General features: G+C 47.2%; 53 protein-coding genes, 3 rRNA genes and 1 riboswitch (1 of these 57 running past the window's edge). Of the genes, 52 read left to right on the plus strand and 4 right to left on the minus strand.

The genetic code is table 11. The features are described from left to right. From dnaA to gyrB, 6 genes are all read left to right on the plus strand, one after another. On the plus strand, window positions 1–1,347 hold the full coding sequence (gene dnaA, locus KAI36_RS00005; protein ID WP_023986414.1) for a chromosomal replication initiator protein DnaA: 1,347 nt from the start codon (window positions 1–3) through the stop codon (window positions 1,345–1,347). 186 nt (window positions 1,348–1,533) lie between these two features. Beyond that, the gene (dnaN, locus tag KAI36_RS00010) at window positions 1,534–2,676 is read left to right on the plus strand and encodes a DNA polymerase III subunit beta (RefSeq protein ID WP_023986415.1); all 1,143 of its coding nucleotides are present in this window, start codon (window positions 1,534–1,536) and stop codon (window positions 2,674–2,676) included. Between the two features lie 47 nt (window positions 2,677–2,723). Continuing rightward, complete coding sequence (gene yaaA, locus KAI36_RS00015) at window positions 2,724–2,942, plus strand: S4 domain-containing protein YaaA (RefSeq protein WP_023986416.1); 219 nt, start codon at window positions 2,724–2,726, stop codon at window positions 2,940–2,942. Between the two features lie 54 nt (window positions 2,943–2,996). Continuing rightward, window positions 2,997–4,112, plus strand: coding sequence for a DNA replication/repair protein RecF (gene recF, locus KAI36_RS00020; protein ID WP_220026517.1), 1,116 nt, complete (start codon window positions 2,997–2,999; stop codon window positions 4,110–4,112). Window positions 4,113–4,128: 16 nt separating this feature from the next. Further along, entirely contained in the window at window positions 4,129–4,380 is a 252-nt protein-coding gene (gene remB / locus KAI36_RS00025; RefSeq protein ID WP_007433255.1) for an extracellular matrix regulator RemB, read from the plus strand. 30 nt (window positions 4,381–4,410) lie between these two features. Then, window positions 4,411–6,321, plus strand: a complete 1,911-nt coding sequence (gyrB, locus tag KAI36_RS00030; protein ID WP_013308100.1) for a DNA topoisomerase (ATP-hydrolyzing) subunit B — start codon at window positions 4,411–4,413, stop codon at window positions 6,319–6,321. Window positions 6,322–6,462: 141 nt separating this feature from the next. On the opposite strand, the gene KAI36_RS00035 is transcribed toward gyrB, so the two are convergent. Then, on the minus strand, window positions 6,463–7,290 hold the full coding sequence (locus KAI36_RS00035; RefSeq protein WP_025720769.1) for a YheC/YheD family protein: 828 nt from the start codon (window positions 7,288–7,290) through the stop codon (window positions 6,463–6,465). Between the two features lie 466 nt (window positions 7,291–7,756). On the opposite strand from KAI36_RS00035, the gene gyrA reads away from it, so the two are divergent. The 6 genes from gyrA to KAI36_RS00065 all read left to right on the plus strand — a co-directional run bounded on the left by gyrA (window position 7,757) and on the right by KAI36_RS00065 (window position 17,705). Beyond that, a complete protein-coding gene (gene gyrA / locus KAI36_RS00040) occupies window positions 7,757–10,321 on the plus strand; it encodes a DNA gyrase subunit A (RefSeq protein WP_220026518.1) in 2,565 nt (854 codons plus the stop codon). 215 nt (window positions 10,322–10,536) lie between these two features. Continuing rightward, the gene (locus KAI36_RS00045; protein WP_028540988.1) at window positions 10,537–11,625 is read left to right on the plus strand and encodes an HD-GYP domain-containing protein; all 1,089 of its coding nucleotides are present in this window, start codon (window positions 10,537–10,539) and stop codon (window positions 11,623–11,625) included. Between the two features lie 320 nt (window positions 11,626–11,945). Beyond that, window positions 11,946–13,501, plus strand: a 16S ribosomal RNA gene (locus KAI36_RS00050). Between the two features lie 354 nt (window positions 13,502–13,855). After that, window positions 13,856–16,782, plus strand: a 23S ribosomal RNA gene (locus KAI36_RS00055). Between the two features lie 153 nt (window positions 16,783–16,935). Then, a 5S ribosomal RNA gene (gene rrf, locus KAI36_RS00060) occupies window positions 16,936–17,052 on the plus strand. Together the 16S, 23S and 5S rRNA genes form the textbook arrangement of a ribosomal RNA operon. Window positions 17,053–17,285: 233 nt before the next feature. After that, window positions 17,286–17,705, plus strand: coding sequence for a hypothetical protein (locus KAI36_RS00065; RefSeq protein ID WP_013308104.1), 420 nt, complete (start codon window positions 17,286–17,288; stop codon window positions 17,703–17,705). A 379-nt stretch (window positions 17,706–18,084) separates the two neighbouring features. Here KAI36_RS00065 and KAI36_RS00070 read toward each other — a convergent pair whose 3' ends face one another. Further along, a complete protein-coding gene (locus KAI36_RS00070) occupies window positions 18,085–18,612 on the minus strand; it encodes a hypothetical protein (protein WP_025720154.1) in 528 nt (175 codons plus the stop codon). Window positions 18,613–19,012: 400 nt separating this feature from the next. On the opposite strand from KAI36_RS00070, the gene KAI36_RS00075 reads away from it, so the two are divergent. From KAI36_RS00075 to rsmI, 10 genes are all read left to right on the plus strand, one after another. After that, window positions 19,013–19,198, plus strand: a complete 186-nt coding sequence (locus tag KAI36_RS00075) for a sigma factor G inhibitor Gin (RefSeq protein ID WP_023986422.1) — start codon at window positions 19,013–19,015, stop codon at window positions 19,196–19,198. A 144-nt stretch (window positions 19,199–19,342) separates the two neighbouring features. Then, a complete protein-coding gene (locus KAI36_RS00080; RefSeq protein ID WP_220026519.1) occupies window positions 19,343–20,926 on the plus strand; it encodes an aminotransferase class I/II-fold pyridoxal phosphate-dependent enzyme in 1,584 nt (527 codons plus the stop codon). A 103-nt stretch (window positions 20,927–21,029) separates the two neighbouring features. Next, complete coding sequence (gene tmk / locus KAI36_RS00085; protein ID WP_220026520.1) at window positions 21,030–21,677, plus strand: dTMP kinase; 648 nt, start codon at window positions 21,030–21,032, stop codon at window positions 21,675–21,677. A 74-nt stretch (window positions 21,678–21,751) separates the two neighbouring features. Further along, a complete protein-coding gene (locus KAI36_RS00090; RefSeq protein ID WP_007427998.1) occupies window positions 21,752–22,081 on the plus strand; it encodes a cyclic-di-AMP receptor in 330 nt (109 codons plus the stop codon). A 197-nt stretch (window positions 22,082–22,278) separates the two neighbouring features. Further along, entirely contained in the window at window positions 22,279–22,722 is a 444-nt protein-coding gene (locus KAI36_RS00095) for a YaaR family protein (RefSeq protein ID WP_013308108.1), read from the plus strand. A gap of 246 nt (window positions 22,723–22,968) precedes the next feature. Further along, entirely contained in the window at window positions 22,969–23,964 is a 996-nt protein-coding gene (gene holB / locus KAI36_RS00100) for a DNA polymerase III subunit delta' (protein WP_220026521.1), read from the plus strand. A gap of 138 nt (window positions 23,965–24,102) precedes the next feature. Beyond that, window positions 24,103–24,903: a PSP1 domain-containing protein gene (locus KAI36_RS00105; RefSeq protein WP_013308110.1), complete on the plus strand. Its 801-nt coding sequence runs from the start codon at window positions 24,103–24,105 to the stop codon at window positions 24,901–24,903. Between the two features lie 27 nt (window positions 24,904–24,930). Beyond that, a complete protein-coding gene (yabA, locus tag KAI36_RS00110) occupies window positions 24,931–25,305 on the plus strand; it encodes a DNA replication initiation control protein YabA (protein ID WP_025722558.1) in 375 nt (124 codons plus the stop codon). A gap of 90 nt (window positions 25,306–25,395) precedes the next feature. Continuing rightward, complete coding sequence (locus tag KAI36_RS00115; RefSeq protein ID WP_220026522.1) at window positions 25,396–26,151, plus strand: tRNA1(Val) (adenine(37)-N6)-methyltransferase; 756 nt, start codon at window positions 25,396–25,398, stop codon at window positions 26,149–26,151. Beyond that, window positions 26,148–27,029 (plus strand): 16S rRNA (cytidine(1402)-2'-O)-methyltransferase, encoded by an 882-nt coding sequence (gene rsmI, locus KAI36_RS00120; RefSeq protein WP_053324314.1) that lies wholly within the window; start codon window positions 26,148–26,150, stop codon window positions 27,027–27,029. The genes KAI36_RS00115 and rsmI overlap by 4 nt, the downstream gene beginning before the upstream one ends. A 124-nt stretch (window positions 27,030–27,153) precedes the next feature. On the opposite strand, the gene KAI36_RS00125 is transcribed toward rsmI, so the two are convergent. Beyond that, window positions 27,154–27,408, minus strand: coding sequence for an AbrB/MazE/SpoVT family DNA-binding domain-containing protein (locus tag KAI36_RS00125; RefSeq protein WP_007428005.1), 255 nt, complete (start codon window positions 27,406–27,408; stop codon window positions 27,154–27,156). A 331-nt stretch (window positions 27,409–27,739) separates the two neighbouring features. On the opposite strand from KAI36_RS00125, the gene KAI36_RS00130 reads away from it, so the two are divergent. The 13 genes from KAI36_RS00130 (at window position 27,740) to KAI36_RS00190 (ending at window position 40,326) form a co-directional block, all read left to right on the plus strand. Continuing rightward, a complete protein-coding gene (locus KAI36_RS00130; RefSeq protein WP_023986428.1) occupies window positions 27,740–29,023 on the plus strand; it encodes an HD domain-containing protein in 1,284 nt (427 codons plus the stop codon). A 42-nt stretch (window positions 29,024–29,065) separates the two neighbouring features. Then, window positions 29,066–29,836 carry a TatD family hydrolase gene (locus KAI36_RS00135; protein WP_068938706.1) on the plus strand — a complete coding sequence of 257 codons (771 nt, stop codon included), beginning with the start codon at window positions 29,066–29,068 and terminating at the stop codon, window positions 29,834–29,836. 201 nt (window positions 29,837–30,037) lie between these two features. Next, a riboswitch (cyclic di-AMP (ydaO/yuaA leader) is annotated at window positions 30,038–30,320 on the plus strand. A 271-nt stretch (window positions 30,321–30,591) separates the two neighbouring features. Next, complete coding sequence (locus KAI36_RS00140; RefSeq protein WP_220026523.1) at window positions 30,592–31,740, plus strand: resuscitation-promoting factor; 1,149 nt, start codon at window positions 30,592–30,594, stop codon at window positions 31,738–31,740. Window positions 31,741–31,886: 146 nt separating this feature from the next. Next, complete coding sequence (gene rnmV / locus KAI36_RS00145; protein ID WP_013308117.1) at window positions 31,887–32,432, plus strand: ribonuclease M5; 546 nt, start codon at window positions 31,887–31,889, stop codon at window positions 32,430–32,432. A 7-nt stretch (window positions 32,433–32,439) separates the two neighbouring features. Then, entirely contained in the window at window positions 32,440–33,324 is an 885-nt protein-coding gene (gene rsmA, locus KAI36_RS00150) for a 16S rRNA (adenine(1518)-N(6)/adenine(1519)-N(6))-dimethyltransferase RsmA (RefSeq protein ID WP_220026524.1), read from the plus strand. Window positions 33,325–33,379: 55 nt separating this feature from the next. After that, entirely contained in the window at window positions 33,380–34,276 is an 897-nt protein-coding gene (yabG, locus tag KAI36_RS00155) for a sporulation peptidase YabG (protein WP_023986432.1), read from the plus strand. A gap of 200 nt (window positions 34,277–34,476) precedes the next feature. Next, the gene (gene veg / locus KAI36_RS00160) at window positions 34,477–34,758 is read left to right on the plus strand and encodes a biofilm formation stimulator Veg (RefSeq protein WP_013308120.1); all 282 of its coding nucleotides are present in this window, start codon (window positions 34,477–34,479) and stop codon (window positions 34,756–34,758) included. A 162-nt stretch (window positions 34,759–34,920) separates the two neighbouring features. Further along, window positions 34,921–35,100, plus strand: a complete 180-nt coding sequence (locus KAI36_RS00165) for a small, acid-soluble spore protein, alpha/beta type (RefSeq protein WP_007428013.1) — start codon at window positions 34,921–34,923, stop codon at window positions 35,098–35,100. Between the two features lie 144 nt (window positions 35,101–35,244). Then, the gene (gene ispE, locus KAI36_RS00170) at window positions 35,245–36,099 is read left to right on the plus strand and encodes a 4-(cytidine 5'-diphospho)-2-C-methyl-D-erythritol kinase (protein WP_025723213.1); all 855 of its coding nucleotides are present in this window, start codon (window positions 35,245–35,247) and stop codon (window positions 36,097–36,099) included. Between the two features lie 181 nt (window positions 36,100–36,280). Further along, entirely contained in the window at window positions 36,281–37,108 is an 828-nt protein-coding gene (purR, locus tag KAI36_RS00175) for a pur operon repressor (protein WP_013308122.1), read from the plus strand. Between the two features lie 175 nt (window positions 37,109–37,283). Then, window positions 37,284–37,571: a septation regulator SpoVG gene (gene spoVG, locus KAI36_RS00180; protein WP_007428016.1), complete on the plus strand. Its 288-nt coding sequence runs from the start codon at window positions 37,284–37,286 to the stop codon at window positions 37,569–37,571. A 345-nt stretch (window positions 37,572–37,916) separates the two neighbouring features. After that, window positions 37,917–39,314 carry a bifunctional UDP-N-acetylglucosamine diphosphorylase/glucosamine-1-phosphate N-acetyltransferase GlmU gene (gene glmU, locus KAI36_RS00185; protein WP_220026525.1) on the plus strand — a complete coding sequence of 466 codons (1,398 nt, stop codon included), beginning with the start codon at window positions 37,917–37,919 and terminating at the stop codon, window positions 39,312–39,314. 58 nt (window positions 39,315–39,372) lie between these two features. Next, on the plus strand, window positions 39,373–40,326 hold the full coding sequence (locus KAI36_RS00190; RefSeq protein ID WP_013308125.1) for a ribose-phosphate diphosphokinase: 954 nt from the start codon (window positions 39,373–39,375) through the stop codon (window positions 40,324–40,326). A gap of 68 nt (window positions 40,327–40,394) precedes the next feature. Here the strand turns inward: KAI36_RS00190 and KAI36_RS27640 are convergent, their stop codons facing one another. After that, entirely contained in the window at window positions 40,395–40,595 is a 201-nt protein-coding gene (locus KAI36_RS27640) for a hypothetical protein (protein WP_375162998.1), read from the minus strand. 74 nt (window positions 40,596–40,669) lie between these two features. On the opposite strand from KAI36_RS27640, the gene pth reads away from it, so the two are divergent. The 17 genes from pth to KAI36_RS00275 form a co-directional block, all read left to right on the plus strand. Next, window positions 40,670–41,230 carry an aminoacyl-tRNA hydrolase gene (gene pth / locus KAI36_RS00195; protein WP_220026526.1) on the plus strand — a complete coding sequence of 187 codons (561 nt, stop codon included), beginning with the start codon at window positions 40,670–40,672 and terminating at the stop codon, window positions 41,228–41,230. An 86-nt stretch (window positions 41,231–41,316) separates the two neighbouring features. After that, complete coding sequence (gene fin / locus KAI36_RS00200) at window positions 41,317–41,547, plus strand: anti-sigma-F factor Fin (protein ID WP_013308128.1); 231 nt, start codon at window positions 41,317–41,319, stop codon at window positions 41,545–41,547. A gap of 134 nt (window positions 41,548–41,681) precedes the next feature. After that, window positions 41,682–45,209, plus strand: coding sequence for a transcription-repair coupling factor (gene mfd / locus KAI36_RS00205; RefSeq protein ID WP_220026527.1), 3,528 nt, complete (start codon window positions 41,682–41,684; stop codon window positions 45,207–45,209). After that, window positions 45,193–46,311 carry a peptidylprolyl isomerase gene (locus KAI36_RS00210; protein ID WP_165179752.1) on the plus strand — a complete coding sequence of 373 codons (1,119 nt, stop codon included), beginning with the start codon at window positions 45,193–45,195 and terminating at the stop codon, window positions 46,309–46,311. Before mfd ends, KAI36_RS00210 begins: the two co-directional genes overlap by 17 nt. Window positions 46,312–46,478: 167 nt before the next feature. Continuing rightward, window positions 46,479–47,021, plus strand: a complete 543-nt coding sequence (spoVT, locus tag KAI36_RS00215) for a stage V sporulation protein T (protein ID WP_023986438.1) — start codon at window positions 46,479–46,481, stop codon at window positions 47,019–47,021. Between the two features lie 141 nt (window positions 47,022–47,162). Continuing rightward, window positions 47,163–48,821, plus strand: a complete 1,659-nt coding sequence (locus tag KAI36_RS00220; RefSeq protein WP_220026528.1) for a putative polysaccharide biosynthesis protein — start codon at window positions 47,163–47,165, stop codon at window positions 48,819–48,821. Between the two features lie 159 nt (window positions 48,822–48,980). Then, window positions 48,981–50,480: a bifunctional methyltransferase/pyrophosphohydrolase YabN gene (yabN, locus tag KAI36_RS00225; RefSeq protein WP_220026529.1), complete on the plus strand. Its 1,500-nt coding sequence runs from the start codon at window positions 48,981–48,983 to the stop codon at window positions 50,478–50,480. Between the two features lie 333 nt (window positions 50,481–50,813). Continuing rightward, the gene (locus KAI36_RS00230) at window positions 50,814–51,086 is read left to right on the plus strand and encodes an HU family DNA-binding protein (protein WP_007428028.1); all 273 of its coding nucleotides are present in this window, start codon (window positions 50,814–50,816) and stop codon (window positions 51,084–51,086) included. Then, the gene (locus KAI36_RS00235) at window positions 51,086–51,364 is read left to right on the plus strand and encodes an RNA-binding S4 domain-containing protein (protein WP_016818913.1); all 279 of its coding nucleotides are present in this window, start codon (window positions 51,086–51,088) and stop codon (window positions 51,362–51,364) included. The genes KAI36_RS00230 and KAI36_RS00235 overlap by 1 nt, the downstream gene beginning before the upstream one ends. Before the next feature lie 178 nt (window positions 51,365–51,542). Continuing rightward, window positions 51,543–51,827 carry a sporulation protein YabP gene (gene yabP, locus KAI36_RS00240; protein WP_025721693.1) on the plus strand — a complete coding sequence of 95 codons (285 nt, stop codon included), beginning with the start codon at window positions 51,543–51,545 and terminating at the stop codon, window positions 51,825–51,827. Further along, on the plus strand, window positions 51,824–52,402 hold the full coding sequence (gene yabQ / locus KAI36_RS00245; protein WP_013308136.1) for a spore cortex biosynthesis protein YabQ: 579 nt from the start codon (window positions 51,824–51,826) through the stop codon (window positions 52,400–52,402). The genes yabP and yabQ overlap by 4 nt, the downstream gene beginning before the upstream one ends. 4 nt (window positions 52,403–52,406) lie before the next feature. Then, entirely contained in the window at window positions 52,407–52,736 is a 330-nt protein-coding gene (locus KAI36_RS00250) for an FtsB family cell division protein (RefSeq protein ID WP_013308137.1), read from the plus strand. Window positions 52,737–52,859: 123 nt separating this feature from the next. Next, the gene (locus tag KAI36_RS00255; protein WP_014279051.1) at window positions 52,860–53,384 is read left to right on the plus strand and encodes a S1 domain-containing RNA-binding protein; all 525 of its coding nucleotides are present in this window, start codon (window positions 52,860–52,862) and stop codon (window positions 53,382–53,384) included. Between the two features lie 6 nt (window positions 53,385–53,390). Then, window positions 53,391–53,597, plus strand: a complete 207-nt coding sequence (locus KAI36_RS00260) for a hypothetical protein (RefSeq protein WP_220026530.1) — start codon at window positions 53,391–53,393, stop codon at window positions 53,595–53,597. 292 nt (window positions 53,598–53,889) lie between these two features. Further along, window positions 53,890–56,397: a stage II sporulation protein E gene (spoIIE, locus tag KAI36_RS00265; protein ID WP_220026531.1), complete on the plus strand. Its 2,508-nt coding sequence runs from the start codon at window positions 53,890–53,892 to the stop codon at window positions 56,395–56,397. A 126-nt stretch (window positions 56,398–56,523) separates the two neighbouring features. Then, entirely contained in the window at window positions 56,524–57,273 is a 750-nt protein-coding gene (locus KAI36_RS00270; protein WP_220026532.1) for a vWA domain-containing protein, read from the plus strand. After that, window positions 57,257–57,671, plus strand: the beginning of a protein-coding gene (locus tag KAI36_RS00275; protein ID WP_023986445.1) for a protein kinase domain-containing protein. The gene runs 524 nt beyond the window's last position; 415 of the gene's 939 nt are visible here — the first part of the coding sequence; it begins with the start codon at window positions 57,257–57,259; the stop codon falls past the right edge of the window. The genes KAI36_RS00270 and KAI36_RS00275 overlap by 17 nt, the downstream gene beginning before the upstream one ends.

Here is a 57,671-nt window from a genome sequence, read left to right on the forward strand (position 1 = left end):
GTGGACAGCCATACCTCTGAACTATGGCAGCAAATTCTATCCATTATACAAACCAAGCTGAGTAAGCCGAGTTACGACACTTGGTTTAAGGCTACCAAGGCAGCGAAACTAAATGACCACTCCATTGTGATTTCTGCACCGACAACTTTTGCCGTGGAATGGCTTGAAAGCCGCTATACCAAGCTAGTCGGAGCAACGGTTTATGAAATTTTGGGCAAACAACTAGAGGTCAAGTTCGTTATTGAAGAGAACAAGCCCGCTGAGGTCGACCTTCAGCAACAACCTCAGCAGCAGCCGGTCGTTCATGAAGAAGCTGTGTCCCATATGCTGAATCCCAAATATACATTCGATACATTCGTCATCGGATCGGGGAACCGTTTTGCCCATGCGGCATCGCTGGCCGTCGCCGAGGCGCCGGCAAAAGCTTACAATCCGCTGTTTTTATACGGTGGTGTGGGGCTGGGTAAAACGCATCTGATGCACGCTATCGGACACTATATTTTGGAGCACAATCCGACCAGCAAGGTCGTTTATTTATCGTCGGAGAAGTTTACGAATGAATTCATTAATGCCATCCGGGACAACCGCGGGGAAAGTTTCCGGAATAAATATCGCAACATTGATATTTTGCTCATTGATGATATTCAATTCATTGCGGGCAAGGAATCGACGCAGGAGGAATTTTTCCACACGTTCAATGCGCTTCATGAGGAACGCAAGCAGATTATAATCTCAAGCGATCGGCCGCCTAAAGAAATTCCAACGCTGGAAGAACGGCTGCGCTCTCGCTTCGAGTGGGGACTTATTACGGATATTCAACCGCCGGATCTGGAGACTAGAATTGCTATTCTTCGGAAAAAGGCGCGGGCGGAAAACCTGGATATTCCTAATGAGGCCATGATGTATATCGCTAATCAAATTGATACAAACATCCGTGAGCTGGAAGGGGCGCTTATTCGCGTTGTCGCTTATTCCTCCTTAACCAATCAGGATGTCACAAGTCATCTCGCAGCTGAGGCGTTGAAAGATATTATCCCGTCCAGTCGTCCAAAAATGATCACGATTCAGGATATACAGCATCAAGTCGGGGAATTTTACAATCTACGGCTGGAGGATTTTAAAGCGCGTAAGCGGACGAAGGCTGTAGCTTTTCCACGACAGATTGCCATGTACTTGTCTCGTGAGCTAACCGACTATTCTTTGCCAAAAATCGGCGAAGCTTTCGGTGGGCGTGATCATACGACTGTCATTCATGCGCACGAAAAAATCTCCAAATCCATTCAAGTGGATCAGGATCTGTTTAAAGTTATCAACAGCCTAATAGAAAAAATCAAAAATCCAACCTGAATAAGTTCAGAGCCTATACACAATTTATACACATGTGGATAGGCTTGATTTTATTAGGGTTACAGTGACTTATCCACATATTCAGTGCGCCTATTACTATTACTAATATATTTTAAAGATATACATCACCTAAATAAGGCCCGCGTCAACGCGTGCTTGAAGGATTAAAACCCGTAGGAGGAACTTATGAAGATCAGCATTCTGAAAAACGTTTTGAACGAGGCTATACAACATGTATCCAAAGCGATATCAAGTCGGACTACGATTCCAATTCTGAGTGGTATTAAGCTGGATGTGAATCACCAGGGAGTAACGCTGACCGCCAGCGATACAGACATCTCCATTCAATCCTTTATTCCGATGGAGGATGGTGACCAAACTGTTGTTCAGGTCGAACAACCCGGCAGTGTGGTACTGCCTGCCAAATTCTTTGTCGAAATTATCAAAAAGTTGCCGTCGCAGGAGATCCATATGGAGGTAAAAGACCAATTCCAAACCTTTATCTCGTCCGGTGCAACTGAAATTCAGATTGTTGGCTTGGACCCTGAAGAATTCCCGGTGCTTCCCAACATTGAAGAAAATCAAGTCATCTCTGTGCCAGGAGATTTACTTAAAAACATGATTAAACAGACGGTATTCTCCATCTCCACCCACGAAACGACACCGATTTTAACTGGCGTGTTGTGGAATCTGGCTGAGGGTGAATTGAAGTTTGTGGCAACGGACCGCCACCGCCTTGCCACCCGTAGCGCTCATTTGGAGACGTCTGAAGGCTTGCGTTTTAGCAATGTTGTCATTGCGGGCAAAACGCTGAATGAGCTGAGCAGAATTATTCCAGATCAAAATATGCTTGTGGATATCGTAGTAGCGGACAATCAGGTATTATTCAAAGTAGATCGGGTGCTATTTTATTCCCGCATCTTGGACGGCACCTATCCTGATACTTCTAGAATTATTCCGACCTCCTACAAAACAGAACTGATTGTGGATACAAAAAGTTTAAGTGAGTCAATTGACCGTGCTTATTTGCTGTCCCGTGAGGAAAAAACGAATATTGTAAAAATGCAGTCGCTGGAAAATGGTGGTTTGGAGATTTCCTCTAGTTCCTCTGAGCTTGGCAAAGTGCGTGAGGAAGTAACTGTGTCCAAATTTGAGGGAGAGCCGCTCAAAATTTCGTTCAACTCTAAATACATGCTCGACGTGCTGAAGGTGATTGACAGCGAGCAGCTGACAATTGCTTTTACCGGCATTATGAGCCCCATTATTTTAAAACCGGCTGATTCCAGCAATGCGCTGTATATCATCCTGCCATATCGCACAACCAACTGACGTTTAGTGTTAACCCACCCGAGGACAAGCGAAAGGATGAACAAGCCTTGAAACAGATATCTATACAAACCGAATACATTAAGCTCGATCAATTTTTAAAATTAGCCGATTGTGTATCCACAGGAGGCATGGCTAAGGCCCTGCTGCAAGAGGGACAAGTCCGTGTTAATGGTGAACCGGAAGAACGTCGTGGAAGAAAACTGTACCCGGGTGATACCGTAGAAGTAGAGGACAACGGAAGTTTCGAAGTTACAGCAGGAGCATGATCGCCTGGGTGGCAAGGACTCCTTTTAGGTACGGAGTAACAAGGGGGACCCTATGTGTTTGTGAACAACATTGTTTTGCAGCAGTACCGGAACTATGAACGGCTGGAGCTGAATGAATTTGGGCCCGTTAATTTGCTGATCGGACAAAATGCGCAGGGCAAAACGAATCTGGTAGAGGCGATTTTTGTACTGGCTTTAACCAAAAGTCATCGAACGTCCCGCGACAAGGAGTTAATCTCTTTCGGGGCTACTTCCACTCACCTAGCTGCGGATGTGGATAAAAAATACGGGAAAATCAGACTGGATCTCGCGTTATCCACACAAGGCAAAAAAGCAAAGATCAACGGACTGGAGCAGCGAAAACTGAGCGATTTTATCGGTTCGTTAAATGTGGTCATGTTTGCACCTGAGGATCTGGAAATTGTGAAAGGAACACCGGGGGTTCGCCGCCGGTTTCTTGACATGGAAATCGGACAGGTTGCGCCAGGATATCTGTATCATCTGCAGCAATATCAGAAAGTATTGGTTCAGCGAAACAACCTGCTCAAGCAAGCTTGGGGTAAGGATATGGCGTCAGTGCAGCTGATGCTGGAGGTATGGAATGAGCAACTTGTTGAGCATGGTGTTAAAATTGTTAAAAAGCGGAAACAATTTATAACAAAGCTACAAAAGTGGGCTCAGGCCATTCATGAAGGGATCGCAGGTGGGACAGAAGAGTTAAAATTAACCTATGTTCCCTCCTTCAGTGAGCCAGAGGAAGAAGATGAAGCTGTCTTATTGGAGCGATTTATGATAAAGTTATCCCAAATGAGGGAACAGGAAATCCGCCGTGGTATGACTTTGGCGGGACCCCATCGTGACGATTTGGCCTTTGCCATTAACGGCAGAGAAGTGCATACGTATGGCTCTCAGGGGCAGCAGCGGACGACGGCCCTGTCCTTGAAGTTGGCCGAAATAGAGTTAATTCATGAGGAAATTGGTGAATATCCTGTCTTGCTGCTGGATGATGTTTTGTCCGAGCTGGACCCCTATCGTCAGACCCAGCTGATCGAGACTTTCCAAAGCAAGGTACAGACCTTTATCACGGCAACCGGGGTTGAGACTTTGAACGCAGAACGACTCAAGGATGCCAATATTTATCACGTCCACGACGGGCATGTGGAACACTAAGGAGTGAGTGACCGCTATGTATATTCATCTGGGTGGAGAAAAAATCATCCGCTCGTCAGAGCTTGTGGCTATTTTCGATATCTCGATTGAAAAATCCTCTAAAATCTCCAAGCAATATGTGAACCACGCCCAACAGCAAAAGCATGTCGAGATGATTGGCGAAGAGGAAGCCAAGTCCATCGTAGTGACTCAGAATACGGTGTATTATTCCCCCATCTCCTCAACAACACTCAAAAAGCGGGCAAACCAGTTTGTTGCCAATGCTTAACCATAGAATCTATAGAAGTAGGTGAAAGGCATGTCTATGAATCAACCGTCTTATGATGCGGGCGAGATTCAGGTCCTCGAGGGCCTGGAAGCGGTTCGGAAACGTCCCGGGATGTATATTGGCTCCACGAGCGCCAAAGGTCTCCATCATCTGGTCTGGGAAGTTGTGGACAACAGCATTGACGAAGCGCTGGCGGGTTATTGTGACAGCATTCAAGTTGTGGTTCACGAAGATAACAGCGTTACCGTTACAGATAACGGACGCGGTATTCCGGTAAGCGAACACGCCAAAATGAAAAAATCTGCGCTGGAAGTCGTTATGACTGTACTTCACGCCGGCGGTAAATTCGGAGGCGGAGGGTACAAGGTATCCGGTGGTCTGCACGGGGTTGGGGTATCGGTAGTGAACGCTCTCTCCAGCAAAATGATTGTTCATGTTAAACGGGACGGACATCTGTATGAGCAGGAATATCACCGTGGTGCTCCGCAGTATGATGTCAGAGTCATCGGTGATACAGACGAGACGGGTACCCAAACGACCTTCTATCCGGATGATCAAATCTTTACAGAAACGACCGTATATGATTATGATACGCTCCAAACGCGGATTCGTGAGTTGGCTTTCCTGAACAAAGGCATTGCAATCAGCTTGACTGATGAACGGACGGGAGCCAGCGATACATTCCATTACGAGGGCGGAATCAGTGAATATGTGCAATTCTTGAATCAAAAAAGAGAAGCGTTACATGAACAGCCGATTTATGTCGAAGGCTCGCGTGATATGATTCAAGTCGAAGTTGCTTTGCAATATAACGACAGTTATACCGAGAATATTTATTCTTTTGCTAACAACATCAATACCCATGAGGGCGGAACTCACGAATCAGGCTTCAAGAGTGCACTAACCCGGATTATTAACGATTATGCACGTAAAAATGGCTTGATTAAGGACAACAATGCCAACTTGACCGGTGATGATGTGCGTGAAGGATTGACGGCGATTATCTCCGTCAAAATTCCAGAACCACAGTTTGAGGGTCAGACCAAGACAAAGCTGGGAAACAGTGAGGTGCGAGGGATTGTCGAATCCCTATTCGCAGAGAAACTCCAGGAATTCCTAGAGGAAAATCCGTCTGTTTCCCGCCGTGTGGTTGACAAATCATTACAAGCAGCACGTGCCCGGGAAGCAGCGCGTAAAGCGCGTGAGCTTACACGTCGTAAAAGTGCGCTGGAAATCAGTTCGCTCCCAGGCAAGCTGGCGGATTGCTCCTCTAAGGATGCTTCGATTAGTGAACTGTACATTGTCGAAGGTGACTCAGCAGGGGGATCGGCTAAGCAGGGTCGTGATCGTCACTTTCAAGCTATTTTGCCGATTCGCGGTAAAATCCTGAATGTCGAAAAGGCACGCTTGGACCGTATTTTGTCCAGTGATGAAATCCGGTCGATGGTAACAGCAATGGGTACAGGGATCGGAGACGACTTTGACATCGCCAAAGCCCGTTATCACAAGGTCATTATCATGACAGATGCGGATGTCGATGGTGCCCATATTCGTACGTTGTTGCTGACGTTCTTCTATCGGTACATGCGTAAAATCATTGATGCAGGCTATATTTATATTGCTCAGCCACCACTATTCAAAGTAGAGCGTAACAAAGTTGTACGTTATGCAAACTCTGAGGCGGAACGTGATGAGATCATCAGGGAATTTGGAGAAAACGCGAAGTACAATGTACAGCGCTATAAAGGTTTGGGTGAGATGAATGCGACCCAACTTTGGGAAACTACGATGGACCCTGAGAGTCGTACCATGCTTCAGGTAACTGTCAGTGACGCGATGCTGGCTGATACACTGTTCAATACCTTGATGGGTGATAATGTAGAACCTCGTCGTGACTTTATCCAAGAACATGCGAAGTACGTGAAAAATCTCGATTTTTAATGTGTGATGTTCTTTCCTAGTGGCTGTATTACGTGCTCATTAGGTAGTATTTTGTAGGAGTTCACAAGGGGCGCCCAAATGGGCGTCCCTTTTCTTGTCATTAACCAGCCCGGGTGTATTTGAATATTTAATCTCATTGTTTTAGGCTTTTTTCTTAGAGCGTACGGCTTTACCCGTGGATGGAGAGTACCGTCCGTAGCCTACTGCATATCTGAATATTTTATGATAGAGGCTTTTGTTTGGAAGGGAAGAGAACACCTTGATTGCTGGTCTCGTGTTAACCTCCAGAATCCACGGATAATTTTGCTGATCCAGTCCCACATCTAATCCTATTTCCCTTAAACGTGGGTATCTTTTTTGCAATTGCCAGGCTACCCGTTCGCCCATTTTTGATAATTTTTGCTCCAGTCGTACAGATTCCTTTACATCCATGTATGGAGCGACCAGCTCATTGAAAAAGCGTGTTGTCCCACCGCTGTGATGATTGGTGACGACTTTGTCAGGAGCAGCTACGCGTCCTACAATAAGCGTTGTTTCCCATTGGTGTCTCAAGTTCATCTGGGTTAATACCCTCAAATCGAAGGGGCGTGCTTCATGCTGAAGAAGTGGAATTCCACGCTGGATCAGATATGGACGTTTTCGTATGCGGGAAGAAACCACTCTATGCAGATCTTCTAGACTTTCGAAGGTGAAGGTATCTACTTCATAGCGAAGCACATACCAAGTTCTCTCTTCTATGATTCCTTCTTCTGTCGGCGGAAGCGGCTCTGTCAGCCTCTCTGCCCGCATAACTCCTTTTCCATAAGTACCGTTATCAGGCTTAATATAGACAGTACCATACACGGCCAACATTTCGTTCAAGTGATCAAATGTGTACAACCGTGTTTCCGGTACATAAGCGGCCAATGTCGGATTGGGGAGAATGGCATTTGTTTTGGTCCACTTACTGGATACTCGCTGAATAGACAAGTAATCTCATCCCTTTCTTTTCGAAATATGAGTCATGTACTTGGAATCCGCAACACTTTGACAAAACAAGGGAAACTAAAGGACAAGTGCGTAAAACAATGATATAATAGAGAAATACGGCGTTTTTCGGAATTTTGCTAAGTGAACCCTGACCGTATACGTATTGTATGTGGAAAATGCCCTTAGGGTGGGGGCTAATCCCCAGCTCTGGGGAATTTGTTATAATCAGGGCTTGTGAGTTGTACAAGAGAATAGCGATCTGCTACAGGCAGAGAGAGAATGACGAGGGATTTACGCTGTAAAGAGGACAGATGCGTTTAATTGTGCTCTTTTTGTGAAAGTAATATAATTATACAGATGAGGATTTCAGCCAAAATCCTGCGCAGAGAGCGGAGTGTATAGGCAGTATCTTGTTAGGCTTTTCACATAGAGAGCATTGTATTGAAGGATAAGAAGGAGGACCAGCATGGCGGATCAAAATAACTCGCAAATCATCAATAGGGATATCGGAGTGGAAATGCGCGAATCCTTTATGGATTATGCCATGAGTATTATTGTTAGCCGTGCCTTGCCTGATGTGCGGGACGGACTGAAGCCGGTACACCGTCGTATTTTGTACGCGATGTCCGAGCTAGGCATGTCGCCAGATAAGCCTTACAAAAAATCGGCAAGAATCGTCGGCGAAGTTATCGGTAAATATCATCCTCATGGTGATACGGCTGTATATGATACGATGGTGCGGATGGCGCAGGATTTTTCTTTGCGTTATATGTTGGTGGATGGACACGGTAACTTTGGCTCCGTGGATGGAGATATGGCGGCTGCGATGCGTTACACCGAAGCACGGTTGTCCAAGATTGCCATGGAAATGCTACGTGATTTGAACAAAGAGACCGTTGATTTTATGCCGAACTACGATGGTGAAGAGAGCGAGCCCGTCGTATTACCTGCACGTTATCCTAACTTGCTGGTGAATGGTGTCGGCGGAATTGCAGTCGGAATGGCTACCAATATTCCTCCGCATAACTTGGGAGAGGTTATCGATGGTGTACAAGCATTGATCGAAAACCCCGACATTACGCCGATGGAACTTATGGATTATATTCAAGGGCCCGATTTCCCGACAGCAGGTTATATTTTAGGACGCTCTGGTATCCGTCAGGCGTACCAGACTGGCCGCGGATCTGTGACCATGCGTGCGAAGACCACCATAGAAGAGATTGGCAATAAAGCACGGATTATCGTGCATGAGCTGCCTTACCAAGTGAATAAGGCTCGTCTGGTCGAGAAAATTGCCGAATTAGTACGTGACAAACGTATTGAAGGCATTACGGATCTTCGGGATGAATCGGACCGTACGGGTATGCGTGTCGTTATCGAGTTGCGTAGGGACGTGAACCCGAACGTCGTTCTGAATAATTTGTTTAAACATACGGCTATGCAGTCGAATTTCGGTATTAATATGCTTGCCATTGTAAACAACGAACCGAAGATTTTGAACCTGAAGGATGTCTTGTATCATTATCTCAAACATCAGGTCGAGGTTATTCGTCGCCGGACAGAATTTGATCTGAAAAAAGCCGAAGCTAGAGCACACATTCTGGAAGGCTTGCGCATTGCCCTTGACCATCTGGACGAAGTTATTGCCTTGATTCGTTCTTCCCAAACTGCAGAAGCAGCTCGTGAAGGACTGATTGAGCGTTTCTCGCTCACTCTTGAGCAGTCTCAGGCTATTCTCGATATGCGTCTGCAACGCTTAACCGGTTTGGAACGTGAGAAGATCGAGAACGAATATAACGAGCTAATACAAAAGATTGCGGAATACCGTGAGATTTTGGCGAACGAGCATCTGGTACTCAACATCATTAGCGAAGAGCTGAATGAACTTAAGGAACGTTTCGCTGATGACCGTCGCACTGAAATTACAGTGGGTGAAGAGAGTATTCTGGATGAGGATCTCATTCCGCGTGAAGATGTTATTATTACTGTAACCCATACGGGATATATCAAACGCCTTCCTGTTACTACCTATCGCAGTCAAAAACGCGGTGGTCGTGGTGTAGTGGGTATGGATACTAAAGATGAGGATTTCGTGGAGCATCTGTTCATTACGAATTCACATCATCATTTGTTATTCTTTACCGACAAGGGCAAGGTATATCGGATTAAGGCCTATGAGATTCCTGACCTTAGCCGGACAGCCCGGGGGACACCGATTATTAACCTGATTCAGATTGAACAGGGTGAGTCGATCAATGCGGTAATTCCAATCGAGGAATTTGTGGAGGATAGCTATCTATTCTTTGCGACCCAGCATGGAATCATAAAGAAGACACCACTTGATGACTATGCAAATATCCGCAAAGGTGGCTTGATTGCCATTAACTTGCGTGAAGATGACGCCCTGATCGAAGTGAAGCTGACGGACGGACAGCAGGAAATGATTATTGGTACAGCACAAGGCATGTCTATCCGTTTCCCTGAAAGTGATGTACGGTCTATGGGCCGTAGCGCTACAGGGGTTAAAGGGATCAACCTTGATGAGAGTGATGCTGTAATTGGTATGGACATCGTAGATACCAGCCTGGATATCCTGATTGTAACGGCCAAAGGTTATGGCAAGCGTACCCCTGTTGTGGATTATCGTATCCAAAGCCGTGGAGGTAAGGGGATCAAGACGATTAATGTTACGGATAAAAATGGTCCGGTTGTCGGTCTCAAGGTTGTAAAAACCGAAGAGGATCTGATGATCATTACAGCTAGTGGCACCTTGATTCGGACTAGCATGGGGGAAATCTCCACGATGGGTCGGAATACACAAGGGGTAAGGCTGATTAATATTCGCGATGATGATTCGGTTGCAACTGTTTGTCGAGCGAACAAGAATGAGGAGCAGGATGAACTGCTTGAAGAATTATTAGAGGATGGGGAAGCTGGAGAGGGCTCATCTCTATCATCTGTTGAACCAACTCTCGAAACGAATACAGAAGGTGCGGAAGGTAACGACCCAGAATCTCCTGAGGGCGAATAAGAGCCTGAATATGGAAACAACAGTAGTTATTAAATTTCAGATGGAACAGACTCTCTGACTATTTGGTCGGGGAGTCTTTTTCTTTTTCTGGCTAACGAATTCAGACAAGCATGCTTTAAATGGCATAAAATGAATGTACAGGATCATTCCCAAGTAATATAATGACATCATAACTGGCAGCTGGAGCAGCTGTTGTGAGAACAGAGAGGTTGACCATGACAACTGTACCCGTATCCGAATTAAAAGCAGGACTTAGATTGCAAAGCGATGTATTTACAGAAATGGGCAGCTTGCTGCTACCGAAAGGGCGCATTCTGCTACCGCGTGACTTGGAGATTTTACAGGCGTTCCTGATCCAGCAAGTTGAGGTAGGGACGGATGATCTTACAAAATCCAGTAGCGAGTCTACGACTGTTCGATCTGGAACATCTGAATCGCAAGGACCTTCGTTAGATGGACGAGATGAATCTGAACAATTTCAGGATGAGTATGACAAAATGGTGATGCTCGTTAAGAATGCATTTCAATCGGTGCTCGTCTCTAATTTATCTATATATGAACTGCGGGGACAATTGGAGTCCTTACTGGTGCACATTCAGCGCTATAATGTAATGACCTATACTCCGCCCGCCATGATCGAAGTGGACTATATTTTTCACAACGCCGTGCTAACCTCCCTTACTTCCTACTCCATTGCACAATGGATCGGATTACCTCAAAAGGATTGGATGCAAGTGGCTTTTGCTGGATTGCTTCATGACATAGGGAACGCTAAAATGGACCCGGTCATTCTGTACAAGCCCTCCAAACTAACGTGGGAAGAGCAAGAAGAAATACGTCGCCATACATCACTAGGATACCAGTTGCTTAAAAATGTGAAAGCTATTAACGAAGGTGTGCGTTTGGCAGCTCTTCAGCATCATGAGAAAGTGGACGGTACTGGATATCCACTGCGTCTTAAAGGGGAACAAATCCACATCTACGCTAAAATCGTTGGAGTGGCTGATGTATTCCATGCTATGACTCTAGAGAAAACATACCGACCTGCCCAATCACCGTATCTGGTTCTAGAGCAAATCAAGTCAGAATCATTTGGAAAGTTGGACCCAAGTGTCGTACAAGTTTTTATTCATAAGTTAACCCAATTCAATAATGGAACCAAGGTGCGCCTCAATGATAACCGTACAGGGGAAATTATTTTCGCTGATCGAGATCATCCGACTCGGCCGTTGATTCAAGTAGATGGGGAAATCATTAACTTAATGCTGCAAAGAGAGCTTTATATCGAGTGTATTGTTACTTAACTAAGTATTTCAAAAAAAGAGTTGCATAATGCAAGAAAAGTATGATATATTATTTCTTGTCGCTTCAAGTGTTATCAAGAAGAGCGAAAAACACTTTTGAAAAAAAAGTGTTGACATAACTCTAAAAAATATGATACACTATAAAAGTTGCTGAGGGGTTGAAAGAAACGCCGAGGCGGACATTGGATGTTTGATCTTTGAAAACTGAACAACGAGTGAGTAAAACGATTTTGCTTGCAAAATCAAACAAGAGATATTTTTATCTCGTCAGTTTCAAAATGAGCTTATCGCTCTTTCTATAAACCAACTTCGGTTGGTCTTTAATGGAGAGTTTGATCCTGGCTCAGGACGAACGCTGGCGGCGTGCCTAATACATGCAAGTCGAGCGGGGTTATGTAGAAGCTTGCTTCTACATAACCTAGCGGCGGACGGGTGAGTAACACGTAGGCAACCTGCCCACAAGACAGGGATAACTACCGGAAACGGTAGCTAATACCCGATACATCCTTTTCCTGCATGGGAGAAGGAGGAAAGACGGAGCAATCTGTCACTTGTGGATGGGCCTGCGGCGCATTAGCTAGTTGGTGGGGTAAAGGCCTACCAAGGCGACGATGCGTAGCCGACCTGAGAGGGTGATCGGCCACACTGGGACTGAGACACGGCCCAGACTCCTACGGGAGGCAGCAGTAGGGAATCTTCCGCAATGGGCGAAAGCCTGACGGAGCAACGCCGCGTGAGTGATGAAGGTTTTCGGATCGTAAAGCTCTGTTGCCAGGGAAGAACGTCTTGTAGAGTAACTGCTACAAGAGTGACGGTACCTGAGAAGAAAGCCCCGGCTAACTACGTGCCAGCAGCCGCGGTAATACGTAGGGGGCAAGCGTTGTCCGGAATTATTGGGCGTAAAGCGCGCGCAGGCGGCTCTTTAAGTCTGGTGTTTAATCCCGAGGCTCAACTTCGGGTCGCACTGGAAACTGGGGAGCTTGAGTGCAGAAGAGGAGAGTGGAATTCCACGTGTAGCGGTGAAATGCGTAGATATGTGGAGGAACACCAGTGGCGAAGGCGACTCTCTGGGCTGTAACTGACGCTGAGGCGCGAAAGCGTGGGGAGCAAACAGGATTAGATACCCTGGTAGTCCACGCCGTAAACGATGAATGCTAGGTGTTAGGGGTTTCGATACCCTTGGTGCCGAAGTTAACACATTAAGCATTCCGCCTGGGGAGTACGGTCGCAAGACTGAAACTCAAAGGAATTGACGGGGACCCGCACAAGCAGTGGAGTATGTGGTTTAATTCGAAGCAACGCGAAGAACCTTACCAGGTCTTGACATCCCTCTGATCGGTCTAGAGATAGGCCTTTCCTTCGGGACAGAGGAGACAGGTGGTGCATGGTTGTCGTCAGCTCGTGTCGTGAGATGTTGGGTTAAGTCCCGCAACGAGCGCAACCCTTATGCTTAGTTGCCAGCAGGTCAAGCTGGGCACTCTAAGCAGACTGCCGGTGACAAACCGGAGGAAGGTGGGGATGACGTCAAATCATCATGCCCCTTATGACCTGGGCTACACACGTACTACAATGGCCGGTACAACGGGAAGCGAAATCGCGAGGTGGAGCCAATCCTAGAAAAGCCGGTCTCAGTTCGGATTGTAGGCTGCAACTCGCCTACATGAAGTCGGAATTGCTAGTAATCGCGGATCAGCATGCCGCGGTGAATACGTTCCCGGGTCTTGTACACACCGCCCGTCACACCACGAGAGTTTACAACACCCGAAGTCGGTGGGGTAACCCGCAAGGGAGCCAGCCGCCGAAGGTGGGGTAGATGATTGGGGTGAAGTCGTAACAAGGTAGCCGTATCGGAAGGTGCGGCTGGATCACCTCCTTTCTATGGAGAATCGTTTCCTGCAACGGAAACATTCAAATATGAAGCGTAAGCTTCAAAACTCAGGTTTAGGCCTGTTACTCACTCGTTGCTCAGTTTTGAGAGCTCAAACTCTCAACATACTGCATGAATATCATCTACTCGGTTGAGTTGGACCGATATTCACACAGGCTACAGTTTCGATGAAACTGTATTGCACCTTGAAAACTGGATACCGAAACGAAATTGCGTTTTAGAATATTCCTTTAAGCTGATCTTGTGTAAACAAGTGAAATAAAGGTAGCTGCCTTGAATTTCATTCACACATTTGTGTTGAACCGAAATTCAAAGCAAATCGTATTTACCATGTAAATACTAGGTTAAGCTACAAAGAGCACACGGAGGATGCCTAGGCGCCAGGAGCCGACGAAGGACGTGGCGAACAACGATAAGGCCTCGGGGAGCTGTAAGCAAGCTTTGATCCGGGGATGTCCGAATGGGGAAACCCGGCTGTCTTCATCGACAGTCACTTTCTGCTGAATACATAGGCAGAATAGAGGCAGACCAGGGGAACTGAAACATCTAAGTACCCTGAGGAAGAGAAAACAATAGTGATTCCGTCAGTAGCGGCGAGCGAACGCGGATTAGCCCAAACCAAGGAGCTTGCTCCTTGGGGTTGTGGGACGTCTCACATGGAGTTACAAAGGAACCGGTTAGATGAAGAGGTCTGGAAAGGCCCGCCAGAGAAGGTAAAAGCCCTGTAGTTCAAAACTTGTTCTCTCCGAGACGGATCCCGAGTAGTGCGGGGCACGTGAAACCCCGTATGAATCCGGCAGGACCATCTGCCAAGGCTAAATACTCCCTGGCGACCGATAGTGAAGCAGTACCGTGAGGGAAAGGTGAAAAGCACCCCGGAAGGGGAGTGAAATAGATCCTGAAACCGTGTGCTTACAAGAAGTCAGAGCCCGATCTATGGGTGATGGCGTGCCTTTTGTAGAATGAACCGGCGAGTTACGTTCCCGTGCAAGGTTAAGGTGAAGAGCTGAAGCCGCAGCGAAAGCGAGTCTGAATAGGGCGAATGAGTACGTGGACGTAGACCCGAAACCGGGTGATCTACCCCTGTCCAGGGTGAAGGTGCGGTAACACGCACTGGAGGCCCGAACCCACGCATGTTGAAAAATGCGGGGATGAGGTGGGGGTAGCGGAGAAATTCCAATCGAACCCGGAGATAGCTGGTTCTCCCCGAAATAGCTTTAGGGCTAGCCTCGGAAAAAAGAATCGTGGAGGTAGAGCACTGATTGGGTGCGGGGCCCGCAAGGGTTACCAAGCTCAGTCAAACTCCGAATGCCATAGATTTAGTTCCGGGAGTCAGACAGTGAGTGCTAAGATCCATTGTCGAAAGGGAAACAGCCCAGACCATCAGCTAAGGTCCCCAAGTGTGTGTTAAGTGGGAAAGGATGTGGAGTTGCACAGACAACCAGGATGTTGGCTTAGAAGCAGCCACCATTGAAAGAGTGCGTAATAGCTCACTGGTCGAGTGACTCTGCGCCGAAAATGTAACGGGGCTAAACACACCACCGAAGCTATGGCTTGATGCTTGCATCAGGGGTAGGGGAGCGTTGAATGCGGGTTGAAGGTGTACCGTAAGGAGCGCTGGACTGCATTCAAGTGAGAATGCCGGTATGAGTAACGAAAAGATCTGTGAGAATCAGATCCGCCGAAAGCCTAAGGGTTCCTGAGGAAGGTTCGTCCGCTCAGGGTAAGTCGGGACCTAAGGCGAGGCCGATAGGCGTAGTCGAAGGACAACAGGTCGAAATTCCTGTACCACCGTAATCCGTTATGAGCGATGGGGTGACGCAGTAGGGTAGTGACGCGGACTGATGGATGTCCGTCTAAGCAGTGAGGCTGGTGTGTAGGCAAATCCGCACATCGTAAGGCTGGGCTGTGATGGGGAGCGAAAATTGTAGTAGCGAAGGTCATGATCTCAGACTGCCAAGAAAAGCCTCTAGCCAGGAGAAGGTGCCCGTACCGCAAACCGACACAGGTAGGCGAGAAGAGAATTCTAAGGCGCGCGGAAGAACTCTCGTTAAGGAACTCGGCAAAATGACCCCGTAACTTCGGGAGAAGGGGTGCCTCGGTAGGGTGAATAGCCCGAGGGGGCCGCAGTGAAAAGGCCCAAGCGACTGTTTAGCAAAAACACAGGTCTGTGCGAAGCCGCAAGGCGAAGTATACGGGCTGACGCCTGCCCGGTGCTGGAAGGTTAAGGGGAGTGGTAAGCCCTTCGGGGCGAAGCTATGAACCGAAGCCCCAGTAAACGGCGGCCGTAACTATAACGGTCCTAAGGTAGCGAAATTCCTTGTCAGGTAAATTCTGACCCGCACGAATGGCGTAACGACTTGGGCGCTGTCTCAACGAGAGATCCGGTGAAATTTTAATACCTGTGAAGATGCAGGTTACCCGCGACAAGACGGAAAGACCCCATGGAGCTTTACTGCAGCTTGATATTGAATTTGGGTACGATCTGTACAGGATAGGTGGGAGCCGTAGAATCTTGAGCGCCAGCTTGAGAGGAGGCATCCTTGGGATACCACCCTGATCGTATCTAGGTTCTAACTTGGTACCGTGAACCGGTGCGAGGACAGTGTCAGGTGGGCAGTTTGACTGGGGCGGTCGCCTCCTAAAGAGTAACGGAGGCGCCCCAAGGTTCCCTCAGAATGGTTGGAAATCATTCGAAGAGTGCAAAGGCAGAAGGGAGCTTGACTGCGAGACCTACAAGTCGAGCAGGGACGAAAGTCGGGCTTAGTGATCCGGTGGTACCGCATGGAAGGGCCATCGCTCAACGGATAAAAGCTACCCTGGGGATAACAGGCTTATCTCCCCCAAGAGTCCACATCGACGGGGAGGTTTGGCACCTCGATGTCGGCTCATCGCATCCTGGGGCTGAAGTAGGTCCCAAGGGTTGGGCTGTTCGCCCATTAAAGCGGTACGCGAGCTGGGTTCAGAACGTCGTGAGACAGTTCGGTCCCTATCTGTCGTGGGCGTAGGAAATTTGAGAGGAGCTGTCCTTAGTACGAGAGGACCGGGATGGACGTACCGCTGGTGTACCAGTTGTTCCGCCAGGAGCACCGCTGGGTAGCTATGTACGGAAGGGATAAGCGCTGAAAGCATCTAAGCGTGAAGCCCCCCTCAAGATGAGATTTCCCAATTAGTAAGACCCCTTGAAGACGACGAGGTAGATAGGTTGGGGGTGGAAGTGCAGTAATGCATGGAGCTGACCAATACTAATCGGTCGAGGGCTTATCCTAAAGAATAAAACGCAAATGAGTTTCGGATCCAGTTTTCAGGGTGTAACCTTGAAGGTATGTACAAGTGACATACGACAAGCGCATGGCTATTCATTCACACGATAAGTGATGAACCGAATAACCGTACGGTAGAATTTACGATGTAAATTCATGTTTGGTGGCGATAGCGGAGGGGTTCCACACGTACCCATCCCGAACACGACCGTTAAGCCCTCCAGCGCCGATGGTACTTGGACCGCAGGGTCCTGGGAGAGTAGGACGTCGCCAAGCAACAAGTAAAGAGGACCATGATCTCATTGAGATTATGGTTCTTTTTTGCATATATGTATACTTTAGAAATATCCTTACAAAAGGAAGGTAACATTTTTGTTACGGAATGTAAGAGTAAACCCTGTATAATATAGGTATTGAATCCCATACACACACGCTGCATTATTGCAGAATTATGCAAACTCCATCATAGGATTTTGTATAGTCAATCAGGCTGGTAAGGAGGGAAGATCATGCGGCGAAATAAATGGCTTGCTCTATTGGTGCTATTCAGTGTCGCTGTCGCGATTCTTACCGGGTGCGTGGAGGAGGAGCCTTCTTGGACATCGTTTGAGGGTGCTGCCAACGAGAAGACGTTTCCGGTTCCCAAAGAAGCTAGTAAAACCGATCGGGCCAGCAGTAATTCGGACATGGACTATGTTCGCTATGCACTGCCAGCATTGAAGGAAAGTGATAGTCTACCTGCTCCTTATCTGGAGGAGATTGCAGCTTGGGGCTGGACTGAGGAACCGAATTTATCCACCTCGAATCAGAAGGTGTTTCAGAAAAATAAACACATGGTGCATTTGTCTGTGCATGATGGTTCTTTTACTGTATTGGTTCCAAAAGACAGAAAGGCTGTTGTGAAGAGCAAAAGCGTGGATCTTAATTAGGGACACGGTTTTCAACCGAGTAAGCAGCATAGGATTTATTGTAGATCATATTTTTAGTAAACTCATAGCGTATTGTATGCTGTGTATAATGATGAATGAAGAGATCGGATATGGGGAAGCACTCAGAACTGCCGTTGAGTAGGGAGTGACTTCCTTTTATATATTTGCATGTTGATCAAATGCTCTATATGAATAACGAGGATAAAGATGAGGAAAAGTTTACTTGATAAGATAAGAGAATAAAACGATTATAGTTGTTAAGTCACAAAAAAAGGAGTAACCGGTTGAGGTTGCTCCTTTTTTATTGCTTCGGTCTATATGGTTGTAGGTTAGTTCAGACCTGAATTTTCTATCTGTACGGATAATGAGTGGTTAGAATTTACTGTTGATAATATGAGGCATCTTCATCGGTAAACTTCAACATGCCGTCTTTTCTCTCGCCTGTAAGCCGACTGAGGATGTATAGACGCGGTGCAATAAGCCATAGATGCCAGAAGAGTAAGGATACAGTAAAGGCTGGTGGAGACCAGAGAATGAATACGGCTGACAAGCAGACACCGATCCAGAGTGTATGTATGTGCACACGACGAAAGATGCTATAGCCTATATACTGGTCTGTCATATAGCCTAGCCAAGGTAATTTACGATGGAATGCCCAGCGTTTGCGGAAGGATGTTCCGCCACCAATGTATAGGACAGATCGTGAGATTACGAAGTGTACCCATAAGGTTAGGAAAAAGGCAAGAGCAAACAAAAACACGCTAGTCCAGGAAAAGGCAAGAAGCAGAAAGAGAAGCATAATAATAGGTAATGTGATGTGACTCCATATTAGTTGACGCGGTATACTGATTTTTTTAATGAGCTTGTAGTGATAGTAGGTAGCTTTGGTTCCGGTTTCCTCTGTCATGCGAACAGTCCTTTCATTAATCTACTGCATCACAAGTGGCTTCCCGTCCACAGCCGGAAAAAGGGACGGTACTTCGCTCATGCCGCTTTAAATAAGCATTTAATCGTTTTTGTAGAAATACAGAATGATCAACATCCAGTGTTAGCTAGCCTACTCTATAATTACTGGAAAAGCTATCACTGATGAAGTGTTCAAGGGCTCCGATGAAAGGGTATCCATACATAAGAGCTTTTCTTATTATATCGGCATAGACGGCTGTTTTTTAAACATACGGGGTACAAACACCATAATGGCCCAGAAGGAATATATATAGAGTATATCGTCGAACTGGGCTATGAAAAGGTTTAAAATAGTAGAAAGTGCCCCATACTAATAGTAAAAGAAACAAGGTGGGATGGATATGCATGATCAAGGCGGCCACCGCTGCATTATATGCGGACAGCACAAGCATGAAGGCATTTTTATCGTTTCCGAGTTTATCTGTGATACGTGTGAAGCTGAAATGGTGCACACGGATGCAACTGATGCCAAATATCATTTTTTTATTGATCAATTAAAGCAAATCTGGGTACAGAAAAATGCATAATATCCTTTGCTAATTAGTCTTTAAAGGATTGGCATTCCAAGGTCTGTCGATACGGGCCTTTTTTTCTGTGAGTAAAAGTAGGATTCCGCTTGATTTTACGATAAAATAAGGTAGATATAAAGCTTTGTTTGGAAGGATTGCAGAATGATGGGGAAAAAGGCGGTACATGCACCATTAATGGAAGCTCTAATACGTTACCGGACTCAGGGCAATGCTTCTTTCCATGTACCCGGTCATAAAAATGGACAAGTATATGAGCATGAAAATATTGCGTCTCTGTTGCAAGAAGTGATGTCTATTGATGCGACAGAAATTACTGGACTGGATGATTTGCATCACCCAGAAGATGTGATTCGTGAAGGGCAGGGACTGGCTGCAAAGTGCTTTGGTGCTGAAGAGAGCTTTTGGCTAATTGGAGGAAGCACGGTCGGTAATTTGGCTATGATTTTAACTGTATGTACGGAGCCGGGAGGTCTACTGCTGGTACAGAGAAACGTACACAAATCTGTCCTGAACGGTCTCATGCTATCAGGGGCTAACGCGGTATTCCTCGATCCGGAAATAGATACACTAAGCGGACTGGCGGTTGCCCCAACGACGGATACAATAAAGGCTGCACTGAAGGCCTATCCTTCGGCTAAAGGGGTATTACTTACACTACCTAATTACTATGGGATGGGGCATGACCTGACGGCAACGGCTAAGGCCTGTCATGCAGCCCATGTGCCGCTATTGGTAGATGAGGCACACGGTGCTCATTTTGGGTTGCATCCTCGTTTGCCAGCCTCTGCGCTATCCTGCGGGGCAGACGTAGTCGTCCAGTCGACACATAAAATGCTTCCAGCCATGACCATGGGGGCCATGTTACATGTGCAGGGAGAGAGAATCCATCGGGAACTGCTTCGTCAGCGGTTGGCGATGGTGCAAAGCTCTAGCCCTTCTTATCCGTTAATGGCTTCACTGGATTTGGCAAGATGGTATATAGAGGCGTATGGAGCGGATGCTTTTACAGTGGGCTTAGCGGCTGCAGATGCTTTTAGAAAGGGCCTGGAGCAGCTCCCACGCTTTCGCTTGCTAGAACCTACACAGCAGGTACTAGAGGGGAAAGACGCTCACAGGGGAATCTCTGAGGTCCTAGAAAGGGCTGAGGAGGGAACTAGCGAATATTCATCCCAGGATCCTTTTAAATTGGTGCTGTATGATACATGGGGGATACTGGATGGGTTTGGACTCAAGCATGAGTTGGAGACTTATGGATGTACTCCAGAGATGAGCGACGAAAAACATGTTGTTTTATTGTTTACGTTAGGCTCTACAGCTAAGGATGCGAGTCACCTGTTGCAGGCTCTTGTGCATATAAATAATGATATAAGATTTAAGGAGACGGCTAGTGAGCCGGGGGTAACGGAAAAAGAGCCGCAAAGACTCGAATTAGATTTTTCCACGTGGAACAATGATAGAATGAAGGGATACTCTAGTCCGGTGCCGTTTGGGCTTCGACCGATTAGCCCGGATCAGATGGAGACCGTGCCTGTAGAGGAATCCGCTGGCAGGGTAGCGGCTGAAATGATTATCCCGTATCCTCCAGGTATTCCGCTGTTATATACAGGAGAAACGATCACAGAAGCGATTGCACTGCGGATGAGTCGTCTACGTGAGCTGGGAGCCAAGTGGCACGGGATAGCAGATGAAGGTATGCTTACAATTCGGGTATTCCGTTTACAATAAAGATTAGATACTAGAGACTTAACAAATACAGAAGACTGAATAAAAGAAGCATACGTAGCCTGTGGGTGACTTTTATTTTTCAGGCAGGAAAGCAGGGAATAACATGAATCGCAAAGGCATTTTTATCACACTGGAGGGGGGAGACGGCTCCGGTAAAACAACTATGATTCAACGGCTGGCGAAGTTTATGGAGGAAGAAGGCTATCCAGTCATCACGACGAGGGAGCCGGGTGGCATCGAAATTTCCGAAAAGATTCGCTCTATCATTTTGGACCCTGCTCATACAAGTATGGATGCTCGAACAGAGGCACTTTTATACGCGGCGGCGCGGCGTCAGCATTTGGTGGAGAAGGTAAAGCCGGCTATTGAACAGGGAGCTATCGTATTATGTGATCGTTTTGTGGATAGTAGCTTGGTCTATCAAGGATTTGCAAGAGGGGTCGGAATTGAAGAGGTAGCTTCAATTAATCGCTTCGCGGTGGATGATTGGGAGCCGGATGCCACATTTTATCTGGATATTGAGCCCGAATTGGGATTGGCAAGAATTAATGCGTCACGAGGAGCAGAAATGGACCGCCTCGACATGGAGAGTATATCGTTTCACCATAAGGTGCGAGAGGCATATTTGGAGTTGGCTCGCAAATTTCCGGAGCGAATTACAATTGTTGATGCATCTCCGGCGCCAGAACAGGTGGAGCAAGTATTGAAGGATTTGCTGAAAAAGCGGTTTGTTCAGAATTTTAGCATATAATTGTCGAAGGATATACGGTAAAATTGAGCTAGGGACAAGGTTGTCTCTAATATGACTTGAAGGAGGAATACAGGATGAAGCTGATTATTGCGATTGTACAGGATAAGGACAGTAATAGATTATCCAGCGGACTGGTGAAAGCTAATTTCCGTGCTACCAAATTGGCGAGCACAGGAGGATTTCTGCGTGCAGGTAATACGACATTTATGATCGGTGTTGATGACAATCAGGTGGACTCATTAATGAATGTCATTCGCAGCAGTTGCAAGGTTCGTGAACAGCTGGTCACACCCGTTACCCCTATGAGCGGGACGACGGATTCCTATTTACCGTTACCTGTTGAAGTGCAGGTGGGTGGAGCGACGGTATTCGTGATGCCTGTAGACCGTTTCGAGCATTTCTGAATCTACACAATAGGACCTATTCTGCCGATATGATAGGGGAATCGCCTGTATCTTCTCACATGATGGGAGTGAGGGCAGATCCACTAAAACGGCAGCGCTACAGCGCAGTCCCCGGAAAGCCGAAGAAACCCTGAGTTCTAGTTTGAACTGTTCATGAAGGGGGAGAGTGGAAGCATCCGGGGAGAAAGCAGGTTTATATGAAAATAAATCCGGGCTATCGCCCTTTACAAAGTACATTGTCTACAAATGAAATGAGTGCAAAGCCAATTCAGCCCAAGAGCTTCTCCGACGTTATGCAGCAAAATGGGGAGCAGGCTTCGCAGGAGGAATTGAATCGGCGCTTTAAGGAAATACAAATGCAGGGAGATCGTCTTGCACGTTCAATGACGATTCGTGAGCTGAAGGCTTATAAGATGCTGGTTAAACGGTTTTTGGAAGATACAGTTCGGCGAGGCGTGTCCATGAAGGACACAAAGGGCTGGGATCGCCGGGGACGCAGCAAACGTTATAAGCTGATTGATGAAGTGGATGAGCTGTTGCTCAAAATGGCGGATGAGCTGCTCGAAACCGAACAAGGCAAGATTGAGCTTTTGCAAGGGGTCGGTGAGATTAGAGGATTGCTAATTAATCTCTCATTTTAATGCAGACTTATGTTATAAATGAATACAGACGGGCTGTTGCCACGAAGAAATAATCTGCTTGCTGATCATGCTGGCAGATTATTTTTGACTATGTATATGTGGGCAGACGTGATACGGAAATAGCAGCAGTTACCCCAAAAACAAGGATTTGAAGTTGGAATCATGAAGACAGCAACAAAGTTTGCCCGGAAGAACAACGGTTTGCTGAGGGATCACAGTTGTTTTCAGTGGAGAAAGTGAGGAAATATGTCTTTTCAACATATAATGGGCCAGGATGTAGCCAAAAAAATGCTGCAAAGTGCACTGCGGAATCATACGGTCAACCATGCCTATGTTTTTAGCGGGCCGCCAGGAAGTGGGCAGATGAACATGGCGCAGATCTTTGCTAAGGCTTTATTTTGTGAGCGACAGACGGATGATGCATGTGGGGAGTGCTTGTCATGCCGTAAGGTAGAGCACGGGAATCATCCAGATTTGCATATTGTAGAGCCGGATGGAGCTACGATTAAAATTGATCAGATTCGCGGGCTTCAACGTATATTTTCTTACAAATCTGAAAGCTCCAATCCGAAGGTATATATCATTCGACAGGCGGATACCATGACAGTGCAAGCTGCTAATAGCCTACTTAAATTTCTAGAGGAGCCCCAGATTCCAGTGGTCGGCATACTCATTTCTGAAAATGGACAGGCGTTGCTGCCTACGATTCAATCACGGACGCAGCAGGTTCCTTTCCACGCTTTACAGCCAGAAGTGATGATGCAGGCGTTAATTGGGGAAGGCTATACGGCAGGGCTTGTCCGGTCGGCCGTTCATATTGCTTCAGGACTGGAATCATGTAGAGAAATTCTCCAGCAGAATTGGTTTGCAGAAATTAGAAACGTAGTGTTACAATTAGTGAAGGAGTCCATGAGTCGGGGGAGCTCGTCTATTATTCTGGCTCAACAGAAGATTTTTAAAACTGGACTTTCTGAACACCTGGATATTCTGTTTCATCTGTTTCATTTGTGGTTTAAGGATATGCTTCATTTCCGTTACGGAAGGCACGAAAGCATTGTTTTCATAGATCATTTGGAGTCCGTCTCCAAATTGGCAATCACCCGCAGCACGGAACAATGGGTCTCTTATATGGATTTGGCCGCGAATTGCAGGAAGAAGCTCCGTTTTCACGTCAACGGGCAATTATGCGTGGAGCAGCTTCTGATTGGGTTGTCCGATACAAGCGGTTCTATCACCGGCTAACAGGAAGGCGCGCTTGTTCCACTCTGCACAATCCGCGACGCCAGGTTCCCGGTTTGTGCGACAGTGAGACTTCAATTGCGGCCATTCGTACAATGTCGGCTTCAAATGAGGTTTAGTGGCATACAAGGGGGTTAATTTTTGTATAGTGTAGTGGGTGTCCGTTTCAAGAAGGCGGGCAAGACTTATTATTTTGATCCGCTGGACCTTCCAGTGGAGAAAGAAAACTGCGTCATTGTAGAGACCGCGCGCGGTATTGAATATGGCAAGGTTGTAGTGGGCAAAAAAGAGGTAAATGATTCGGATGTTGTCCTGCCCTTAAAAAAAGTCATTCGTATTGCTGGGGATGATGACGCTCTTGTTGTAGAAGAGAATAAATTGGCGGCCAAGGATGCATTCGGCACGTGTTTAAATAAAATTAAAGACCATGGCCTTAAAATGAAGCTGGTAGATGTAGAATTTACATTTGACCGCAATAAGATCATTTTTTATTTTACGGCAGAGGGTCGGGTGGATTTTCGAGAGCTTGTAAAGGACTTGGCCAGTATTTTTCGTACACGGATCGAGCTGCGGCAGATCGGCGTACGGGATGAGGCTAAAATGCTTGGCGGAATCGGACCTTGTGGACGTATTCTGTGTTGCTCCTCATGGCTGGGGGATTTTGAGCCGGTATCTATTAAGATGGCGAAGGATCAGAGTTTGTCGCTGAATCCGACGAAGATTTCCGGGTTGTGCGGGAGATTGATGTGCTGTCTCAAGTTTGAACATGATAACTACGAAAGCATGCGAGAAGAGCTACCTCAGGTGGGTAAGATGGTTATCACCTCTTTGGGGGAAGGTAAAGTCGTAGGTGTGAATGCAGGTCATCGCACGGTGCATGTTCAACTGTTTGAGATCAGTAAGGTCAAGGAACTTCCAATGGACGATGTAGTCGTCAAGTAAACCATTAGGTTGCTTCGGGGTGGAAACTTGGATAAATTAAATGTTTTTGCGCGTATTCACGAAATGGAAACCCAAATGGGACAGTTGCATAGCGATCTGGGTGAATTGAAACTGGCAGTAAAAGAGCTGCTGGAGGAAAATCAACGACTAACGATTGAAAACGAACAGGTGCGCAAGATGCTCAAACGTGAAACCTCTGGAGAAGAAAAGACGGCAAACAAGCCGAAGCTTCCTCCTCCGATCGTCATTAAGGATGAAGGGCAAACGGGTGAGGTCGTGGGCGAAGGCTACGACAATCTAGCAAGGCTGTATCATGAAGGATTTCATATATGCAACGTGTATTACGGACATTTGCGAACGGAAGGCGATTGCCTCTTCTGTCTGTCATTTTTGAATAAATAAAAACAAGCCGTAGGAGCAAGATGCCTACGGCTTTTTTGTAAGGAAGTATGAGTGAAAAGCGATTTTGGTTATAAAAGATGGGAGAGCACTATGAACGAAAATGAAAAGAAGTCTGAACGAATTGATGATTTACTTTCACATAATTTGCGCATTATTCAAAGTGATGAAGTATTCAGCTTCTCGATGGACGCGGTTTTGCTGGCACGTTTTGCTGGTATTCCGCAGCGTGGAAAGATTCTGGATCTGTGTACTGGCAATGGGGTTGTCCCGTTGTTGCTAACGACACGAACAAAAGCGTCTATTGAAGGAATTGAGATTCAACCACGCTTGGCAGATATGGCTAGACGTAGTGTCAGCTTGAATGGATTAGAAGCAGCAATTCAGATTCGGGAAGGGGACCTACGTGAGCTAGTTCACATCACGGGACATGGTGTTTATGATGCGATTACCGTGAATCCCCCCTATATGCCGCTAAATGGTAGCGATATCAAGCTGAATCCTCACCAGGCAATTGCCCGTCATGAAGTGAACTGTACACTGGAAGAAGTCATTCAGGCATCCACCCGGCTTGTCCGTAATGGGGGAAAAGTATCCATGGTTCATCGCCCGCAGCGATTGGGTGAGATTATAACCTTGATGCGTAATCATAGTTTGGAACCCAAACGAATACGTTTTGTTCACCCAAGAGTTCATATGGAAGCCAATATGGTACTGGTTGAAGCATTACGTGACGGCAAACCGGAGGTTCGTCTGTTGCCTCCGCTCATTGTATATCAGGAAAATGGGAATTATACTCAGGAAATAAGAGATATTTATGGAGAAGTAAGCAAGGGGGATTCTGTGTGAAAGCAGCTGTACAAAAAAGCTTTAGTACCAGCGAAGAAGAACGGGGAAAGTTGTATCTTGTTGCAACACCCATTGGGAATTTGGACGATATGACCTTTAGGGCGATTAACACCTTGAAATCATGTAGCATTATCGCTGCCGAAGATACGCGGCAGACACGCAAACTGCTTACCCATTTCGAAATTACACCGGATATGCTCTTCAGTTATCATGAACATAATAAGGCTGCCAGTGGGCCTGAACTGATACGTTATATAATAGAAGGAAAAAATTTGGCACTGGTTAGCGATGCAGGTCTACCGGCCATTTCAGACCCTGGTTCGGATCTGGTCAAACTGGCACTGGAAGCGGAAATTAGCGTCATTCCTATCCCAGGAGCAAATGCAGCACTATCGGCTTTAATTGCTTCAGGACTGGATACAGAAAGGTTCACCTTCGCTGGCTTTCCACCACGGGAGAAAAAGGACCTAGAGAAGCTGTTGCTATCGTTTCAGGTATCTCACGGCACAATTATTTTTTATGAATCGCCTCATCGCATTGTGAAGACATTGATGGTGTTGAAGGAAACATTAGGTTCACGCAAAGTGGTGCTCGCGCGTGAGCTGACCAAGCTGCATGAGGAATGGGTGCGAGGAACCGTGGAGCAATGCCTTGCCAAACTAGAGGAGAATCCGCCGATTGGTGAATATTGCCTGGTGGTTGAAGGAAAAGACGAAGAGGAAGAGGAACAGGAACGTCAGGCGTGGTGGCAGTCCTTATCTTTGGAGTCCCACGTTGCACATTACGAGGCAGAGGGACTTACACGCAAGGATGCAATGAAGCGTACAGCCACAGATCGTTCAATCTCCAAGAGAGATGTTTACAACGCACTCTTGTGAATATCTGTCTAAACAAAAAAGGGCCTTCCAACGGTTGGGTTCAAACCGTGGAAGGCAACAAGGAGTATATATGAAAAAGGTTAGAATTAACAATATCTGATAAGTCTATTATATACTAAAATTCTCAGTTTGTCACAGGTGTTGGGATTTCAGAAATGCAATCTTGGCAAACAATTTTTCCTTTGAAGTAAATTACGTTCTCAGCATTGCCGCAGAAGATACAAGCTGGCTCGTATTTTTTAAGCATGATGCGTTCGCCATCAACATAAATTTCCAAAGCGTCTTTCTCTCCGATTCCCAGGGTACGGCGCAATTCGATTGGAATAACAACACGTCCGAGCTCGTCAACTTTTCTTACAATACCAGTGGATTTCATCATAATAAATCAGGCTCCTCTCGCCGTTTAAAATAATATAAGTGTCATGATTCGACAAAATTTTCTCTTTTCTGATATTTACTATACCAACGATTCCCAAAACAGTCAACCTTAAAAATGTAGTAACAGTCTGATTATGCAAAAGTATTTAGATTAAAGAGCTTTACTCATGTGTATTGCCTTATCTTATTGATGATTTATTCAGTTTGTCGATTTGGAAATGTCGAAAAACTATAATTCGACATATTACGACAAAGAATGTCGAATGAGGGGAATCATTTAGGATTTTATTGTATTTTAATCCATTATTCCGAATATTAAAGGAGCTGATATCTTGCACCAGCCACTCAGTGAAGAAAAAGTTTTTAAAGACCCGGTACATAATTACATCCATGTTCAGGATACTGTGATATGGCGGTTGATCAACACGCCGGAGTTCCAACGTTTACGGCGCATACGGCAGTTAGGCACATCGTATCTTACGTTTCATGGAGCGGAGCATAGCCGTTTTTCACATTCATTGGGCGTATATGAGATTACGAGACGTATTATTTCTCAATTTGAACGTGGAGATTTCCCAGATTGGCCGAAGGAGGAAAGGCTGGTTGCTCTGTGTGCAGCCCTATTGCATGATGTGGGGCATGGCCCATTTTCTCATTCAATTGAGGAAGCCTTTCATATGAATCATGAGGATTGGACATGCCGCATTGTACTGGGAGACACGAAGATCAACGCCGTGCTACGGCAAGTCGACGACAAGCTTCCACAAAAGGTGGCTGCGGTTATAGCCAAAACGTATGATAAGCCGATTGTTGTCAATTTGGTAACCAGTCCGCTAGATGCCGACCGTATGGATTATTTGTTGCGGGATGCTCATTCGACAGGTGTCAACTACGGCACGATTGATTTGGATCGTATTTTACGACTGCTGCGTCCTCATAATGGGAGAATTGTTGTGAAGGAATCAGGCATGCATGCAGTAGAAGATTATTTAATGTCACGCTATCAGATGTATTGGCAAATTTATTTTCATCCTGTAACACGCAGCTCGGAAATCCTTTTACGTAAAATTTTCAAGCGAGCAAAGGAATTGTTTAAAAACGGATATGAGTTTGGTTTTTTGCTGGACCCGCTGCCGGATTTGTTGAAAGGAGAGCTTACAGTAGAGCAATATCTGATGCTCGACGAGTCATTAATCCAGACCGTATTTAGCCAGTGGAAACGAGAAAAGGACGAGATTTTAAGTGATTTGAGCAGCCGGTTTATGGACCGTAGATTGTATAAATATGTAGAGATTGAAAATATGGATACAGATACCATTGACAGTATTAGAGAAGCTTTGAAAGAGGCTGGTTTACACCCTGAATATGATTTTGAAATTGATTTTCCGACAGATCTTCCTTATGATGTGTTTCGGCAGGGTGGCTCGACGGACAACCAGATTTTACTGCTTGGACGTCAGGGCGAGGTGAGTGAAATATCCGAAGTTTCGGAAATTGTGCGCTCAATAAGTGGTATTCACCGAGGAAAATATCATATGTATTTTCCCCAGAATAAATTGAACGCGGTAAAAGACAGGCTTCCTGCCGAAATAAGGAATTATTTTGTCAAAGAATAGACAACTATATAGAAATGTAAGTAAAAAAAGGAGATGTAAACCTTGGATTTATTCGACACTCATACTCACTTGGATGCGCCACAATTTGACGAAGATCGTGAAGAAGTTATAGCACGTGCTGTCGAATCAGGAGTAACACGGATGATCAATATCGGATTTAATCGTGAGACCATTCCATCCACCATGAAATTGGCCGAGACGTATGATTTTATTTATGCGGCAGTTGGATGGCATCCTCAGGATGCTATTACAATGCAGGAGGGCGATTTAGAATGGATTGCATCGTTATGCAGTCATAAGAAGGTTGTAGCCATCGGAGAGATCGGTCTGGATTATTATTGGGATACATCACCGAAGGATGTTCAGCATCGGGTGTTTCGAAATCAAATTGGTCTGGCTCGTGAGCTCAAAATGCCCATTGTTATCCATAACCGGGATGCGCATGAAGATATTGTTAGGATTTTGCGCGAGGAAAAAGCGAGTGAGATTGGCGGAGTCATGCACTCCTTTTCGGGTAGCTGGGAGACAGCCAAAATGGTGCTGGATATGGGATTTCACCTTTCCTTCGGTGGTCCAATAACGTTCAAAAATGCCAAGCAGCCAAAAGAGGTGCTCGCACAGGTGCCGCTGGATCGTCTACTCATTGAAACGGACGCTCCCTACCTGACGCCGCATCCGTTCCGCGGGAAGCGAAATGAGTCCGCACATGTGAGACTGGTAGCAGAGGCTGCAGCCCAAATCAAGGGAATTACAGTGGAGGAATTAGTGTCAATAACGACCCAAAATGCCTTGGAACGATTTGACATTCAATGAAAAAGTGAAGAAATCGATTAAAATAAAGAGATAGACGAAGCTAATCATGAATTTGTTGCAGGAAACTCGAGAATATTACAATATTTTAACCGAATATTTTGAAAAATGTACTTGAAACCTGCTTTACAACATGCATAGAAACAGGATATCATCTTTTCAGTGAATTGTTGTTTGAATGTAAACATCAACAAGTCATTTCATGAACCAGTCTCGCTGAGTCCCTTTTACAGGGAACGGGGGAACCGATATGGCTTACATTACGTCCGGCGTATGTGCAAGAAGGGAACGTCTCTTCCGCCAGCCGGCTCGACCGAAATTCTTTTCCCGGATGGGATTGAATAGGTGGAGGAGCCGTATTTCGATTTCTTTCTGGGTCTTCGGGGTGAATGTGAAGGCGACCGCCATGAGCGGTTGACCCAAGCTAGGGCGACTCTCTACGTCCGAACCCGACAGCTAACCCCGTAAGCGTAACAAGAGAGAAGCCATCTCGTGCATGAGTTTTCCCGCATATTCACACATGCCGGAAGCCACGAAAGAGCTCTCTAGTCTCTTTCTCTGGCTTTTTTTGTTGTGAATAAAAGAAAATCTGTCATCATACTGTGGTTAAACAGGGGAGGACAGCATGCCGCGAAGACGGGTACATGGTGCAGGACAGTCGCAGTTTGGGCTTGTCTTGTAGAAAATCTGTTATAGTCACGTCAAATCTCAACTATGTCTTACTCCAGACGGCGGGCTATGTAAGGAGGACGGAGGAAATGGGCATTTTCCAAAAAGAGGAGACCCATGAGTCACGCTCATCCAGCATGTCTTACGTATTACGTTGGAAGCAAGAGAATGTGCGCCAGGCTGCCTTGGTTGCTATTTTTCTAATCGCGCTAACGATTATGATTTCAATTCTGATGTACACGCAATCTAAAAAACAAGTCTTTTTTGTCATCGATGGCAAGGCATCTGCGGTAGAAACCCGGGAATCCAAGCTTCAAGATTTGCTGAGCGAGCATTCCATTTCACTTCAGCCGCATGATACAGTTTCCATGCCGCTAAATGGAGCAGTACAGGATGGGGATCGCGTAGTCATTAAACGTGCCAATCAAGTTAAAGTATCTTCAGGCAATGAGACGAAAAAGCTGTACACAACAGAAAATACAGTAGAAGGTGCCATTCGTACCTCGGGCTATAAATTATCGTCAACGGATAAAGTTTATCCTGCGTTGGACGCCTCTGTTTCGTCTAACATGGACATAAAAATCGTCCGTGTGAAGAAACAGCAGGTCGAACAGAAAAAACAGGTGCCTTATCAGGTCATCAAAACGGCCGATCCGAGTCTTTATAAAGGCGATAATCGGGTCATTCAAAGCGGCAAATCGGGTGTGGTAGTCCAGCACGTTCAAAAGGTATACCATGATGGAAAGTTGGTATCCAAACAGCTGGTTAACAAGGAAGTTGCACAGAACCGTGTGGATAAGGTCATTGCTGTAGGAACGAAGAAAAAACCGGTCGTTCTTGCTGCTTCCGTCGGTCCCAATGATGCGGTTAAGGCAACAACGGTTAGTTCGGGCAGTGCTGTCCGTAAAGCAGGCGTCAATTTTAAATATAGCAAAGTTTTACAAAACGTCTCCATGACGGCGTATTCCTCACAGGAGCCAGGGATCGGTACACGTACTGCATCCGGCACGCGTGTCACGGAAGGACGCACCATCGCTGTCGATCCGAGTGTAATCCCAATCGGCTGGTGGGTGTATATCGAAGGGGTGGGCTTCCGCCGTGCGGAGGATACCGGTGGCGCGATTAAAGGCCACAAAATCGATGTGTATTATGAGAGTTTAAGCCGAGCCAACCAATTTGGTCGTAAGCACGGTAAAACCGTATATGTTATCGGACCCGTAAAGCCAGAAATCAACTAAAACAGGTTGTGTATGTTGAGGGCAATGCGATAGTATTAACAACATAGTTATGCCATGCTAAGAAGAGGATATCCTCTTCTTATTTTGTTTTCAAAAGCAGGGAAAGATAAATATAGCTTGCTGTGTAGCAGTGGAGGGAAACGCAAATGATCAAGGAAGTGATCGTGGTAGAGGGCCGGGATGATACGGTGGCCATTCGCCGCGCTGTTGAAGCGGATACGATAGAAACTGGCGGCTCAGCCATTAATAAAATGACGCTGCGTAAAATTGCATTGGCGCAGGAGCGGCGGGGGGTCATCATTTTAACCGATCCCGATCATGCAGGGGAGCGCATCCGTAAGATTATCGCTTCCAAGGTACCTGGCTGCAAGCAGGCCTTTATACCCGAGGCAGAAGCAACGCGCAAAGGAGATATTGGCGTGGAGAATGCCTCACCGGAAGCGATCAGACACGCTCTTGCACGGGTCCATACGACAGTGGAAGGTGCCGACCCGCTGATTGAGTGGGCGGACCTGATTGATGCTGGACTCATCACCCACCCCAATGCTGCTGCACGCCGTATGGCCTTAGGGAATGTGCTGGGTATTGGTTATTGTAACGGAAAGCAGCTACATAAACGGCTCTCTGTATTTCAGATCAGCCGCGAGGAATTTGCCGGGGCGCTGGCACAAATTGAAAGTGAAGGATTGTGATATCCGTATGACAGGGATTCAAGATATAGCAACACCGCGGCGTACGAAGGACATTATTCAACGGCACGGTTTTTCGTTCAAAAAGAGTTTGGGACAAAATTTCCTGATTGATCAGAATATTCTCAATAAGATTGTAAATGCTGCCGGATTGGATGAGACGAAGGGCGCACTTGAGATCGGTCCTGGGATTGGTGCTTTGACCGAGAAGCTGGCACAATCGGCCAAGGCAGTTACCGCTGTCGAGATTGACCAGCGGCTACTGCCAATTCTCGAGGAAGTGTTGGCCCCTTACGAGCATGTGAAGGTACGTCATGGAGACGTGTTGAAGCTGGATTTGCGCGAGGTGTTCGCAGCCGATTTTGCAGAAGTGAGCAAAGTAAGTGTCGTGGCTAATCTACCGTACTACGTTACTACACCGATTCTGATGAGGCTGCTGGAGGACAAGCTCCCTTTGGAGAATATCGTTGTTATGATCCAAAAAGAAGTGGCTGAGCGCATGGCTGCGTCTCCTGGTACGAAGGATTACGGTAGCCTGAGCATTGCGGTCCAATATTACAGCGAACCTGAATTAGTCTGTATTGTGCCGAATACAGTATTTATTCCCCAGCCGAATGTGGAGTCTGCAGTCATCCGGTTGCGTGTACGGGAAGCCCCTCCAGTGGAAGTGGTGGATGAGAAGCATTTCTTTGAAGTGGTTCATGCTGCTTTTGCCCAGCGTCGTAAAACCATTTCCAATAACTTAAAAAGCCGTTTCTTCACCAAAGAGAACAGGGACACGCTGGAGCCGTTGTTGCAACAAGCTGGTATTGTACCCTCCCGTCGAGGAGAAACGCTAAGTATTGAGGAATTTGCGCGTCTCAGCGCTGTGCTGTTGGAGGCAGGTATATCCTAAGCTGGAACCAAACTGTGCATTCACCCATACGATATAGGAGGGGTGATACAGTGTGATGAGTTTAGGAGACTTGGTCGTTCGGAAATCGTACGGCGGAGATGTCACGTTTCGTGTTGAGGACATCCAGCGGGATAAAGCGATCATTAAGGGAATAGAATTTCGGCTGCTGGCCGATTCCCCGGTGAACGATCTGGTCAGAGTGCCTGCAGACCAGATTAGCGGTAAGACTCAGCAGGCCCACATTAAGGCTGGTGAGTCTCTTAATCTGTTGCAACGGGCACGCCAGCAGCAAGCTGCTCGTAGTCAGGCAGCTCTGGTTGGGGACTGGAGTGATCCGGTCGAGTCAACGTATTTTGAAATGCCGGGAAAGGTTCTTCATCTGGATGGAGATCCCGGCTATTTGAAAAAATGTCTCAGTTTATATGAACAGCTCCGTGTTCCTGCAGAGGGACATCACGTTCACGAATCGGCAATGGCGGACACGTTGTACCGATTGCTTCCCCGTATCCGTCCGGATATCGTAGTCATTACCGGACATGACGGTGTGCTGAAGCAGCCACAGCCTTACGATTTGTACAGCTTGAAAAGTTATAAAAATTCGCAAAATTTTGTGGCGGCGATTCAGGTAGCAAGACAATATGAACGTCATCTGGATTCGCTGACGATTGTAGCGGGGGCGTGCCAGTCCCATTTTGAGGCGCTGCTACGTGCGGGAGCGAACTTCGCCAGCTCACCAGGGCGTATCCTGATTCACGCGCTGGACCCCGTTTACGTGGCTGCCAAGGCGGCCTTTACTTCGATCCGTGATACGGTCAACATGGGAGACCTGTTTCACCAGACAATCAGCGGCAGTCGCGGAGTGGGTGGAATTGAAACTAGGGGAAGCTATCGCATCGGCCTGCCGAAGCTTGAAAATTTGTCTACGCTTAAAGTAACGCCTTCCGCAATCTAGGATTCAAATGTGCCAATAGGATTAATCTGAACAAAAAGCCTCTGCTTTCAGAGGCTTTTTGTCATTTTTTTATAAATTATTCCTGTTCGCAAAAAAAAAAATTGACAACTTATTTTTCGTGTTGCTATAATATTTAGCTTGATTTGACAATCCCTCTAAAATTCGTTATAATGGACAAGGAAAGAGGTGGTCGTTAGGCAATGGCTAAAAATACGCTGTTGGAAATCAAACGCAGTCTCGACGCACATGTAGGGCAAAAAATTTTGCTGCGGGCTAACGGCGGACGCCGTAAGACCGTCGAACGAACTGGTGTCTTGGAAGAAACGTACCCTTCTGTTTTTATCGTCAAGCTGGATCAGGAGCAACAGACGTTTAAACGTGTCTCCTACAGCTATGCTGACATTCTTACCGAGTCGGTGGAAGTCAGCGTATATGATCCCGACTCCCATACAAGTGTAGTCGAATATTTTGAAACACCTTAATTAATTTCGTGATTTATACCAGCTTTGCAGGTTTAACGACGGCTTCGTCATTTCAAATGACGGGGCCGTTTTGTATATACAGAGCAGGATGAAGCATGACATCTCTGCACATACTAAGCCGGGAATGATCTTCCTTATTCCATTGCCGAAGGAGGCGTATGTATGAGCCGAAGAAGACGGAGTGTCATGTCGGAGGAGCTAAAGTACGAGTTGGCCAAAGATCTTGGGTTTTACGACACGGTCAAGGAAGAAGGCTGGGGAGGCATTAAAGCCAAGGATGCGGGCAATATGGTCAAGCGGGCTATCCAACTTGCCGAGCAGGCAGCTTCCCGCAAATCGTAGCCAACGGTGGTGCTGATGAAAAGCGGGGATATCCGGGATTAGACCGGGTCATCTCCGCTTTTTTGAACCTCATGACTTGACACGCTGAGTCTGATATAATATGTTAAGCTGTCTTGAGGGAAAAGTTGAAGGTGGGTGAACGCCTTGAAAATATATGAAAAAGCACCGGCGAAAATCAATTTAATGCTTGATGTTCTACGTAAGCGGGACGATGGTTATCACGAGGTCGAAATGATTATGACCATGGTCGATCTATCTGACCGATTGACGATGTCCGAGTTACCGCGTGATACCATTATTATTTCAAGTCAAGCCGGGTACATACCATTGGATGAAAAGAACTTGGCTTTTCAGGCTGCGCGTCTGATCAAAGAACGTTATAACGTGTCTACGGGCGTCCACATCCATCTGGATAAGCATATCCCGGTGGCGGCAGGGTTGGCGGGTGGAAGTAGTGATGCTGCCGCAGCGCTGCGTGGACTAAACAAGCTATGGAAGCTGGGCATTTCGGATGCAGAATTAAGGGTGCTGGGTGCTGAGCTGGGCTCAGATGTACCTTTCTGTATTACAGGGGGTACAGCTTTAGCGAGCGGACGCGGAGAACTGCTCAAGCCACTTCCGAATCCGCCACAATGCTGGGTGATCCTTGCGAAGCCGCCGATTAATGTATCGACGGCTGAAGTGTATGGTCGTGTCAAAGCAGACCAGATTACGCACCACCCGTCTGCCCGTCAGATGGAGCATGCGATCCGTAACGCTTCTTTTACCGAAGTATGCAACGCGCTGGGGAATGTACTTGAGGATGTAACACTAAAGCTGTATCCAGAGGTAGAGCATCTTAAAAGCTCCATGATCCGCTTAGGAGCAGACGGTGTGCTGATGTCAGGTAGTGGACCTACGGTGTTCGGACTGGTATCGAAGGAAGCCAAAGTGCCACGGATTTATAATGGACTAAGAGGTTTTTGTAAAGATGTGTATGCAGTACGACTTTTGACCTGATTTTAGATAATTTTTTCTTATTATAGTGGTAATTGTTGTACAAATACGTACGAAGATGATATATTTACTATTAAATATTCGGATTTTACTATACCACTTACATTCCGCCAGCAACCGGCCAGTCCGCCGGTGCTTTACTGTACAAAGCGGGCGGCAGGAGAATAGATCGCGAGGAATTGTTGTGAAAAAACTTAAAAGAAGCTCACGATTGGTGGAAATGACGCAATTTTTGTTGTCACGGCCGCATACGCTGGTGCCTCTTACTCATTTTGCGGATCGCTACGGGGCAGCTAAGTCGTCCATAAGCGAGGATCTGGCCATTATCAAGGAAGTATTTGAGGATGAGGGCACTGGCGAGCTTCTGACGCTGGCGGGAGCGGCAGGGGGCGTGAAACTGATCCCGAGGCTTTCCAAGCAGCATGCGCTTGCGTTTGCGAACGACCTGTGTGCGCAACTGGAGCAGCCTGACCGCATATTACCGGGAGGATACCTGTATTTGTCCGATTTGCTGGGCCAACCTGCGATGATGAACGAAGCTGGTAAAATATTCGCGACCGCTTTTGCCAATCGTCAGATTGATGTGGTTATGACGGTGGAGACCAAGGGTATTCCACTTGCCTATGCAACCGGAGCACAGCTGAATTTGCCAGTCGTTCTCGTACGGCGTGATCATCAGGTGACAGAAGGTTCGGCTGTAAGTATTAATTATGTTTCAGGATCACAAAAGAGCCTGCATACGATGTCTTTATCCAGACGTGCAATGCGTGAGAAATCTCGTGTGCTCATCGTAGATGATTTTATGAAGGCCGGTGGCACCATTCAGGGGATGGTCGATTTGTTGGCTGAGTTTGATGCTGAGGTGGCCGGTGTAGGTGTGCTGGTAGAATCAGGCGAGGTGGAGAACGAAGAGCGCCTGCTGCACGATTATATTTCACTGGCGAATCTGACCGCAGTCGATTCTCGAAGCAAGCAAATTACAGTCAAGCTGGGCAATTATTTTGATGAGTGAACAGGGCAGTAAATTGTCACAATCCATCATAAAATACCTAAATATGTCGAAAAGAAATCTTTTCAAAAAAATTACCTGAATTTAGGATACGAATTGCCGAAAAAAAGAAGGATTTCGAACTGCTGTGTGGAATGTATACACCAAGTCCTATTTGGAAAAAGGTGGTGAAACACACATGCAGATTACGGATGTTAGACTCCGCCGAGTGAACTCAGAAGGAAGAATGAAGGCGATTGCATCCATTACGATTGATAATGAGTTTGTTGTTCATGACATCCGAGTTATCGACGGTAATAACGGGATGTTCGTAGCTATGCCAAGCAAACGAACTCCAGACGGAGAGTTTCGCGATATCGCTCACCCGATATCTTCAGGAACCCGTGAGAAGATCCAAGCTGCTGTATTGACTGAGTACGAACGTGCAGCTGTGGATGAAGAAGTTGCTATTGAAGAAGGCGCTTAATTCGCCTAAAGCAGGATTGGGGTACAAAAGAAAAAGAGAGCCACTAACTGTGGCTCTCTTTTCTTTTTGTCTGGAATGAGATATATTCTTTAGTGAGTTAACAGTCAGTTTTAAGGCAACTTGGAGCCATCCGGGCTGCCGAAGCGGCTTTTTCATAAGACAGGGACTAGGCAGCGATGCGTCCCGGGGATGAATGTCCAGCACAAGCTGGCCTGAAAAAATAGCCATTAACCAAAGGTTCGCCGTTATTTTTCAGGAGGATTGTGAAAAGTTAAGCAAAATCTGATCTGGGAATTAACGTTTTAGCCAAGGGGTAACTGTTATTTTCAGGATAGGAGGTTGGACTTGTTGGAAAGGTTGGCAGTCATTCTTGCCGCAGGGCAGGGAAAACGTATGAAATCCAAATTATATAAAGTTCTGCATCCGGTGTGCGGAAAACCGATGGTCGGGCATGTGCTCGACACGGTTCGTGAAATCGGTGTGTCCCGAAGTGTAGTCGTCGTGGGTCATGGAGCAGAGGCGGTACAGTCTTATTTGGGACCGTCGGCAGAATATGCGCTTCAGGCAGAGCAGTTGGGAACGGGCCATGCTGTCAAGCAAGCCAAGGACTTGCTCGGTCAGGAAAAAGGTACAACCATTGTCATTTGTGGGGATACTCCTTTGATCACAGCAGAAACGCTAGAGGGCTTGGTGCAACTGCACGAGAGCCGTGGGGCGGCTGCGACGATACTGACCGCTGAGTTGGACGACCCGAAAGGATATGGACGAGTTATCCGTGATGCTTCCGAGGCTGTGCTCAAGATCGTGGAACAGAAAGATTGTTCACCTGAGGAAGATGCTGTCCGGGAGATCAATACGGGAACGTACTGCTTTGACAATGCCAAGCTGTTTGCAGCGCTGGACAAGGTAACGAACACCAATGCACAGCAGGAATATTACCTGACAGATGTCATTGGTATTTTGCATGGTGAAGGTGAGCAGGTTGAGGCGTATTTGACAGATGATGTGTCTGAATCCATCGGTGTTAACGACAGAGTCGCTTTGTCGGTAGCTGAGGGCTATATGCGTGAGCGTATCGTTCGAAAGCATATGCTGAATGGTGTCACTGTCATTGATCCGTCTTCTACCTATATCGGGAGCGAGGTTGTTATTGGTTCCGATACGGTACTGTACCCGAACACATGGCTGCATGGTCAAACACAAATCGGAGAAGATTGTGTGATTGGTCCGCAGGCTGAGATTCAGAATACGATTATCCATTCAGGCGCAACGGTAAAACATTCGGTGCTGAACGAAGCGGAAGTGGGAAGCAGTACATCTGTGGGGCCGTTTGCTTATCTGCGTCCAGGCGCGAAGCTTGGCGAACATGTGAAAATTGGTGATTTTGTTGAGGTGAAAAATGCGACCATTGGAGATCATTCCAAGGTGTCTCATTTGAGCTATGTCGGTGATGCCAAGGTGGGTACAAACGTAAATATTGGCTGCGGGGCAATAACGGTCAATTATGATGGATATAATAAATCCATTACAGAAATTGAAGACGATGCCTTTATTGGCAGCAACGTGAATCTGATCGCCCCGATTAAGATTGGAAAAGGTGCTTATGTTGTAGCAGGCTCCACTGTAACACATGCTGTCCCTGATAACGATCTGGCCATTGCCAGACCACGTCAAGAGAACAAAGCCGGATATGCGGACAAAATCCGCGCACGTGCCAAAGCGAAGAAGAAAAGATCGGAATGACCTAATCAGCAAGCTGTTGAATCTGTAATGAATGAACCAGCACGGAGGGTTTCTATTAATGACTTATTGCGATTCCAAACTCAAAATATTTACTTGTAACTCCAATCCGAAGTTAGCCCACCAGATTGCGGACTACATCGGCATCCCAATGGGGGAATCCCATACCACATCGTTTAGTGACGGTGAAATCCAGGTTAAGCTGTCGGAAAGCGTACGCGGCTGCCATGTGTATATTGTGCAGTCAACTTGTCTGCCGGTTAACGACAACTTGATGGAGTTATTGGTTATGATTGATGCACTTAAACGCGCTTCTGCCAAAAGTATCAATGTCGTTATGCCATATTACGGTTACGCTCGTCAGGATCGTAAAGCTCGTTCACGCGATCCGATTACAGCGAAACTTGTCGCTAACTTGATTGAAAAAGCGGGAGCTCACCGCGTGATCAGCATGGATTTGCATGCGATGCAGATTCAGGGATTCTTTGATATTCCAGTGGATCATATGCTGGGAGCGCCAATTCTGGCCCAATATTTCCGTTCCAAGCAAATTGAGAACCCGATTGTCGTTTCACCCGATCATGGCGGGGTTGTTCGTGCTCGTAAGCTGGCGGACTTCCTGAGTGCGCCGCTTGCTATTATTGATAAGCGTCGTCCAGAGCCAAATGTCAGTGAAGTGATGAACATCATCGGGAACATTGAGGGTAAAACGGCTATTTTAATTGATGATATCATTGATACAGCCGGAACGATTGTATTAGGTGCAAATGCGCTTAAAGAAGGCGGCGTAAAAGATGTGTATGCGTGTTGTACACATGCTGTGCTTTCCGGTCCTGCTATGGAAAGACTGGAGAATTCGCCATTAAAAGAGGTGGTTGTGACGGATACGATCCCGATCGTTCACCCGAATCCGACAAGCAAGCTGAAGGTTTTGTCTGTGGCTCCATTAATGGGAGAAGCTATCATCCGTGTGCATGAAGAATTGTCGATCAGCAAACTGTTTGAAATCGAATAAGCGCTGGCTCATTAAAAAAGGGGTTGCCTTTTCCATATGGAAAAGGTAACCCCTATCAGCATGTCAGGCTAAAAGCCTGGGCGAGATATGAATGTGAAGCGTTGACGATTGTATAGTGTGTCCTCTATTTCGACGAAATGCTCATTAAAACGCGCAACGATGCCAATCTGAATATGTACATTCCCGTCATATATCTGGACAGGAACGGAATGTTTTAAATGATATAGAAAATGGCTGTCATATAAGAGGATTTCACCTTGATTGAGCATACCGGCACGCACCTTCCTATTCAATACAACTATTTTACCAAAAAATACAGACTGCGAAAGAGGGTGTCAAGGTTATGAAGTGGATTGTAGGATTGGGCAACCCCGGTCCCCAATACGAGAAAACGAGACATAATGTCGGATTTATGGCATTGGATGCTCTTGCCTCACGTCATAACATCCAGATTAACCAAAGCAAATGCAAGGCGTTGATTGGAGAGGGCCACATTGGTGGCGTAAAAACCGTACTGATTAAGCCAATGACCTATATGAATCTATCAGGCGAGTCTCTACGTGCTTATATGGACTACTATAAGGCCGATATGGAAGACCTGGTTGTCGTGTACGATGATCTGGATACAGAAGTCGGTAAAATAAGATTGCGTTATCAAGGTAGCGCAGGCGGTCATAACGGCATTAAATCGATCATTCAGCATACCGGCACGCAGTCCTTCAATCGGATACGTATGGGTATTTCCCGCCCGGAGCCTGGACATGCTATTGTCGATTATGTTCTGGGTACCTTTCCAAAGAAGGAAAAAGAATTACTGGCCGGAATGACTGAGGACACGTGCAACGCCTTAGAACATAGCTTGAGTCATCCGTTTGAACGGACGATGGCTGAATTCAACAAGTAAGTTCAGACGTAGGCAGACGGGCTTAAATGGAAGATTGTTGGACATACTGAAAGGTATAGAAAACTTTCAGGAGGCATATACATTACATGATTGTTAATTATGTATGCAGACATTGTCGAACTTTCTTGGGACGAATTGATTCCGCAGCAATAACCGAAGAAAGGTTGGGCTTCCATTCCTTGACCCCTGCCGAACGTAGAGATATAATAGCGTATAATTCGGGTGGTGAAGTGACCGTCAAAGTCATTTGCGAGCATTGCAGTCAGGCATTGGAGAATAATCCAGAGCTGAGTCTGCTCGTTAATCCGCTCCAATAACAGGTATTCAACTGGTAGGATGTACCAGCTTGAGAGGTGAAGCGGCAATTCCGCTTATGGAGCCTTGGCAGCATTGCTGAGGCTTCTTTTTCGGTTTACATGTAACTATTTATAAGCATAAAGGGGTGCCTTTTTTGTTACAAGCACTTATTCAGGCTTTTACGAAGGATGCTGATTATGCATCCATTGCAGCAGGCATATCATCAGGGATGAAGGAACAACTGATATCAGGTTTATCAGGCTCTTCCCGACAGGTACTGATGGCCGCGCTTGCCGAAGATACCGGACGACCGTTAATGGTCATGACGCACAATATGTTTGCCGCTCAAAAAATAGCAGATGACTTACAGGAAGCGCTTTCTCCTGATCAGGTTTTATTGTATCCTGCTAATGAACTGGTAGCTGCTGAAGCAGCAATATCCAGTCCAGAGACATTGTCCCAACGAATTGATGTATTGATACGCTGCGCCCAGGGTTTTCGTGGGATTGTTGTCGTGCCGTTTTCTGGTGTCCGACGTTTACTGCCAATCCCGGAAACATGGCGTGAGGCTCGTATTGAGCTGAAAGAAGGCGAAACGATTCAGCTGGAAGCGTTTTTGCTACATATGGTCGAGATGGGATACCAGCGTGTAGAGCGTGTGGAATCACGTGGAGAGATGAGCGTACGCGGGGGAATTATTGATTTTTATCCAATGACAACCCGTTGGGGCTATCGTGTGGAGCTGTTTGACGATGAAATTGATTCGATCCGTAAGTTTGATCCGCAAGATCAGCGTTCGGTGGAAAAGGTCCAGGACGTTACCGTAACACCGTGTAAGGAAGTTATTGCGAATAACCAGCGTATGGACCAGGCGGCGGATGCCGCTGCTATTTTGTTGGAGGAGCAGCTGGGCAAAATGACGGATCGTCAAGCTAAGCAGCATCTGAAAGAAGAGATCCATCGTGAAATTGAGTTGCTGCGAGAGCATGTGTATTTTGACGAAATCTATAAATATATTTCCCTGCTGTATCCTGAACGTAAAACCCTAGCAGACTATATGCCGGAAGATACGATTCTGATTATTGATGAACCGGCGCGTATGCTGGAAACAGCCAAGCAACTGGAACGGGATGAGTCGGAATGGAATCTGCATTTGCTTCAAAACGGTAAAACGTTACCGCAGCTAGAACTGTCAGATGACGCGGACAATCTGCTGTACAACCGGAGATTTCAGACGTTGTTCCTGTCGATTTTCCTCCGTCAGGTTCCTCATACCCAGCCGCAAAATATTTTGAACTTCATCTGCCGAGGCATGCAGGATTTCCATGGCCAAATGAATGTGCTCAAGGCGGAGATGGATCGTTGGCGCAAAGCGGGCACACAGGTTATGATGCTGGCGAGTGGAGATGAACGTCTGGATCGGATGCGCCGAGTGCTTGAAGATTATGGTATTGATGAGCCGACGATGGCTATCGGCAATCTGCAAAGCGGTTTTGAAATGCCCTCTATTCATCTGGCAGTCATTACCGAGGGTGAAATGTTTTCCCAGAAGCAGCGGAAAGCACGTAAGCAGGGCCGGCATGTGGACAATGCAGAACGGATTAAGAGCTATAGCGAGCTGAAGGTGGGCGACTATGTCGTACACCAAAATCACGGGATCGGGAAGTACATGGGAATCGGCACGCTGGAGGTTGGCGGTATCCATAAGGATTACATGCATATTCTCTACGCGGGTGGAGATAAGCTGTCTGTGCCGATTGAACAAATTGATCTGATTCAGAAGTATGTCGGCTCAGAGGACAAGGAACCCAAGATTTATAAACTGGGTGGCAATGAGTGGACACGGGTTAAAAGTAAGGTGCGCAGCTCGGTTCAGGATATTGCGGATGACTTGATCAAGCTATATGCAGAACGACAGTCGGCACCAGGGTTTGCTTTTGAAAAGGATTCACCGGAGCAACAAGAGTTTGAGGACATGTTCCCCTATGATGAGACACGTGACCAGATTCGGGCCATTGAAGAGATTAAGAAGGACATGGAGCAGAGTCGCCCGATGGATCGTTTGCTATGCGGTGATGTAGGTTACGGCAAAACTGAAGTTGCTATTCGTGCTGCTTTTAAGTCTGCTATTGAAGGCAAACAAGTAGCGGTGCTGGTACCGACGACAATTTTGGCACAACAACACTATGAGACGTTCCGTGAACGTTTTTCAGGGTATCCGTTCAATATTCAGGTATTGAGCCGTTTCCGCTCGCGCAAAGAGCAGAATGAGACGATTAAAGGGGTCCGGCAAGGCACGGTCGATATTGTCATTGGTACCCATCGTCTGTTGTCGCAGGATCTGGTATTTAAGGACTTGGGAATGCTGATTGTCGATGAAGAACAGCGGTTTGGTGTAACCCACAAGGAAAAGCTGAAGAAGCTGAAAACGAACGTAGATGTGCTGACGTTAACGGCAACACCTATTCCGCGTACGTTGCATATGTCCATGCTGGGTGTACGTGACTTGTCAGTCATTGAGACGCCACCGGAAAACCGTTTTCCAGTGCAAACCTATGTGGTTGAACACAGCCAGACTCTAGTTCGTGAGGCCATTGAACGCGAGATGGCACGCGGAGGGCAGGTGTACTATCTGTATAATCGCGTGCAGGGCATTCAGGAGATGGCTGCAGAGATCAATGCGCTCGTACCAGAGGCCAAGGTGGGCGTGGGTCACGGACAGATGTCCGAAACCGAACTGGAGAAAACTATTTTGGATTTCCTGGATGGCGAATATGATGTACTGGTCAGCACGAGCATTATCGAAACCGGTGTGGATATTCCAAATGTGAACACACTCATTGTGCATGATGCCGATAAAATGGGGCTATCTCAGCTTTATCAGCTGCGTGGGCGTGTAGGTCGTTCCAATCGGATTGCCTATGCTTATTTCACGTACCAGCGGGATAAGGTGCTCACGGAAGTGGCGGAGAAGCGCCTTCAGTCGATTAAAGAATTTACGGAGCTGGGCTCCGGCTTCAAGATTGCAATGCGCGATTTGTCCATCCGCGGAGCGGGTAACTTGCTTGGCGCTGAACAGCATGGATTCATCGCATCCGTCGGTTTTGATCTTTACTCGCAGATGCTGGCTGAGGAAATTAATAAACGTAAAGTCAGCGTACTTGGAGAAGAGGATCAGTCCAATCGGAATTGGAGTACGTCGATTGATTTAGGCGTCGATGCTTACCTGCCGGGAGACTATATTTATGACAGCATCCAGAAGATTGAGATTTATAAAAAGGTTGCAGCGGTCAGCACCTTTGACGAGGCTTCCGAACTGGAAGATGAACTGGTCGACCGATTTGGCGATCTGCCAGAGGCTGTGCTTCATTTGCTAGCCGTGGCTCGTCTCAAGGTATATGGACGCATGTATGGCATCGAGTCCATAGTGCAACGGGATGAAAATATAGTGTTGAAATTCCATGAAGGGCGCCAGCAGGCGGTACAGACTGCTAAACTTGCCGAGATTGGCAATCGCTTTGAAAGACGTGTACAATTTGAACAGGGCACTTCTATGAGCGCACGCATAAAGGGCAAAGGTCTAAATGATCCACAGTTGCTAGAACTACTGGAACAATTTTTGAGTGCATTGAAAGAAGCATTCACATTGAAGGAGGAACTGCAAAATGCCACAACTAAATAAAAGAAAACCTTGGAGAATGCTCTCCTTGGGAATGGCAGCGCTGCTAGCTATATCCGTGCTGGCAGCATGTACGAAGCAAGCGGATGAGAACAAGGTCAAGGATGAACCGAAGGACAACAGCAAGGTTGTCGTGACCTATAAGGGTGGAACCATTACCGAAAATGAGTTCAATCAAGAAATCAGCATGATGAAATTCCTTTACCCGGAATATGAGGCTGCGTTAGCTTCGGATCAGGTACGAGAGCAAATTGTAAAGCAGGAAGTGGTGTACAAGCTTCTGGCGGCCAAAGCGGACGACAAAGCCAAGGAGCAGGGTGCCAAAGAAGGGAACGAACAGCTGGAGCAGTATAAAAAGTCAGTCGGAGAAGATAAGTTCAAGACATTTCTGAGTGATAAAAAACTGACCGAACAAGGTGTGAAAGATTACTTCACGCGTGTAATGACGGTAATCAACAGCGAAACCAACAAAGTAACAGATGATCAGCTAAAACAGGAATTTGAGAAAAATAAAGATCAATTCACAACAGCAACCGTGCGTCATGTATTGATTAACTTCGAAGATCCTAAAACGAAGAAACAGCGCAAAAAAGAGGATACCCTCAAGCTGGCTAAAGAAGTGAAGGCGAAGCTGGACGGAGGAGCGGATTTTGCGACGATTGCCAAGAAGTATTCAGAAGACCCAGGTTCTGCGTCTAACGGAGGTCTGTATGAGAATGCATCCGTAGCGCAATGGGTACCTGCCTTTAAAGAGGCCGCTGAGACTCAACCGATTAACAAAATCGGGGAGCCGGTGGAAACGGAATACGGATATCACGTGATCAAAGTGGAGTCCCGCAATGAGCCAACGTTTGATAAATTGAAAGACAACGAAAAGGCTGCCCTGAAAAATAAATTGGCCGGGGAAAGTATCCAAAACTTTACCGAAAATGATTTGACGAAGCTTGATTTGAAAATCAATCTGCCGAAGGTACCAGCTACGCAAGAGAAAAGCGGTGCAACTTCCGGTGCCGGTAGCACAACTACACCGGGCGCAACAACAAACGGTACGGGCGATACCAACGCAGGAACAGCCAAAGATGGAGCTACAAACGAAGGTAAATAACTGAACATGCATAAGGAATTGGGAACAGATGAATACTATGGTCAGATATCACCATAAACACCATGACCGTGACGTTCTTCGTGACCGCTTCTGGGGGAGTGGAAGCGTCTTTCGATACCGTCAGTAGTTTACTAAATTCTTCTTGAGAAAGTGGGGCAACATGTGAAATGAAAGCTACTGGTATAGTTCGCCGTATTGATGACCTTGGGCGGGTAGTTATTCCAAAGGAAATTCGCCGCACCTTGAGAATTCGTGAAGGAGATCCGCTTGAGATTTTTGTGGATCGTGACGGAGAAGTCATTTTGAAAAAGTATTCACCTATTGGTGAACTTGGTGATTTCGCCAAAGAATATGCTGAGTCCCTGTTTGAAAGCACGGGCCATATTACAATGATTACCGATCGGGACACCATTATTACGGTGGCTGGAGGCTCTAAAAAAGAGTTTCTGGACAAGCCAATCGGTAGCATTATCGAAGGTAGTATGGATAATCGCAAAACTGTGCTGGAGACAGCCAGCGGCTCCTATGAGCTAACGCGAGACCACGAAGAAACACTCTCGTCCTTTGTGGCGGCTCCCATTGTTTCCGGTGGTGATCCCATTGGTTCCGTTGTATTGTTGAACAAGGACGAAAATGTAAAAATGTCCGAAATGGAGATCAAAATGGCTGAAACAGCCGCTGGCTTCCTGGGCAAACAAATGGAACAGTAACATCCCGTTTCACCCCTGTATGACGTACAGAATGGCGAAAGCCGTCCTGCGTTGTACAGGGTTTTTTTTCTTTCCGGGAGAAGAGGCGGTATAATAGGACTCGTGAAAGATGCATATTTCAGGTGGGAGTGGAGACGGAGAATGCAGGAAAATCGCGCCGCTTCGCGGCTGCTACGAGGTGCTGTCATTTTGACACTGGCAGCAGTAGCGAGCAAGCTGATCGGCACAGTGCAAAAAATCCCGCTGCAGAATATCGGCGGCGACGGCGTGTTTGGCATTTATAATACGGTTTATCCTTTTTATACGCTGTTCATTACCATTGCAGCTGCTGGATTTCCGGCTGCAATATCCAAATTTGTAGCTGAGTTTGAGGCAGTGGGAAACCGGGCAGCGGGGCAACGTGTTGCTCGGCTATCTTCGCTTGTCTTGGGTGTCTTTGGATTAATCTTGGGCGTGCTGATGTATACGTGTGCGCCGCTCATTGGTCAATGGATCGACAATGCTCACGTCATTCCGTCGGTGAGGGCGGCGGCGTTTGCCTTTTTGTTCGTGCCGGTTATGGCGGGACTGAGAGGATATTTTCAAGGTTTACAAAATATGCTTCCGACTGCTGTTTCCCAAGTGACGGAGCAGGCGATACGGGTAAGCGTGATGATTATGCTGTTGCTGATCATGCTGTCACAAGGAGCGGGGGCGGATATGATTGCCGCCGGAGCAGTGTTTGGTTCAGCAGTAGGTGGAGCAGCGGGCTTGGTCGTCATGTTGCTATATTGGCGAAATCACAGGAAGAGGCTTAGAAGGCAAGGGATGGTCATGGCGACAGTGCAAGCACAAACTGGAGAGCTACACCCAGCGGAAAGCAACGGTGCCTTGCTAAAGGCGCTGCTGCGTTATGCCTTGCCTGTTTGCCTTGGAGCGCTAGCTGTTCCGTTAATTAGCCTGGTAGACACATTTACCGTACCTCGCTTGTTAAAGCAGGAGGGTTTGGACGATACTGCGGTTATGGTGGCCTTTGGCGTGTATAACCGAGGTCTGCCGCTGGTACAGCTAGTCATGATGTTTGCCACTACACTGTCGGCATTATTCATCCCATCGCTGGCTGAGGCGCGGGTGACCGGCGGTACGGAGCTGGCACGTCGCCAGTGCGAGCAATCGCTGCGCTGGTTTTGGTTGCTGGGACTAGCCGCTGCCACAGGCCTGATCGTGCTGGCTGTGCCCGTCAATGTGATGCTGTATGCGGACGACACCGGCAGCGAGGTCATGCGCTGGATGGCGCTAACCGCCGTAGGCGGTACGCTCAGCATCATCTCGGCTGCGCTGCTGCAAGGGCTTGGCGCGGTTCGCGCGCCGGCTCTGGCGATGCTCGCGGCCGCAGTAGCCAAGGCGCTGCTAAACTGGCTGCTCGTGCCGCAGCTAGGCACGGCTGGAGCCGCCATTGCGGGGGCTGTCGCCTATCTACTGGCGGCGGTGATCAACATCGTGCTGCTGGCTCGCTTGGTAGGCCTGCGTGGGAGCTGGTCCGCCAGCGTGCTCAAGCCGGCGGCACTGCTTATCGCCCTGGCTGGTGCGGCCGGGGCGGCGATGTGGGGCACCAGCGCTGTGCTGGGTGCCTTGGGATGGGCTGCCGGAGGTCGCGCCACGGCAGCCGCGGAGAGCCTGCTGGGCGTAGCCGCAGGCGCCGTTGTGTTCGTGATCGGCCTCGCACGCTTGAGGCTGATCACGGAAGCCGAGCTTGTGGCGGTGCCCAAGCTCGGACGCCCGCTGGCAGCCGTGCTGCGCAGGCTGCGTGTACTGGCTTAGCCCAGGCATAGGGCTTAGGGCGCGAAAGTGGCACAGCCATTTTATGAGCCTATACAACTTTGTGGTATAGTAAATCCCAAAGCAAAGGAAGCGGAAGCGGGATTAGGCCGTATATTTTTTCGAGCATGAACCTTGTTTCTGCGAAACGGAGGATTGGATATGAGCGTAACATTAACGGTCGTAGGTTTGGGTTCGGGGGATCCGGATCAGCTTACGATAGGGATATTGAACAAAATGCGGGGCGCTTCAGCGCTGTATCTGCGGACCAAGGAGCATCCTGCGGTTCAAGTGCTGAATGAGTTTGAAGTGGCTTTTGAGTCGTTTGACGAGGTATATGAGACAAAGGAGTCTTTTCCAGAGGTATACGAGGAAATTACCAGCCAATTGATTACGATGGCTGCTAAGGCGGCAGACGGAAGCGAAATCGTCTATGCGGTTCCCGGTCACCCGATGGTGGCAGAAGCAGCGGTGCAGTTGCTTAAGGAGCGTTGTCCTGCGCAAGGGATTGAACTCAACATTCTAGGTGGCGAAAGTTTCTTGGATGAAGCTTTTGTGCGTCTTGGTTTTGATCCGATCGAGGGTTTCCAGCTGTTGGACGCAGGTACACTGGATGCCAGCTGGCTCCAGCCTCAGCTGCATACGCTGATCGGACAGGTGTATGACACCTTCACGGCTTCTGATGTGAAGCTGTGCCTGATGGAGCGGTATCCTGACGATTATGAGGTGTACGTCGGTCACGCTCTTGGGGTGGAAGGTGAGGAAGCGGTGCACAAGGTGCCGCTGTACGAGCTGGATCGAGTAGAGGGCTACGGGAACCTATCCTTGGTATACATACCTCGCAGTGAAGATGAGGCGCTGAAACGGCGTTCTTTTGACCGTTTACACGAGATTGTCGATATTTTACGCAGCCCGGAAGGCTGTCCATGGGATCGTGAACAGACACATCAGTCGATCCGCAAAAATCTGATCGAAGAAACGTATGAAGTCATCGAAACGATAGATGAGGACGACCCTGAGCATATGAAGGAAGAGCTGGGCGATCTGTTGTTGCAAATTTTGCTGCATGCCCAAATGGAAGAGGAAGTCGGAACCTTCAATGTGTATGATGTAATCCAGGGGCTGAATGATAAGCTTATTTTCCGTCATCCACATGTGTTCGGTGACAATCAAGCGAATGATGCGGAAGAGGCACTACAAAACTGGGAGCAGATGAAGGTTGAGGAAAAACGGCTTAAAGGCACGACGGCAGCAGACACTTCCGTACTGGATGGGGTTCCGCGTGATCTGCCTGCTCTTATGAAATCGTACAAGCTCCAGAAGAAAGCAGCTAAAGTAGGCTTTAACTGGGATAGCATTGAGGGCGTATTCGATAAATTGGACGAAGAAGTGGCTGAGCTGAAGGAAGCGGTTCGTGAAGGGCATGCCGTGGAAGCCCAGTTGCTGGAGTTAGGCGATGTGTTATTTGTTGCAGTGAATGCAGCCCGGTTCATGGGAGTAGATCCGGAAGAGGCATTGTCCGCTACCAATCGCAAATTTGTCGACCGTTTCCAGTATATTGAGCAGAAATTACGCGAGCAAGGACGTCGTCCCGAAGACAGCAGCGTAGATGAGATGGAGACTTACTGGCAGGAAGCGAAAAAGCTCCTTGGCAAAGCATGATTCCACATATTCGCTTTTGGCTGCACAGACTAGTAAAATGAGACATATGCAGGGTTGAAAGAAGGCCCAGTTTGAGAAGACTTGCCAATGGGCAGAGTTTTGTAGTAGGATGTTGGCTTAACTGGGGTCGAATAAAAAAACGCCTGTCATTGCAGGATTTTTACGGACAAGCCAGAATAACTTGTAGTAATTCTGAAAATAACTGTAGCTTATAGTTAAGCGTGTTACAGTGACATTCAGGAGGGCTTCGGCCACAGTTGGACCTCACGTCTGCTCCATAAATGGACATGCAGCGTGATGATTATTTTTTGACATTTGGGAGGCTTTTATCTTATGAACAAGACAGATCTGATCAACAATATTTCCAGCAAAAGCGGTTTGAGCAAACGTGACGTTGAAGCTGTATTGAATGGCGTTCTTGGTGAAATTACAGATGCACTCGCTAGCGGCGACAAAGTGCAACTGATCGGCTTTGGTACTTTCGAAACACGCAAGCGTTCCAGCCGTACAGGCCGCAATCCACAAACCGGCAACACGATTGAAATTCCAGAATCGACCGTTCCTGCTTTTAAAGCCGGTAATAAGCTTAAAGAAGCCGTTAACTAATGCGTCTTGATAAATTCTTGAAAGTCTCGCGGCTGATTAAGCGGCGTACGGTTGCCAAGGACGTCTCCGAACAAGGGAGAGTGCTGGTGAACGGACGCGAAGCCAAGCCGAGCAGTGCGGTCAAAGTAGGCGATGAAATTACCGTCCAGTTTGGCCAGAAGCTGGTGACCGTGCGAGTGGAACGGCTCGCCGACACTACACGCAAGGACGAGGCTGCAAGTATGTACACTTTGGTAAAGGAAGAGCCTATTGCCAGGGATAATGGTTTGAACTGGTAAGCAGACATCTGATTTTCTCATAACTGTACATGAAAGCATTCCTTCATTATTTTATGAAGGAGTGCTTTTTTTCTTTAGATGACGAGGTTTCGTCCATCATATGCTGATTAACAGCAAAAGCGGTTCTAAATCATACGGCCCCCTTCATAAGCTAAGAACAGAAGGAGGGGTACATGCCATGATTGAACAAGGGAAGTCCAAGCACCATGATCTGCGCATGCAAAGCCGCAAGCAGCTCGATATTTCAGGCGTCAGCAATGTGGAGAGCTTTGACAGTGAAGAATTTTTGCTTCAGACCGAGCTGGGCCATCTCACCATTCGCGGACAACATTTACATATCAAAAACCTCAGTCTAGAAGAGGGGCTGTTGTCCATTGAAGGTCTGATTACTTCCCTCGTCTACCTGGAGCCCGGGGCCCCGGCCAAAAACGGAAAAAGCCTATTCGGCAAGATCTTCAAATGAACCCTTACACGCAATGGCTGACGTTGACGTGGATGCTGTTGTCGGGCATAGCCATGGGAGTGGTGTTTGACAGCTACCGGGTGCTGTCCATCCGCTTTCATTTTGCCCGCTGGAGCGTTCATATGTTGGACGTGCTGTACTGGGTGGCCTCGGCTTTGTTTATTTTCCGTGTGCTATACGCGAGCAATCGCGGTGAGCTGCGGTTTTATGTCTTTTTAGGACTACTTTTGGGGGTTTGGCTCTATTTTTGGGCCTTTAGTGTTACAACCCAACGTTTTGTGGTAATGTTATTAGAGATAGTTCGCAGACTGACGTTGATCGTGAACAGCATACTGCGCATCCTGATTGTTCTTCCGGTGTTAGCGCTGTATCGGCTGTTACGCAAGCTGGTCGGATGGACATGGGCACTTATTGTGTTCCTGGGAAGGATGCTGATATACATCCTGATGCCGGTTTGGAAGCCGATCCTATGGCTGATCGGTCCGCTTAAAGCGCGCTGGAAGACTCCAGAGTTGCTTGTGAAGCTGGGTATCAGACTGAAAAACACAGCGAAAAGATGGTTTGGAAGGAGGTAGTATCATGCGTAATTCGTCTGTAGATCGCCATTCATCTTCTACGTCCAAGTCCAACGCGGGCGGGCGCAGGCGAATCATGATTTGGTTGCTATCGCTTGCCGCCTTTGGTAGTTGGGCAATTTTTACCTTTTTTTCTCAAGGCATGATTATGGCCGATCGAAGTGAACAGCTCACCCAGAAGGAAAAGCAGAAGCAAGCTGCTACACAAACGGAACAACAGCTTCAAACCGAAGTGAATCGTCTCAAGGACCCTGAGTACATTGGCGAGATTGCCAGAAGCAAGTACGGTCTTTACAAACCGGAAGAGACGCCAATCATCGGAGATCAGAAATAGGAACATTATCGGGCCAATGCTTAGTTGACCTTGGTTCCGCCATTTTGTATAATCAAATCACCACAGCGGGATTTTTTTGCAAAAAAATCGGTTGTATATTTTAAGGGAGGATCATTTTATTCTATGGCAATTGAAGTGGGCACCAAGTTAGAGGGCAAAGTGACAGGCATCACGCATTTTGGAGCATTTGTGGATTTGTCTGGAGGTGTCACGGGTCTCGTTCACATCTCGGAAATCGCCGATAACTATGTTAAGGATGTTAACGACCACCTGAAGATTAATGATGTTGTGACGGTGAAAGTCATTAATGTTGACAAAGATGGCAAAATCGGACTTTCCATTAAGCAAACGATTGACAAGCCGGCAAGTGAAGCCCGTCCCCCAAGAGCTCCAAGACCGGAGCGTACAGGAGGACCAGGCGGAGGCGACCGTTTCGGCGGTGGAGGTTCAGGTCCAAGTCAAGGACGCGGTGGTGGTGGCGGTGGTTTCAACCGCGATCGTGGAGGCCGTTCTTTCAAGCCTGCACCGGGTAAACCTTCATTTGAGGATAAAATGTCACGCTTCCTGAAAGATAGTGAGGAACGCATTTCGTCGCTGAAAAAGAACACCGAAGGTAAACGCGGAGGACGCGGCGCGAAGCGTGTTTAATTCACTTTGACAACCGTATCAATCATACACGGAAAACCGTACAGTCGAGAGACTGCTACGGTTTTTTTGCGTTCTGCCGACAACAGATGCGATAAGCAGCGGCTGTCGGCGCTGAATCCAGTGGTTAGTCGTACGGGCATTCATGAGATTCGCAATTTTGATGAAGAAGAAAAGAGCTTCGATGCTGGAAAGTGGATGTTTTTTTTGTCGTGAGGACATAATCGTCCGACAAACTCCAACGGTTTTCCGTCTATCTTCTGTGCAAATCGCTAGTCTGGGCATCGGGATGGACGACATCGAGAGGTCATGCAAGGAGGAGTGGGACGCTTCTTCCATCAGCTTCCATACGGGCGTAGCTTGATGTTCAGAGTGATGCTCTGTCCTTTCGCGAAGAACGTTTTTTTGTCGGAAATTTCTTGGAATAAGACGTGAGGTTCTGACAAACTTTCTCAATCATTCCGGTTTAAGATGGGAACATCAAATTGATGAATGGGGTGCCTGACGCATGATGGAGAAATGGAACGTGGTACATTTTCCGGGGTTAAAATCTAGAAAGTCCAAATCCAAAGAGCGTACGGAAGGTTGGTCTTCCAGACTCAAGAAACGGCTGGATTCACATAAAGTGGTGCAATGGGTAACGGCGCAAAGATGGATGCTGCTATTGTCAGCTATGGGAGTTCTACTGGGACGCGCCACTATTTTGGACGAGCTTTCTCCCTTTGCCCTCGCTTATTTTGCGGTCATAACGTTTCTTCGGCGTGATCTGATGCTGCCTGTAGCTGTATCAGTTGTGTTAGGCAGTCTGTTAGCTCCTTACCCATCGTTATTTATGATTGGTGGTGAGCTACTGGTATTTTATCTCCTGTATCGCGGGCTACGAACCTTCGACCGTCTGGAATTATCCTATGCCCCGCTTATGGTTTTCTTGTCTGTGTTTATGGTCAATTTATTTAACGCCGTGATGGCTCCAACTTTCACATGGTATGAACTTATCATTGTGGGAACGGATGCGGTTCTCAGCTTTATGCTTACGCTGGTGTTCACGCAGGCCATACCGTTGTTTACGTACCGCAAGAAGACAAGCCAGCTCAAGAATGAGGAAATTTTATGTCTTATTATTTTATTAGCCTCTGTGATGACGGGAGCAGTAGGATGGACTGTTCATTCATTGTCTGTCGATCATGTACTGTCGCGATATTTGGTCTTGGTGTTTGCTTTGGTGGGAGGTGCTTCGCTGGGTGCATCGGTCGGTGTAATTACTGGCTTAATTTTAAGCTTGGCCAATATGTCTGCAATTGTGCAGATGAGTTTACTCGCTTTTGCAGGTTTGCTGGCAGGAATGCTGCGTGAAGGAAAAAAAGGTGCTGTTGCGCTTGGGATGCTGCTAGGCTCCTCAATTCTGACGATCTATTTGGACGGGACCGGAGACGTGCTGACGTCAACCTGGGAGAGCTGTGCGGCAATTCTATTATTCTTAATGACCCCAAAAAGTTTCTTTAAAGCGGTTTCTACCTATGTTCCCGGTACGCAGGACCACGCCAAATCTCAGCATGAGTATGCCAAAAGGGTCCGCGATCTCACCGCAGAGCGGGTAACGAAGTTTTCCCGTGTATTCAGTCAGCTATCCCGCAGCTTTCATCAGATATCTGCGAGTGAGAGCACGAAGTCGGATGGTGAAATCGAACACTTTATGAATGCGGTGGCGGAAGGGACATGTGCCTCCTGTTTCAAGTGTGAGCAGTGCTGGGACGGCAAGTTTATGCAAACTCATCAGTATATGACGGAAATGATGAGCGCCATTGAGGATAACCCGGATTTGGAGCCGGAGCAGATACCCCCGCAATGGAGCAAGGCATGTGCTAAAACGGGCGCTGTCCTGCAAGTAATGAAGCAGCAGTATAGCCTCTACCAACATAATATGCAGTGGAAGCGCCAAGTATACGATAGTCGTCAGCTTGTTGCTGACCAACTATCGGGTGTATCACAAATCATGGAGGATTTAGCGCGAGAAATTCAGCGGGAAGGGCAGACCATGCATCGGCAGGAAGAGCAAATACGAGCGGCTCTTGATAGACTGGGCTTGTCCATTCAATCCATTGAGATCATTAACCTGGATGCAGGTCAGGTGGAAATTGAGATTGTCCATGCCTATACAAGGGGATTTGATGAATGTCGGAAAATCATTGCTCCACTTTTGTCGGACATACTGGACGAGCATATAGCTGTGATGCGCGAAACGGAGGCAGATCGCCGCCAAGGCTTGGCTACAGTCATGTTCGGCTCTGCTAAAACGTATGAGATTGCTACAGGAGTAGCTAGTGCCGCCAAAGGAGGCGATTTTTTCTCAGGAGACAGCTACAGCATGATGGAGCTAGGGAACGGGACTTTTGCAGTCTCTTTAAGCGATGGTATGGGGAACGGAGAGCGCGCGCAGCAAGAGAGCAGTGCAGCACTTAACATTTTGGAGGAATTACTGCAATCGGGTATGGACGAAAAATTGGCGATCAAGTCGGTTAACTCTGTCCTGATGCTGCGATCACCTGAGGAAATGTATGCTACGGTCGATATGGCGCTGATTGATCAGTACACGGCCCAGACAACCTTTATGAAGATTGGGTCTACGCCGAGTTTTATTAAAAGAGGGGAGGAGGTCATTCCCGTATCTGCCAGCAACTTGCCGATTGGCATTATACAGGATATTGAAGTTGATTTGGTATCACTGCAGCTCCAGCCGGGTGATATTCTCATTATGATTACAGACGGTATATACGACTCACCGGGTTATGCGGTTAATAAGGAAATATGGATGAAACGCATGATTCAGGAAATTGAAAGCGAAGATCCACAGCAGTTGGCCGACTGTTTACTAGAAAGGGTTATTCGATACCAACAAAATCAAATCTATGATGATATGACAGTAGTCGTTAGTAAAATAGATCACTTCCGCCCAGAATGGGCAACTCTCCATGTACCTGGCATGAGGTGGTTGGAACGTCCACGGACGGTGAGCTAATCCGACATTGCCCGGGAAATTCCTTATTCGTTTTTAAAAATCCGCATCCTTCGTTTGAATCGTTCCGGATTAGGCAAAGATAGAATCTATCGGGATAGATTAAGAGGAAGCGGAGGTCAAAAAACGATGAAGCAAATTTTGATCATTACAGACGGATGCTCTAATGTAGGTGTTAGTCCAGTCATGGCGGCTGCCCAAGCTTTACGGGAAGGTATTACAGTGAACGTCGCCGGAGTCATAGATTATGGAACTATTGGCGAGCTTGGCAGCGCGGAGATTCAAGAAATTGCTAAAGCAGGGGGAGGGTTTAGCCAAATCGTTGGGACGAAGCAGTTGGCTCAGACCATGCAGATGATGACGCGCAAAACGGTGGTTCAAACCATTCAGCAGGCGGTTAATAGAGAGTTAACGCACATTCTGGGTGAGGGTGGCGCTAAACATATCGGCGAACTTCCTCCGGCCAAACGAGCCCAAGTAGTTGAGGTGATGGATGAGCTGACAGAAACAAGCACCCTGGAGATTGCTTTGCTCATTGATGCAAGTGCGAGCATGAAGCCTAAGCTGCCTGCTGTAGAGGACAGCATTCGCGATTTGCTGCTCAGTTTACAGTCCAGAAGCGGACACAGCCGTATATCTGTATTTCATTTTCCGGGCGAAAAAATGGGAGAAGACGCAGTTATGGATATCGGTTGGACCTCTGAGCTTAACCAGATCAAATCGATATTTGGACGCTTGCGGATGAAAGGGGCAACACCGACAGGTCCTGCCATTTTACAAGTGATTGATTATTACCGATATGTTACACTAGGAGAACAGAAAGATCTGGAAGAATCCTATGGCAAAGGAGAAGGGATGCTCGGTGACTACGTCGTCTGATCCCGTTCTTGCACCCGGAACGGTCATCAAGGGCAAGTGGAAGCGGAGCAGCTATGTCATCCAGCGCTTGCTGGGCCGGGGAGCGAACGGAACTGTATATTTGGTAAAAGAAGCACAGGCCGATCGGCAATTTGCTCTGAAAATGGGGAAGAACACGCTTGATCTGCAATCAGAGATTAATGTGCTAACCACATTGCAGTCTCAGGGGACTCAGGCCGCCCTTCAGCGAAATGGAAATCCTTCCTTTTTGTTTGAGGTGGATGATGTAGTGTTACGCAGCGGAGAAATCCCCTTTTATGTTATGCGATATGTTAAGGGTGATCCGCTCCATCGTTTTGTGGCAGCCAAAGGGCCGGAATGGTATGGTGTGGCTGGAACCGGTATACTGAATCGTCTGG

The sequence above is a fragment of the Paenibacillus sp. S02 genome (genome assembly GCF_019454065.1).
Taxonomy (GTDB): Bacteria; Bacillota; Bacilli; order Paenibacillales; family Paenibacillaceae; genus Paenibacillus; species Paenibacillus polymyxa_B.

Excerpts from the sequence above, each read along its gene's own strand:
- yabG (WP_023986432.1), top strand. The coding sequence starts at position 33,380 with ATGAGTTTAGGAGACTTGGTCGTTCGGAAATCGTACGGCGGAGATGTC.
- KAI36_RS00235 (WP_016818913.1), top strand. The coding sequence starts at position 51,086 with ATGCGTCTTGATAAATTCTTGAAAGTCTCGCGGCTGATTAAGCGGCGT.
- KAI36_RS00165 (WP_007428013.1), top strand. The coding sequence starts at position 34,921 with ATGAGCCGAAGAAGACGGAGTGTCATGTCGGAGGAGCTAAAGTACGAG.
- rnmV (WP_013308117.1), top strand. The coding sequence starts at position 31,887 with ATGATCAAGGAAGTGATCGTGGTAGAGGGCCGGGATGATACGGTGGCC.
- KAI36_RS00095 (WP_013308108.1), top strand. The coding sequence starts at position 22,279 with ATGAAAATAAATCCGGGCTATCGCCCTTTACAAAGTACATTGTCTACA.
- KAI36_RS00045 (WP_028540988.1), top strand. The coding sequence starts at position 10,537 with ATGACAACTGTACCCGTATCCGAATTAAAAGCAGGACTTAGATTGCAA.
- spoIIE (WP_220026531.1), top strand. The coding sequence starts at position 53,890 with ATGATGGAGAAATGGAACGTGGTACATTTTCCGGGGTTAAAATCTAGA.
- rsmA (WP_220026524.1), top strand. The coding sequence starts at position 32,440 with ATGACAGGGATTCAAGATATAGCAACACCGCGGCGTACGAAGGACATT.
- KAI36_RS00140 (WP_220026523.1), top strand. The coding sequence starts at position 30,592 with ATGGGCATTTTCCAAAAAGAGGAGACCCATGAGTCACGCTCATCCAGC.
- KAI36_RS00220 (WP_220026528.1), top strand. The coding sequence starts at position 47,163 with ATGCAGGAAAATCGCGCCGCTTCGCGGCTGCTACGAGGTGCTGTCATT.
- holB (WP_220026521.1), top strand. The coding sequence starts at position 22,969 with ATGTCTTTTCAACATATAATGGGCCAGGATGTAGCCAAAAAAATGCTG.
- KAI36_RS00230 (WP_007428028.1), top strand. The coding sequence starts at position 50,814 with ATGAACAAGACAGATCTGATCAACAATATTTCCAGCAAAAGCGGTTTG.
- spoVT (WP_023986438.1), top strand. The coding sequence starts at position 46,479 with ATGAAAGCTACTGGTATAGTTCGCCGTATTGATGACCTTGGGCGGGTA.
- KAI36_RS00075 (WP_023986422.1), top strand. The coding sequence starts at position 19,013 with ATGCATGATCAAGGCGGCCACCGCTGCATTATATGCGGACAGCACAAG.
- pth (WP_220026526.1), top strand. The coding sequence starts at position 40,670 with ATGAAGTGGATTGTAGGATTGGGCAACCCCGGTCCCCAATACGAGAAA.
- yabN (WP_220026529.1), top strand. The coding sequence starts at position 48,981 with ATGAGCGTAACATTAACGGTCGTAGGTTTGGGTTCGGGGGATCCGGAT.
- KAI36_RS00255 (WP_014279051.1), top strand. The coding sequence starts at position 52,860 with ATGGCAATTGAAGTGGGCACCAAGTTAGAGGGCAAAGTGACAGGCATC.
- KAI36_RS00115 (WP_220026522.1), top strand. The coding sequence starts at position 25,396 with ATGAACGAAAATGAAAAGAAGTCTGAACGAATTGATGATTTACTTTCA.
- KAI36_RS00080 (WP_220026519.1), top strand. The coding sequence starts at position 19,343 with ATGATGGGGAAAAAGGCGGTACATGCACCATTAATGGAAGCTCTAATA.
- KAI36_RS00070 (WP_025720154.1), bottom strand. The coding sequence starts at position 18,612 with ATGACAGAGGAAACCGGAACCAAAGCTACCTACTATCACTACAAGCTC.
- yabP (WP_025721693.1), top strand. The coding sequence starts at position 51,543 with ATGATTGAACAAGGGAAGTCCAAGCACCATGATCTGCGCATGCAAAGC.
- veg (WP_013308120.1), top strand. The coding sequence starts at position 34,477 with ATGGCTAAAAATACGCTGTTGGAAATCAAACGCAGTCTCGACGCACAT.
- gyrA (WP_220026518.1), top strand. The coding sequence starts at position 7,757 with ATGGCGGATCAAAATAACTCGCAAATCATCAATAGGGATATCGGAGTG.
- fin (WP_013308128.1), top strand. The coding sequence starts at position 41,317 with ATGATTGTTAATTATGTATGCAGACATTGTCGAACTTTCTTGGGACGA.
- spoVG (WP_007428016.1), top strand. The coding sequence starts at position 37,284 with ATGCAGATTACGGATGTTAGACTCCGCCGAGTGAACTCAGAAGGAAGA.
- KAI36_RS00270 (WP_220026532.1), top strand. The coding sequence starts at position 56,524 with ATGAAGCAAATTTTGATCATTACAGACGGATGCTCTAATGTAGGTGTT.
- KAI36_RS27640 (WP_375162998.1), bottom strand. The coding sequence starts at position 40,595 with ATGCTCAATCAAGGTGAAATCCTCTTATATGACAGCCATTTTCTATAT.
- dnaN (WP_023986415.1), top strand. The coding sequence starts at position 1,534 with ATGAAGATCAGCATTCTGAAAAACGTTTTGAACGAGGCTATACAACAT.
- KAI36_RS00190 (WP_013308125.1), top strand. The coding sequence starts at position 39,373 with ATGACTTATTGCGATTCCAAACTCAAAATATTTACTTGTAACTCCAAT.
- yabQ (WP_013308136.1), top strand. The coding sequence starts at position 51,824 with ATGAACCCTTACACGCAATGGCTGACGTTGACGTGGATGCTGTTGTCG.
- KAI36_RS00065 (WP_013308104.1), top strand. The coding sequence starts at position 17,286 with ATGCGGCGAAATAAATGGCTTGCTCTATTGGTGCTATTCAGTGTCGCT.
- KAI36_RS00125 (WP_007428005.1), bottom strand. The coding sequence starts at position 27,408 with ATGATGAAATCCACTGGTATTGTAAGAAAAGTTGACGAGCTCGGACGT.
- KAI36_RS00090 (WP_007427998.1), top strand. The coding sequence starts at position 21,752 with ATGAAGCTGATTATTGCGATTGTACAGGATAAGGACAGTAATAGATTA.
- gyrB (WP_013308100.1), top strand. The coding sequence starts at position 4,411 with ATGTCTATGAATCAACCGTCTTATGATGCGGGCGAGATTCAGGTCCTC.
- tmk (WP_220026520.1), top strand. The coding sequence starts at position 21,030 with ATGAATCGCAAAGGCATTTTTATCACACTGGAGGGGGGAGACGGCTCC.
- KAI36_RS00210 (WP_165179752.1), top strand. The coding sequence starts at position 45,193 with ATGCCACAACTAAATAAAAGAAAACCTTGGAGAATGCTCTCCTTGGGA.
- KAI36_RS00250 (WP_013308137.1), top strand. The coding sequence starts at position 52,407 with ATGCGTAATTCGTCTGTAGATCGCCATTCATCTTCTACGTCCAAGTCC.
- remB (WP_007433255.1), top strand. The coding sequence starts at position 4,129 with ATGTATATTCATCTGGGTGGAGAAAAAATCATCCGCTCGTCAGAGCTT.